This is a genomic window from Thauera sp. SDU_THAU2 (genome assembly GCF_038260575.1).
Lineage (GTDB): Bacteria > Pseudomonadota > Gammaproteobacteria > Burkholderiales > Rhodocyclaceae > Thauera.
The window spans coordinates 1931894-1987230 of sequence record NZ_JBBWUN010000003.1 but is presented as its reverse complement, the minus strand read 5'-3'; the positions used below and the strand labels follow the sequence as shown (position 1 = coordinate 1987230).

Genomic DNA, 55337 nt, shown 5'->3' with positions numbered 1-55337 from the left:
CTGGCCGGCGGCGCGGAGCAGGGCTGGTATGTGCCCGATTTTCTGGTTCATGGCGACGCCGGGCGGGGGATCGAGGCACTGGCGCCCGATCTGCGCAACTGGCGTGATCTGCCGCGATACAAGTCGCTCTTCACCGATCCTGAAGACCCCGGCAAGGGGCGTTTTCTCAACTGCCCGTCGGGCTGGGTCTGCGAAGCGACCAACAGCCGGCTGCTGCGCCTGCATGGCCTGGAAGAGCACTACACCAACTTTCGTGCCGGTACCGGCGCCGCGCTGGATGCGGCCATCAGCTCGGCCTACGACAGGGGACGGCCGATCCTATTCTACTACTGGCAGCCCGCGGGGTTGATGGCCAAGTACAAGTTCCACCGGATAGAGCAGGACTCTTTCGACCAGAAATGCTGGGACGCCATCGTCAGCGGCGACGGCGAGCTCTGCTCCTCCGACTTCCTGCGGGCGCGGCTCTCGGTGGCCGTGTCCGCGCCCTTCGCCGACCGAAACCCGGACCTGGTGGCCTTTTTCGAAAAGCTCCAGTTCGAACCGGCGCTGATGAACCGCATGATTCTGGAAATGACCGAAGCCCGCAGGAGCGGCGAGGCCATGGCCGACCGGTTCCTGCGCGAGCATCCCGACGTATGGCGAGCCTGGCTGCCGCAGGAGGTGGGCGCGCGCGTCGCCGCAGCGCTGGCGCCGGCCGGTATGCCCGAGATTGCCGGAGTGGCACCGGCCAGCCACGGCATCTTCCCGGACTGGTCCGCTTCCGATCTCGTAAACAGGCAGCTCATGGGCATGGTCAAGGAATACGGCGGCGTGTTCCGCCGGGTCAGCGACTTCATGCTGGCCGGCGTGCTGCTGCCGGTCGAGCGCCTGATGCTGGCGATCCCGCCCTGGGGCTTCCTGCTGCTGGTCGCCGCGCTGTCCTGGCATGCCACGCGAAAGCCCGTGGCGGCGGTGCTGTATCCGGCCTGCCTGTACCTGGTCGGCGCCATGGGCCTGTGGGACAAGCTCATACAGACGTTCGCCCTGGTTTTGGCATCGACGCTGGTGTCCATCGTCATCGGCATACCCTTGGGCATCCTCGCCGCGCGCAGCCGCTTCCTGCGCAGGGTGCTGGCTCCGGTGCTGGACGTCATGCAGACCCTGCCGAGCTTCGTGTACCTGATTCCGGTGCTGATGCTGTTCGGCCTGGGCAAGGTGCCGGCCCTGTTCGCCACCATCATCTATGCGGTGCCGCCGCTCATCCGCCTGACCACGCTCGGCTTGCGCCAGGTCGATCCCGACGTCGTCGAAGCGGCGCAGGCCTTCGGCGTCACCCGCTGGCAGATGCTGACCAAGGTCACGCTCCCGCTGGCGCGGCCGAGCATCATGGCGGGGATCAACCAGACCACCATGATGGCGCTGGCCATGGTGGTGGTGGCGTCGATGATCGGCGCGCGCGGCCTGGGCGAGGACGTACTGGCGGGCATCCAGACGCTGGATGTGGGCCGCGGCCTGCAGGCGGGGGTGGCCATCGTGATCCTGGCCATCGTCATAGACCGGATCACCCAGGCCTACGGACAGCCGCGCCGGCAGCGCGCCGCCACGTCGGAGGAGAAGCCGCGATGAGCGAGGCCAAGATAGAGATACGCGACGTGTACAAGGTTTTCGGCCCCCGCGAAGGCGGGCCGCAGGAGGCCAGGGCGGTCGAGCTCCTGCGCCAGGGCTGCGACAAGGCCAGTGTCCAGGCCGAGACCGGCTGCAACGTGGGTCTGGCCGGGGTCAGCGCCACGCTCGCCGCGGGGCAGATATCCTGCATCATGGGCTTGTCGGGATCGGGCAAGTCCACCCTGGTCCGGCATCTGAATCGGCTGATCGACCCTTCGGCCGGGCAGATCCTGATCGACGGCAGCAACATCCTGGACTTGAGCATGGCCGACCTGCGCGAACTGCGCCGGCACCGCGTCAGCATGGTGTTTCAGAATTTCGGCCTGCTGCCGCACGTCAACGTCATCGACAACGTGGCCTTCGGCCTCGATGTCCGCGGCGAAAACCAGGCGCAAGCGCGCAAGAAGGCGGCCGTCTGGCTGGAGCGGGTGGGGCTGCTCGGTTATGAAAACAACTACCCCGACGAGCTGTCGGGAGGCATGCGCCAGCGAGTCGGGCTGGCGCGCGCGCTGGCGATCGACGCCGACATCCTGCTGATGGACGAAGCTTTTTCGGCGCTGGACCCGCTGATACGCCGGGACATGCAGGACCAGATGCTGGCCCTGCAGCAGCACCTGCAGAAGACCATCGTCTTCATCACGCACGACATCGACGAAGCCCTGCGCCTGGGCCGATACATCGTCATCCTGCGCGACGGCAAGGTGGAGCAGATGGGCAGCCCGGACGACATCCGCAACCATCCGGCCAATGAGTATGTCGAAAGATTCATGGTGCGGCGCTCGGCAGCCTGAGTGACGACAGCCCGATCACTGCGCCTATGACATCGATAGAAACTATTAAATTTCGTTGTTTGAATAATTTTCATAAAATTCAAACACCCATTCAGACAATGGGGTCTATCGACTAACCAGCAGCAGGAGTTCGCCATGAATGACGATACCAAGAAGTGTCCCGTGACCCAGCTGACGACCGCTTTCGGTGCCCCAGTCGTCACCAACCGCGACAGCCTCACTGCCGGTCCGCGCGGTCCCTTGCTGGCGCAGGACGTGTGGCTCAACGAAAAACTCGCCAACTTCGTGCGCGAGATCGTTCCCGAGCGCCGCATGCATGCCAAGGGTTCGGGCGCCTTCGGCACCTTCACGGTGACCAAGGACATCACCTGTTACACCCGGGCCAAGATCTTCAGCGAAGTCGGCAAGAAAACCGAAATGTTCGCCCGCTTCACCACCGTGGCCGGTGAGCGTGGCGCCGCCGACGCCGAGCGCGACATCCGCGGCTTCGCCCTCAAGTTCTATACCGAGGAAGGCAACTGGGACATGGTCGGCAACAACACGCCGGTGTTCTTCGTCCGCGATCCGCGCCAGTTCCCCGACCTGAACAAGGCCGTCAAGCGCGACCCGCGCACCAACATGCGCAGCGCCACCAACAACTGGGACTACTGGACGCTGCTGCCCGAGGCGCTGCACCAGGTCACCGTGGTCATGAGCGACCGCGGCATCCCCGCCAGCTACCGCCACATGCATGGCTTCAGTTCGCACACCTACAGCTTCTGGAACGCGAAAGGCGAGCGCTTCTGGATCAAGATGCACTTCAGGACCCAGCAGGGCATCAAGAACCTGACCGACGCCGAGGCCGGAGAGCTTGTCGGCAAGGACCGCGAAAGCCACCAGCGCGACCTGTACGAGGCCATCGAGCGTGGCGACTTCCCAAAGTGGACGATGTACATCCAGGTCATGCCCGAGGCCGATGCGGAGAAATACCGCCTGCACCCCTTCGACCTGACCAAGGTCTGGTACAAGGGCGACTACCCGCTGATCGAAGTGGGCGAGTTCGAACTGAACAAGAATCCGGAAAACTTCTTCGCCGACGTCGAGCAGAGCGCCTTCTCGCCGTCCAACCTGGTGCCCGGCATCGGCGCCAGCCCGGACCGGATGCTGCAGGCCCGCCTGTTCAACTACGCGGATGCGCAGCGCTACCGCCTGGGCGTGAATCACCACCAGATCCCGGTCAACCGGGCACGCTGCCCGGTGCATAGCAACCACCGCGACGGCGAAGGCCGGGTGGATGGCAACTACGGCGGCCTGCCGCACTACGAACCCAACAGCTTCGGCCAATGGCAGGCGCAACCGGAGTTCGAGGAGCCGCCGCTGCGCCTGACCGGCGAAGCCAAGTACTGGTCCTACCACCAGGACGACGACAACTACTTCGAGCAGCCGCGCAAGCTGTTCCAACTGATGACGCCGGCGCAGCAGGAGGCCCTGTTCGGCAACACCGGCCGCGCCATGGGTGATGCACCGGAGTTCATCAAGTTCCGCCACATCCGCAACTGCCATGCGGCGGACCCGGCCTATGGCGCCGGCGTGGCCAAGGCGCTCGGTATCGACCTGGAGAAGGCGCTGGCCTCCAAGCAGGACGACCCGATGTACGGCAACCCGCTGGTGCCGCTGCCTGCCTGACGTGAATCGGGTCATGTCCGGCACCGGAAGGTGCCGGGCGGCAGTGGGTTTGATGCGACGAGGGGCTTGTGGGCGGCGATTGCTGCCCGCAAGCCTCTTTAACGTTTGGGTGTCGAAACCGGACCCAGACGCGGCAGTAGCTTCACGTAGAGCAGTTCACTGACGAGTTCCACCAGTGTCTGCGCGACGATCACCGCCGGTATCAAGGGAAGGGCGCCCGGAATCGCCAGCCCCAGCGGCAGCACGACCAGCGAGTTGCGGGTGGCGCTGCTGAAGGCGACTGCCCGCCCCTGATCCGCCGGCAGCCGCCAGCCGCGCGCCACCGTCCAGCCCAGTAACGGCGAGACGACGGCAAAAGCGATGTAGACCGGTACGACCGCGCGAACCGCATCCAGCGCCAGGCCGAGCTGGGGCGTCACGGCCGCGACGACGACGAACAGCACCGCCGCGGTGGCGGGCACGGGGAACAGCCCCAGCAGGGACGCCGCTTTCGCGCCCGTTTCGGTGCGGGCGGCCCATGCCTGGCAGGCGGCGGCAAGCGCCAGCGGCACTGCGATCAGCCAGGTGAAAGCATGCAGGAAGGGCTCCCATTGCACGACCCGGGCCGCGCCCTCACCGAGAAACAGCCCCAGGAAAACCGGTAGCAGCAGCATCTGAGTGGCCAGCAGCACCGGCGTGGATGCCAGCAGTGCCCGGGCATCGGCACGGCCGAGATGGGCGAAGGTCACCACATAGTCGATGCACGGCGCCAGCAGCACCAGCAAGGCGCCGGTGCGCAGCAGCGGATCGTCCGGCAGCCAGTTCATCAGCACCGCCGCCAGTATCGGCACGACGATGAAGTTCGCCGTCAGCAAGGCGCCGAGGAAGCGCACGTTCGCCAAGGCTTGGCGCAGCTCGATCAAGGGCATCTGCAGGAAGGTGACGAACAGCATGAAGGCGAGCAGGGGATCGATCGCCGGCGCCAGTGCCGCGGTGCCCGGCAGCAGCCATGCCAGCGCGGCAGCGAGCAACACGGCGAGGAAATAGATGGCAACCTGCCGGGATTCGAGTCGTTCCCGCAGCGCGGCAGCAGACATGTCGATCAATCCTGAAGATCGGCACCATGGCAGATCCGGCCATGGGGGTTGGCAGCCTTGGGCGGACAGTGGCTGCCGGACGGGAAGGAGCCACGCCGAAGATGATGAAATCGTCGAGCGATTCTACCCGCGTCTTCTCCACTGGCCGATGGCCTTCCGGTATCAGCACGGAGGAAGCCGAGCTTGTTTAATGGCGTCAACGACTTGAACCGCTTGGTGCCGACACCCGTATGTCGGGTGATGTGAGATAGGATCGGTCAGCTAAGCTGACCGATCCTATCTTGATCGCCGTTGCGCTGCCTTCAGCAGGGGCATCGGCTGCTGCCGCGCTCGGCGCTGGGATAGCGCGCCTCCAGGCAGTAGCGGTAGAACTCCTCGCGGGTGAAGGGCGTCGCCTCCGGGTGGAGCGAGCGCATGTGGTCCAGATAGTACTCGTAGTCGTGGATGCCGATCACGAGACGGCAGGTCTGCACCACTTTGCGCGCGGCGTCGCGCAGGCCCGACAGCCAGTTCGAGCCCAGGCTGTAGCGTTCGAACTCGGTTTCGGACATCGGCACCGCATCCGCCTGCTGCGCGCGCGTCTCGGCGACGTAGCGCGCATAGGCGTCGTCCAGCCCCGCTTCCGCCGCGGCCGCTCCAGCCGCGGCCGGCGCCTCGGCGGCGCCGGCCGGCTTGCGGCCGGTGAGGTAGGAAAGATCAAGCACGGGCGGGCTCGGACTGGTAGGCCGGCGCCACTTCGTTCGCCGTCGGCGTGGTGCTGGCGAGCGCCTTGCGGATGTTGATGACCACCGCCACCAGCATCACCACCGCCACGATCATGAAGAAAGCGCACAGCGCCGCGTTGATCTGGTTGTTGAAGGCGACGCGGCTCATCTCCTCGATGCTCCTGGCCGGTGCCAGAATGGTGCCCTGGGCCGCAGCTTCGTTGAAGCGGTTGGCCAGCGCGAGGAAACCGACCTTCGGATCCGGGCTGAAGATCTTCAGCCAGCCGGCGGTCATCGTGGTGATCAGCAGGAACACCGTCGGCACCACCGTCACCCAGGCGTAGCGCTCCTTCTTCATCTTGAACAGCACCGCGGTGCCCAGCAGCAGTGCCATCGCGGCGAGCATCTGGTTGCCGATGCCGAACAGCGGCCACAGCGTGTTGATGCCGCCCAGCGGATCGACCGTGCCCTGATAGACGAAGTAGCCCCAGCCCGACACCGCCACCGCCGTGCCGAGCAGGTTGCCGGCCAGGCTGCGGGTCTGGCTCATGCCGGGGATGAAGGTGCCGGCCAGATCCTGCACCATGAAGCGGCAGGCACGCGTGCCGGCATCGACCGCGGTGAGGATGAACAGCGCTTCGAACAGGATCGCGAAGTGATACCAGAACGCCATCATCGCCTTGCTGTTGAACAGGTCGGTAATGATCACCGCCATGCCCACGGCGAAGGTCGGCGCACCGCCGGCGCGCGACAGGATGCTGTGCTCACCGACGTCCTTGGCCATCTGGGCGAGGATTTCCGGCGTCACCGTGAAGCCCCAGCCGTTGATCACCTGCGCCGCGGATTCGACCGTGGTGCCGATGACGGCGGCCGGCGAGTTCAGCGCGAAGTAGATGCCCGGGTCGAGGATCGTGGCGCAGATCATCGCCATGATGGCGACCAGCGACTCGCCGATCATCGCGCCGTAGCCGATCACGCGCATGTGCGATTCACGCTCGACCAGCTTGGGCGTGGTGCCCGAGGACACCAGCGCATGGAAGCCGGAGATCGCGCCGCAGGCGATGGTGATGAACAGGAAGGGGAACAGGCTGCCGGAGAACACCGGGCCGGAACCGTCGACGAACTGGGTCATCGCCGGCATCTTCAGGTCGGGCAGCGACACCAGGATGCCGATCGCCAGGCCGATGATCACGCCCAGCTTCAGGAAGGTCGACAGGTAGTCGCGCGGCGCCAGCAGCAGCCACACCGGCAGCACCGAGGCGACGAAGCCGTAGATCACCAGCGCCAGCGTCAGCTGCGGGCCGGTCATGGTGAAGAACGGGCCCCAGTACTCGTGGTGGGCGATGTCCTCGCCGAAGATGATCGCGGCCATCATCAGCACGAAGCCGATCACCGAGATTTCGGCGATGCGGCCCGGACGGATGAAGCGCATGTAGACGCCCATGAAGATCGCAATCGGGATCGTCGCGGCGATGGTGAAGGTGCCCCACGGGCTTTCGGCCAGCGCCTTGACCACCACCAGCGCCAGCGCCGACAGGATGATGATCATCACCCCCAGCGTGCCCAGCATGACGATCACGCCGGCGAAGGAACCGAGCTCCTGCTTGGCCATCTCGCCCAGCGAACGGCCGTCGCGGCGGGCCGAGATGAACAGCACGAGGAAATCCTGCACCGCGCCGGCCAGCATCACGCCGACCAGGATCCAGATGGTGCCGGGCAGGAAGCCCATCTGCGCCGCCAGGATCGGGCCGACCAGCGGACCGGCGCCGGCGATCGCGGCGAAGTGGTGGCCGAACAGCACCCACTTGTTGGTCGGCACGTAGTCCAGGCCGTCGTTGCGCCGCACGGCCGGCGTCATGCGCCGGTCATCGAGTTCGAACACCTTCTCGGCGATGAACTTGCTGTAGAAGCGATAGGCGATGGAATAGCACGACAGTGCCGCCAGGATCAGCCATGCTGCATTCACATGTTCGCCCCGGCTCAGGGCAAGCATGGCAAAGCCGGCCGCCCCGACCAGGGCGACGATCAACCACACCAGTTTGGATATCACGTCAGATCTCCGAAAAGCGCAGCGGCATCCAGCATGGGCCGATCGATTTCCGGCTTGGCATGGGGCGTCGACGTCATGGGGCCACTGCTTGGGAAAGTTATGCTTATAACTGCCGCGATTACTTGGAAAGATTTGCAACCACTTGCTTGATGTTTTTCCTGCATGGAGAATTTAGGGGAGCAGCCTTTCCATCGCTATCAGCGCTGCTCCCTACGCACTACTACGCAAATGGAGCCGCGTCGGGCGAGGGGGCGCGTGGTTACTGGGCACCGATGCAACACAAGCCAAAGCTGGAACATTCCAGCAGGGAGCCGCGGTAATTGTTTCAGCCGTGCATCATGAAAATCCGCCCTTCATCAACATAAAAAAGAAACCGGGCGCGGCTTGCGCGCCCGGCTATGGGGAAGCTTTACGCAACCTGATAGATGCGCACGTCAGGGTCGGCATCGACCAGCGGCTTCAGACCGGCCACCACATCGGTGGTGAACAGCTCGCTTTGCAGATAGGCGTTCGCGTTCTCCTTGGTATCGAAGCCATGAAGCACCTGCACGTCTTCATTGCGCACCAGCAACTCCTTCGACTTCGCGCCAGCGATGGTGTCGAGGAACGGTGCCTTGTACTTCTGGTAGATGCCAGCAGCGGCCGCGCGATTGGTGTCGGCGATCTTGAGGGTGATCTGAAGATAAACCATGTGCATTTCTCCTTGCTCGGTAGGTGGGTAAAGCATGCGCGGCCAGGCGCAAGGCGCCTGCCCGCCGTGCATCAATTGCGGCCGGCCATCACGCCGCCATCCACGTCCCAGATGGCACCGGTGACCCAGCCTGCCTTGTCCGACAGCAGGAAGGTGACGACTTCGGCGACATCCTGCGGGGTGCCCACGCGGCCGATGGGGTGGAAGCTGTTGAAACCTTGCAGCGCGCTGTGCACTTCGGCCTTGGGGATGAAGCCTTCGTAGATCGGGGTTTCCACCACGGCCGGAGACACCGCATTCACGCGGATGTGCTTGGGTGCCAGCTCCATCGCCAGATGCTGGGTCAGTGAGTGCAAACCCGCCTTGGCCATCGAGTAGGCCGACGACGGCGTGGCGGCGATCGCCTGCCTTGCCCACATCGAGCCGATGTTGACGATGGCGCCGGGACGATCCTGTGCGACCAGGTTGGCAGCCACCTTCTGCGTGATGAAGAAGAAGGCCTTGTTCAGCTTCATGTACTGGTCGTAGTCGGCGTCCGAGTGCTCCAGGAAGGGCTTGGGAAAGAACACGCCGGCGGCGTTGACCAGCAGATCGATGTCCGGGTGCTGCTCGTCGATGGCCTCGAGCAGTTCGGCCAGTCCTTCGTCGCTGGTCAGATCGGCCGTCAGTGTCCAGACATAGCCCAGTTCGGCCAATCCCTTGCCCGCTGCTTTGGTCTTCTCCGGGCGATGGCCCACGATCACGACGCTGCCGCCTTCGGCCAGCACCATGCGGGCCGTCTCCAGGCCCATCCCGCTGGTGCCGCCGATGACCAGCAGCTTCCGACCCTTGAATTGCTTGCTCATTGCAATGCCTCTTTGTTGTAAGAAAATCTATTCATACTGGCTCTGATGGAGGCCACCGAACCCCAGTCATGGATCACTCGGTGCACTGGATCCATGGCTGGGTTGAGAGGGATTTTTCACTCGTTTTCATCAGCCGACAAATGAGATAAAGTTTTTATTTTTGAAAGAAAAACTTTTCCATTAAAGTCGCTCGCCGAGCCGGATGCATTACGCGCATTCGGGTACCGTGCTCCATCAGCGTCTTTCCGCAGCGGCCGAGTGCGGTGATCGCCCCCCGGCGGCTTGCTCATTCGTGAAGCACGTCGTTTTCGTCAAGGACATCGCTGGGTCCGAAGCCGAGATCCGAATAGTCGATGGCATATTTGACCAGCGCAGCCCGGCCTTCCACGCCGAGCTTGCGACGCAGATTGAGCCGATGGGATTCGACGGTGCGGATCGAGGAGCCGAGCAACGAGGCGATTTCCTTGTTCGAGCAGCCTTTTGCGAGCAGATTGAGGATCGCAATTTCCTTCGGCGTCAGGGCGGGCAACGCGCGCTCGAGCGGCAGTCCGGCGTCGACCAGGCTCGCGACCCGCTGGCTGAGGTAGATCTCGCCGGTATTCACGGTGCGGATGGCGTCGATCAGATGCTCCGAGGGGTCATCCTTGAGAACGTAGCCGCGGGCCCCCATTGCCATGGTTCGGCGTACATAGGCCGGCTCTTTCAGCATCGACAGTACGAGCGTCTTCACGCCGCGAAAATGATTGTTCAGTGCCGCCAGCAGGCTGATGCCGTTGGCGTTGGGCATGCGGATGTCGGTGATCACGATGTCGGGCGCAAGTGCCGCGGTGAGCGCCATGGCCGTCCGGGCGTCGGCAGCCTCACCGACGACTTCGACCTCCAGACTCATTTCGAGGCGCATGCGGATTCCGTCGCGCACCAGCGGATGGTCGTCGACGAGCAGAATGCGGGGGTGTGCTGCCTCGTTCATCAGGCCCTCTTGCTCAGATCGAGACAGGCTTCGATGCAGGTATTGCGCGGACTCGATCGGATCGACAGACGGCCCTTGAAGCTCTCTATGCGTTCGCGCATGTTGCGCAAACCGATTCCACCTCTTGCATCGGCCTGGATCTTCTTCAGGTCGAAGCCCACGCCATCGTCGCGAATTCCGAGGGTGACACGGGATTCGGCGAAGTTCAGCGAGATCGTCACCCGGGTGGCCTGAGCATGGGCCAGGATGTTGTTTATCGCCTCCTGCACGACGCGGAACAGGGCGGTACTCTCGTCGATCGGCAGATCGAGCGGGGAGCCCTTCTCGATCAGCACCACGTCGAGGGCATGTTGATCCCGCAACTGGTTCACGAGCTGCCTGAGCGCCGGCACGAGGCCGAGATCGTCCAGCAGGGCGGGGCGCAGATCGTGGGATACCCGGTGTATCTCGCCTAGCGCCTTGTTCAGCCGTTGCAGACCGTCGCCGATGAGATGCTCGGTCGAGGGGCTGTGCGTATCAACGAACTGGTCGGCATGAGCTTGCCGGTACTGGGCGGCCTCGAGGTGATATTTGGATGAGACGAGCACCTGCACCACGCCGTCATGGAGTTCCCTCGCCACCCTGCAACGCTCTTCCTCCTGGGCACGTACGACGCGCTGGGCGAGTTGCCGCAACTTCTCGCTGGAAGTCCGATAGCTGCGCAGGTAGACGCCGAAGCCCGTGGCGCCGATGAATATGATCGACAGCGCGGCGATCAGGAATATCTTGTTGAGGGTACGGCTGATGTTCTGCCGGGCGCGTTCCTCGATGCGGACAAGAGCGTCTGAGAGCTCGTCCATGTAGATTCCGGTGCCGATGATCCAGTCCCAGTTGTCGATCGAGAAGACGTAGGACAGCTTGCGGGCCTGCTTTTGCGATGACGGCTTTTGCCAGTCGTAGCTGACGAAGCCGCCCCCATTCCTGGCCTTTGCCAGAATCAGTTCCACGGGTTCCCTGCCGGCGGGTTCTTGCAGATCACAGAGCTTCAGGCCTTCCATGTACATCTGCTTCGAATCCAGCAACAAGGAGCCATCCTTGTCGTATGCGAAGAAGTAGCCATCCTTGTCGAAGCCCATGCGCGACAGCAGTTGCAGGGCTTGGCCCTGCAACTCCGCCACGTCGCCGTTGCCGCGCGCGAGTTGCTGAATCATGGAACGAGCCAGCTCGACGTAGCGTTGCAGCTCCCGTTCCATGCCGCGAGCATAGACTGCCAGCAGCAGCTCGCGCTCGGCCTCCACGAATTCGATGGCCTCCTTCCGGACGAAGAAGGCCATCGAACCAAGAGCGGCGATCTCGAAGCCGATGACGAACAGCAGGACGATTCTGAGCTTCATCACGGGGAGGGAACAGCAGCTCTCGGCAGCAACTGCGTGTCAGGGCTTGACCGCGATGGCGCTGATCTCGATCGACACGTCACGCGGCAGACGTGCAACCTGCACCGTCGCGCGGGCAGGCGGCACTGCACCGAAATACGTGGCATAGACTTCGTTCATCTTGGTGAACTCGTCCAGGTTCTTCATGAACACGCTGGTGGACACGACATTCGCCATCGTCATGCCGTCGGCGGCCAGAACGGCCTTCAGATTGTCCAGCACCAACCGCGTCTGCTCCTCGATGGAGGCATCTTTCATGAGTTCGCCGGTTTTCGGATCGATCGGAATCTGGCCGGCCAGATACAGCACTGACCCAGCCCGTACCGCCTGGGAATAGGGACCAATCGCCTTTGGTGCATCGGGCGAGGCCACGGCGCGAATCTCGCCGTCCGCGTGCGCGCCAAAGCTCGCCAGGGCAGCCATCATGGCGGTCGTCAAACCAAGTTTCTTGAGCTTCATCTTCGTTTCCTCATGCAGGGTTGAAAAGCCTGTTCCTCAGGCCATTTTTTTCGACAATTGCCACATCGCATCGACGAGGCGGTCGACATCGTCGGCATCCGCCCAGAGGTGGGTGGAAACACGTACGCCGTAGTGCTGGGCAGGCGCCCCGATGACGTCGAAGCCCGCATTTCGGATTGCAAAGCCAGGCGAGTAGTCCGACAGCATGAGGCTGACGAACTGGTTCGATTTTTCCCGGTTCATCACATCGGCCGGGTTCTGGAACGGATTGAAGCTGGTCAGGGCCGACACCAGCTTGGGATCGTCCTTTGGGGAGTACAAGGCATCCACGCCCCACAGTTCGACGATCCGTTCCTTGAGATAGGCAGACAGCGCGAGGTCATAGGTCTCGATCTTCTTCCTGCCGATGCTGTCCCACAGTTCGCAAGCTTTCACCAGCGCCTTGTACATCGGCACATGGGTGCTGCCGCAGTTGGTCACACTGGCTGCCACATCCCAGGTCGCCGTTCCGTTGGTCGTGCGCGGAGTGTTGTTGTAGGCGGTGCCATGTACCGGATACCACTCGGGCAGCGGCAAGGGATTGGACGCACGGATCTTGTTGCGCATGATCAGAATGCCGGTGGAGCCCGGGCCGCACTGCCACTTGTGTCCGGCGCCCGACATGAAGTCGCATCCCAGCGCGCCGTAGTCGTAGGCCATCATGCCGGGCAGATGGGCACCGTCGACAATGCTGATGAGTTCGTGCGCCTTGACGACTTCCATCAGATCTGCGATCGGCAGCATCGTGCCGGTCTTGTAGGTCGGCGACGACCACATCATCGCGCGCACGCGCTTGCCCTGGCGCTTCAGTTGGCGGATGCGTTCGTCGAATAGCGACACATAGGTCGCTGCAGTCTGGTTGTTGCCTACTGGAAGGGCTACACGCGAAACTTCGACGCCGTAGCGGTCTGCGGCAATGGCAAGCGGCACATCTCCGCCGAAATGCTCGTGATTGGTGGTCACGATCACGTCGCCGGGTTTCCACTTTATGCCGAGAATCGAATGGCACATTCCGGACGAGGTATTGTAGGAAAAAGCCAATTCATCGCTGTCGACGCCGAACCCGGGAGCGACCAGTGCGCGCAGATCGGCGCGGTCGCCATAGCCGTTCAGGGAATCCCTGGCCTTGGCGAAATTCTCCTCGGCGAATAGCGACAACACCGCTTCCGGCATCGACCCTGCAGTACCGATATTCATGAAGGTTCTGTCCGTGTTCAGTACGAACATTTTCTGCACCGAAGTCCAGAAGTCCGCATCGTGTACCAGCTCGGCCCGCAGATTTCCCGCCGCTGACTGCCCGATCGCACTGCGGCTGGCTGCCATCAGCGGCCCGAGCGCAACAGCGCTTGCGCCATAACCCAGCATGCGCAGGAAGGCGCGCCGTTTGAAAGTCCAGCTTTCGTCACTCTGAAGTGCACGCCCATCGGACGCCACATTCGATTCCCCGATCATTGGATTGGAATTCATTTCACTCACCCTGCCTGGATTAATTGAAAAGACCTGTAGCCATTTGCCTTGGCGTTTCTCCTGCATGGAGAATTTAAGGGAGCAGCCTTTTCATATCTATCAATGCTGTCCCCTACGCACTACTACGCAAATGGAGCTGCGCCCGGCGAGAGTGAGTTGCGGCGATTTTTAATGGCAGATAATATGAACAATACGATGAATGGTGAATTTCATATAACTTTCAGATGGCCAGCAAGAAAAAGGTGATGAAATCGACGAACGATTGAATGGATGTCCTCTCCAACTGGTAGTGGGCCCCGAGGAGCCCAGCTACGCATCAGTTGCGGCCGGCCATCACGCCGCCATCCACGTCCCATACGGCGCCGGTGATCCAACCAGCTTTGTCCGAGAGCAGAAAAGTGGCGACCGCTGCAACATCCTGTGGGGTGCCCACACGACCGATCGGGTGGAAGCCGTTGAAGTCCCGTCGAGCCTTGCGCATCTCGGGCTCAGGGGTGAAGTCCTCGTAGATCGGCGTCTCCACCACGGCCGGCGATATCGCATTGACGCGGATGTGCTTGGGCGCCAGTTCCATCGCCAAGTGCCTGGTCAGCGAATGCAGGCCGGCCTTGGCCATCGAACAGGCCGACGACGGTGTGGCGGCGATGGCCTGCCTGGCCCACATCGAGCCGATATTGACGATGGCGCCCGGACGATTCTGGGCGATCAGATTGGCAGCGACCTTCTGCGTGATGAGGAAGAGCGCCTTGTTCAGTTTCATGTACTGGTCGAAATCCGCGCTCTGATGCTCCAGGAAAGGCTTGGGAAGGAACACGTCGGCGACGTTGATCAGCAGGTCGATGTCCGCATGCTGCTCGCCGATGACCTGCAGCAGCGCGGCCAGCCCTTCATCGCTGGTCAGGTCTGTCGTCAGCGCCCAGACCTGACCCGGCTCGGCCGACACCTTGCGTACATGCATTTCGCACGCTTGCCCGGTTTTCCTGGGGCGGTTGCCCACGATCACCGCGCTGCCGCCTTCGGCCAGCACCATGCGGGCCGTCTGCATGCCTATTCCATAGATGCCGCCGATGACCAGCAGTGTCCTGTCCTTGAATTGCTTGCCCATCTGAAATCTATCTCTAGCTTGATTGAGGTAAGATTTTTTGATGATTTCATTCAACTTACAAATGAGTTAAAGTATTAGTGATTGAAAGAAAATCTTTATCGCCATGAGGCTGCCAGTTCATTTGAATGCCTTGCGCGCGTTTGAAGCCAGCGCGCGCCACCAGAGCTTCTCGGCCGCGGCGCAGGAACTCAACGTCACGCCGGCGGCCGTTGGCCAGCTCGTTCGTGGGTTGGAGGAATGGCTTGGCACCCCTCTGTTCATCCGGGGCAGCAGCGGCAAGGCCAGGCTTGTGCCGACAGACGCTGCGTTGCGTGCACTGCCTGACATAAGGGCAGGCTTCGACAGGCTGGCTTTGGGCATGGAACGACTCAAGGAGGGGGCGGTCGGCGGTGTATTGACCGTCACCGTAAGCCCTGCATTTGCCGCCAAATGGTTGTTGCCGCGCTTCGAGCGATTCCAGGCCATTTGTCCCGACACCGATGTGCGCCTCGAGACCAATCTCAAGCCTGTGGACTTCGTGGCCCAGCGGGTGGACGTTGGCGTGCGCTACGGCATCGGTACGTGGCCGGGGTTGGTGGCGGACAAGCTGATGGGAGAGGAGATTTTCCCGGCCTGTTCACCCGAGTTGTTGCGGCAGAATCGACATTTCCATACACCCGAAAGCCTTGGCGCCGTCACCCTGATCCACGACCTGTCGATGGACGGCCATGTAGGCTTCCCGACCTGGGACAAATGGTTCGAGAGGGCCAACGTGACCGGAGTGGCCACCTCGCGTGGCATGAAGATCAACAACTCGGCGGCGGTCTTGCAGGCAGCGATCGAGGGGCGGGGCGTGGCACTTGCACGTAGCGTCATGGCACACGCCGATCTGGCGGCGGGACGACTGGTGCGGCTGTTCCCTGAGATCCGGTTTGAATCCGAACTGGCTTATTACGTCGTGTATCGCTCCGAGTGCGCCAGCTTGCCAAGGCTGGTGGCTTTCCGGGATTGGCTGATGAGTGAAGCTTCGTCGCAAAACGAACCATTCCTCAAGTAACGCATAGGGGGTAAGCTCCGGCTTTGCCCCGCGTCACCTTGGGGAGCTGTTCCACGAGTTGGAGGCGCACAAGGAGTCGAAGATCGCAAGAGGCACTTCCCTGAGCTTCTTGCCGGGACGGCTGGATTGCTCGCGGCCTTCCGCAAGGCGGGGATGTACGTGGGTGGCCTTCCGCCTGGGGCACCCCAAAGTCGGCCCACGAATCACGTTTCTCCAACAGGCCTGAACGTGCTGGCGTGTCGTTTACTGGTACATCAGAAGGGTCCAAATACTTCGGTCAGAGCGGCTTGCTGCGGCATGCCGCCGTACTTCTTGAGCACGCCACCGTCGTCACGGATGACGATGCCAGGCGTCCCTTGGAAGCCCATTCTGATCATGAGCATCTGGTTGTCTTCCAGGGCCTTGCGTACGTCACTGGAAATGCTCTCGATCGGGGCGATGCCACCCTGCTTGTACTTCTTTTCGTTCTCCAGTAATGCCGCCGATGGATCGCTCGCGCCCAGGATCGCCGCTGCCTTGCCCGCGCTGTCCGCCTTGATGATCCCTACCATGATGTGGCGCAGTTGCACTTTGCCTGCATCCACCCAGGGCCGGGCGGCTTCCGAAAAGCGATTGCAGTAGGGGCAATTTGCATCGGTGAAGGTGTAGATCACGCGAGGCGCGTCGGCTTTCCCATCGCGCACCCATCTGGAGGATTCGAGCTGCGCCCAGGCCTTGTCGCTGACCGGCTTGGCTGCCAGCCGTTCCAGCGCCTCTTCGTCGAGGGCTTGCCCCTTGCCATCCAGGCGCGTGCCGACGATGGCATTTCCGTCGCTCGTGACGTAGATGGCAACCGGCCGATCGCCGGCCACCGCGGCGAATGCGCGCAGGCCGCCGCTTACCTTGAACTCCTGCATGACCGTCAGGCCCTGGTCTTCCAGCGCTCTGACCGAAGCAGGTTTATCGGTGGATTGGGCTTGGCTGCACGCGGCCATCGACATCAGGCTGGCCGTGGCGATGAAGGAGGAAAGTCGTGGAAACATGCTTACTCCGTATGTGTTTGAAGCTGGCTTGTAGCGGGGAAGTGGCGCGACAGGGTGTGCTTGAGACTGGCCAAGGTTAGTGCTCCAAGGTGGGTGTCCACTAGGCGCCCCTGTTCGTCAAAGAACATCGTGGTCGGCAAGCCGCGTGTGCCCAGCGTCTGCATGGTCATGGATGCCGGATCCAGCAGCACATCCCTGAGTGCCAACTGTTCGTGCTGCAGAAAGGCGCGCGTCTGCTGCGCGCTTTCCCCTTGGTTGACCATGACGAAGGCCACTTTCGGGAACATCGCCTGGGCCTGTTGAAACACGGGCATTTCGCGGCGACAGGGAGGACACCAGCTTGTCCAGAGGTTGAGCACGATTGGCCGGCCTGCATAGGTAGCTAGGTTCACCGGGTTCTCATCGAGCGTCGCCAGTTCCAGAGTCGGCAATGGCGGCGCGGCGTGATGCAGCAGTTGCACCACGCTGCCTGCGGCAAACCAGGCTAGCACGCCCGCGGTGATACCGGCCAGCGTTGGCACTCGCGCTGCCTGGCTGCGGCGTGTTTTCCATGCGATCAGCGTGAGTGCGGCAAGGACGCCGACCCACCACACAAAGCCGCCATCGCCGATGGCGAGCATGGATGCCGGCGTAGCCGAATACTCGTCCCACCATTGGGCGATGTACCCCAGCCGAGCTGTCACAGTGCCCCAGAGCACAGAGTCGAGAATCATCCCGCCGGCCGTCTTGGGTGTCGCATCCGGTTTGTGTTTGGCCAGGGCACGTGCCGTCGCCCAGGCGATGAGCACGGCAAGCAGGACGATGATGACTTTGAACGGAAATGGGCCAAAACCGATCATGAGGCGTTCACCGAATCCAGACGTTCCAGGAAAGCTCGTGCATCGATCTCGCCGACCACGCGCAGTTCGCGGCGCTCCTCGCCATCAGGCCCCACGAGGATGAGTGTGGGTGGCCCCATGACCCCCCAGCGCTTGAGCAGCGCCTGATCCGTGACATCGTTGCGCGTCACGTCGGGGCGTATCACCTGCATGTTGGCTAGCCGCGCAGCCACGGCTGGATCACCGAACACCTTGCGCTCGATCACATGGCAACTCACGCACCAATCGGCGTAGAAGTCGATCAGGGACCATTGGCCGCGCGATGCTGCCTGTGCCAGAAGCCCATCCACGTCTTCGACCGATTTCGCTTGAACATGGCTCACGCCGCTTTGTGCGGCTGGCATGCTTGCTGCGGTGGCATTGCGAAGGTGCCCCAGCGGCTGCAAGGCGGAATCACCGCCCGAAGCGGCACCAACCAGCATCAGCGTCGCCCACAAGCCCGCGAAAGCGGCGCCGGAACGCAAGGCCCAAACCAGCCGCTGTCTCTCTGCCACGGCCTGCCCCCAAGCGATCAGGCCGACCGCAATGGACAGGATCCACGCGCCCCAGAGCGCCAGGCTCACCGTGGTGGGCAGGAAGCGAGCCAACATCATGACGGCCATGCCGACCATGACGTAGCCGAACGCGACACGCACCCTGTTCATCCATACGCCCGGCCGGGGAGTACCTTTGCACCGAATACCGCGATGGCCAGCAAGGGCAAACCCATGCCCAGGCCCAGTGCGAACAGCGCCAGGCCGCCGTAAAGTGCGCTGCCGGTCTGGCCGATGTAGAGCAGGGCGCCCGCCAGGGGAGCTGTCATGCAGGGGCCGACCAGAAGCGCCGAGAGAAAGCCGAGCGCCGAGGCGCCGGCAAGGCTGCCGCCCGGACGGCGTCTGCCGGCCGATTCCACACGATCGACCAGGGCCGAAGGCAATTGCAACTCGAACAGACCGAACAGCGAACTGGCGAGGATTAGGAACAGCGTCGCAAATGCTCCGAGCAGCCAGGGTGATTGCAGCGTGGCCTGGAGATTGGCACCGGCCAGGCCCGCAGCGACGCCCACTGCCGCATAGGTGCCGGCCATTGCCAGAACATAGGACAGCGACAGAAGAAAGGCCCGGCGCGGTTTGGCCTGGCTGCCTACGATCATCGTGGAGATGATGGGGATCATCGGCAGTGCGCAGGGGGTGAAGGCCAACAGCAGACCAAAGCCGAAGAACAGCAAAATCCCGGCGACAGGCCCCAATGCGGCGAGGCGTTGTGCGGCCGCCTGATCTTCGGCCAAGTCGGCTGCGAGTGTGTTTGGCGCCATGTGTTCCTGCGGCGGTGAGGCTCCGGCTGGCGTGGATTGACCGGTTGCCGGCAGATCCACTCGGATGGCCTGTGGCGGATAGCAGATGCCGGCCTCGGCGCACCCTTGCCAGTGCAGCGTTACCGGGCCGGGGGTGGCAGTCGGAAAGTGCAGCCGCAGGGTGTCGCCCTGGTAGATTTCGGTGTCCCCGAAAAACTCGTCATGCTTGGCTGTACCGGCCGGAAGGTCCAGTTCGATCTCACGACCTGTCCCGTCCATCAGCCTGAGCGAATGGCGATAGACGTAGTGCTTATCGGCGACATGTCCGGTCATCGTGAATGAATCGCCCTGCTGCAGCACATCGTCCAGCCTGAAAACATCGGCAGCCTCGAGAAAGCCACGAGTATTGTTCGACCAGGAGAACAAGCCGTCATTCGCCCACGCAGCGCCAATGGCGCAGCAATACAGCAGGAAAACAGCAAAGGCGCGTCGATACAGGGACAAATTCAAATCCTCCAGTCAAGGCTTTATTGATGATGCGCCCGTTCGATTAAGCGAAACTAAAATAGACTAATGCTGAAACCATTTGCTGACGCAATATGCGCTTGTGGCATAACATGCATCGTGGTCGAGGTATGGAGAGGCAGGGAATGCGGGTGCTGCTGGTTGAAGACGATGAGCTGATCGGCGCCGGAATCGTGTCGGGTTTGCGCAAGCACGGCATCGCAGTGCATCACGTTGCGACGGCGCGAGAGGCGGAAAGCACCCACATGGAAGAGAGCTTTCAGGCGCTCGTGCTCGATCTGGGGCTGCCTGATCGGGACGGTATGGACGTACTGAACAGCGTGCGAACCATGGAGCCTCAGTTGCCCGTGCTGATCCTCTCCGCGCGCGATGCCATCGAGCACAAGCTGAAAGGGCTGCGTGAAGGGGCGGACGACTACATGGTCAAACCGTTCGACCTGCGCGAACTGGCGGCACGGCTGCATGCGCTTGTCCGACGCACGCAAGGCCGGGCAACGCAAGCCATTGCGGCAGGGCCACTGCGATTGGAGCCCGAAAGTGGCCTGGCTTGGCTCGATGGCGATCCCGTTGCGCTGTCACGCCGTGAAGTCGATCTTCTGGCCCACCTTGCCGATGCCGATGGACGTTGGGTGTCGCCCGACGCTTTGAACGAACGCCTGTATGGGCTTGGTGAAGAAGTCAGCAGCAATGCCTTGAACGTCCACATTCACAACATCCGGCGCAAATTGGGCGCCGATGCAATAGAAACCGCGCGTGGCCTCGGCTATCGCCTGGGGTGGAGAACCAAGGCATGAGCCTGCGTCTGCGCGCTGTCCTGATCGCCGGAGTTTCGTTGATGGTGCTGTGGGTCGCTGCTGCCGGACTGATGATGCGCAGTATTCACGCCAATCTGGATCGCACGCTCGACGGACAGCTTGCCATGTCGGCTCGCATGGTGTCGGGCTTGCTCGAGCAGGCAGCACTGGCGCCGAATCCAGTGGATACCGGCTTCGCAGAAGTCGTGCGGGTCAGCGGGAGCGAAGGGATCGCATGCGAGATTCGCTTGCTCCGCGGCGAGATTCTTGCACGTACGACGCATGGCCCGCATTCCGAATTCGAGGAGCTGCCCATCGGCTTCAGCACGCGCGAAGTGGATGGCAGCCAGTGGCGTGTTTATGTTTTGCGTGTTGACGGTTATCAGATCACGACAGCCGACCGCATGGATCAGAGAGACGTCCTGATTGATGAACTGCTGTATGCGGCAGGTGTGCCTTTCCTGATCGCCAGCTTCGGAGGACTCGTTGCCCTGTGGATTGGCATCGGTCGAGGATTGGCTCCGCTGAACGCCCTACGCGAGCAGCTGCGAGTCAAGAGAACGGACGACACCAGCCCGATTGCTGTTGAGCATTCGCCCTCTGAACTGCGTCCGATGCTGGATGCCATGAACGGCTTGCTGGGACGTCTGGCGCGGGCATTGTCCAGCCAGCGGGCATTCACGGATGCCGCGGCCCATGAATTGCGAACGCCTCTGACCGTCATCGACACGCATCTCCAGGTGGCCCGCCTGACTGAAGGCGAGGAGGCAAAGATCTCGCTCGGTAACGCGGAGGCGGGTGTACAGCGCCTGAGGCGTACATTGGATCAGATGATGGTGCTCGCCCGAGCAGACGCATCGATCGATCCGGCAGATGGCTGCGAGTCCGTGCTTGCCGCTGTGGCCGCTGTACTCCAGAAGCTGGACGTTGCCGAAAGACCTCGCCTGAATGTATCCATCGAAGGCAGTGACACGGCAACACCAATTCCAAGATCGATGCTGGAGGCGGCCATCCGTAATCTTGTCGACAATGCGATTCGCTATTCGCCGCCGAATACGCCTGTGGACTTGCTGGTTTCATTCGACTCGGCGGCCGATCGGTTTCGCATCGCGATTGCCGATCGGGGGCCGGGACTTGGTGAAGATCATGTTTCTCTGATCGGAAGACGGTTCTGGCGCGGAGATCAAGGCCGCAATGGCAAGGACGGAGCTGGTCTCGGGCTCTCGATCGTACGTGCGATTGCGGAGAGATTCGGAGGGGCGCTGAACCTGCAGGCCAGGAAAGGGGGTGGTCTGATCGCCGAAATCACGTTGCCGTCAGGTGGTGGCGATTAAAGACCAGGGCTCATGAATAGCCCGGCCGTCATGGAAGAGCGAAGAAATTGCGGGCGCGAATCGGGAATGGCTCCGTCACTCGGTACTGCGGAAGACGGAGCCATCCGCTCGGGACAATGTCTCTGCTAATTGGCGGGATTTCCTCTACCGTTTCTCATTGCAATGCCCAGCATGACAACGGACAAGGCCAGTGGCACGAAGGACACCCACAACACCGTGCTCCAGCCATAGGCCGAAAGCACTCCGCCTGACGAGAATGAGCCGATCGCCATCAGGCCGAAAATGATGAAATCGTTGAGTGACTGTACGCGCGTCTTCTCCTCGGTGCGATGGCATTCCAGCACCAGGGCGGATGCGCCAAGGAAGCCGAAGTTCCAGCCCACTCCCAGCAGGCTCAACATCGCCCAGAAGTGCACGACATCCACGCCACCCAAGCCGGCGGCGGCGGACAGGCCCGTCAGCGCCAGCCCAACCGTTGCCACGCGCCCGGCTCCGAAGCGAGTAATCAGGCTGCCAGTAAAGAAGCTGGGCGCATACATGGCGATGACATGCCACTGCAGGCCCAGGTTGGCCGAGGCCTGGGAATGACCGACGTGGTGCATCGCCAGCGGTGCGGCAGTCATCAGGAAGTTCATCAGCATGTAGGACACCGCACCGCAGATGGCGGCGGCGACGAAGCGCGGTTGGCGAGCGATCATCGATAGAGGCCGCCCGCCGGCGATCTCTTCTGCAGTGGGCATGGGGAGCTTCACTCCCAGCAGGATGAAGGCCGAGACGGCCGCGACTGCGGCCTGCACGAGGAAGGTGGCGGCAAACGTGTGAGGGAGCCACCAGTCCATCGTCCATGTCACGAGTTGGGGACCCACCACTCCCGCCGCTACGCCTCCGGCCATGACCAGTGACAGCGCACGAGCACGCCGAGACGGTGCCACGCCGTCGGCCGCCGCAAAGCGAAAGGACAACACCACGGCAGCGTAGCTGCCACCGAAGAAAGTCGCCAGGCAGAACAGCCAGAACCAGCTCATGATCACGGCGATCATGGCCAGCAGGCCTGCCAGCACTCCTGCGCCGGTTCCTGCCAGGAAGGCGGTTCGCCGGCCATGCCGCCGAGTGATGGCCCCAACGGGCAGGATGCACGCAGCCATACCCACCACGAAGATGGAGATAGGCAGCGTAGCCAGCATGGGTGAAGGGGCGAGCATGTCACCCACGATGGCGCCCGTGGCATACACCACCACCGAGTTTGCACCCGCCAAGGCTTGGGCGATGGACAGCCGCCAGATGTTTCCGCGCTGAATCTTTTCAGGCAATTCGTCGTTCATGTTAGTTGTCGGACTCGAGGTCATTCTTGTTCTGCTGCTGGCGGCTTACTTCCTGAGCTCAGGCTGATCGAGATAGCGTGCGTCCCTGACCGGCAGTGGGGCCGGGTTGACTGCCTGGTTGATGACCTTGTAGCCCTGGCCCATCCAGTAGACCAGTTCAGGAAAGCCGCCTGCCGCTGCCACTGTGATGAAGCCGTGCATGTCCTCTGCCTGGAATCCGGCAGCCTTCATGGCGTTACCGCACATCCTGAACTCCACGCCTTCCTTCGCCAGGCCAGCCATCCTGTCAACGATGTCCTGGTACTCCATGTAGTTCTCTTTGGCGAAGACGCGTAACTCGGGGCCGCGCGTGAGCACCACCGCCTTGCCCTTGGTGGCCTGCTGCATGTTCTTGATATAGTTGTACAGGCCATGAAGTTGTTGCGGCTCGGCATAGTTGACGTCGAATACGACGTCGGTTGCCAGCGTCTCTCGCAGATCGACCTTGGCCGATCCATAGGGAGCAAACTCCTCGGCGAGCACGGGTGGCGCCGCTGCAGCAATGATTGCAGCAAGACAACCGACGCCCGACAGATACCGCGTCATGAAAATGTCTCCTTGGAAATTTCTGATTCAATCGCCAATCCCTGCGTGATCGATCGGGGGCTCAGTGGTCAGCACCATGCGGAACCTGACGTCACCGGACCTCAGTTTGCCCAACGCCTCGTTGGCCCGTTCCAGGGGCAGGATCTCGATGCGTGGACGCACATCCACCAGCACGCTGAAGTTCAGCGCCTTTTCGTTGTCATAGGGGGTGCCGGTGATCGAACCAACGATGCTGCGCTGCCCGCCGACCAGCAGGCCTGCAGGAACCTGCAGCGGGCTCTTGCCGGGATTGAGTACGACCAGGCGTCCCTCGGGAGCGAGGCCTGGCAGTAATGCCGATACGGAATCGGCATGGTCGATCATGGTCATGATCGCCTGTGCGCCCCCCATGCTCTTGAGTCGGGCCGTGGCATCTTCCTCGCGGTTGTCGATGTAGACGTGTGCGCCAAGCGCCAGGGCATCCGCCGCAATGTCTTCACCGCGCCCAATGGCGATCACCTTGAATCCCATGCGGTGAGCATACTGCAGCGCCATGTGTCCCAATCCGCCGATGCCCAGGATGGCCACCGTGTCGCCGGCCTGGGCACCACATTTCTTCAGCGCGTTGAAGGTGGCGATGCCGGCGCACAGAATGGGCGCAGCTTCTTCCGACCTCAGTTCGTCGGGAATGGCGACCAGGCCTGTGCTTCGGGCCAGCATCATCTCGGCATAGCCGCCGTCGCAACTGGCTCCCACGACCGGCTGGTTCTCGCAGAGCTGGAAGCGCCCCTGCCTGCACTGTGTGCATTCGGTGCAGTGGCCGCCAAGGCGACCCACGCCCACGCGCTGGCCCAGTTTCCAGCGCGCTGGAACACCAGCGCCAAGCGCAACGATGCGCCCGACAACTTCATGCCCGGGTACGCGCGGCGGTTGCAATGCCGGATCGGCCCGGTCGACGTCCAGGGCATCGGCACCGCAGACACCACAGGCTTCCACTGCGATCAATACCTGGCCTGTATCAGGCACAGGTGTCTTGCGCTCCACCAACTCCAGTAGCCCTAGGCGGGTTGCCTGCATGGCGCGGTAGGTCGTCTTCATGTCCGTTGATCCAAAATCGTGTTGATGCCATTCGTCGCCGCCTCGATGGCTCCGGCAAGATAGCCTGGAAACTGCGATGACCATTCGCTGGCGATACCGGTGATGTGCTTCTTCCACACGCCTTCGGCAGCGTTGGCGGGAGGTGCCATACCGTGACGGCCGGGTCCATCCTGATCAGCATTGGTGGCCGTCCACGGATCGGCAGCCCAGTCCTTGATGAAATCCGCCTTCGGTGCCGCAGCCCGTTCGCCAAACAAGCGTGTGAACTGGGCACGGCAGTAGGCGCGCAGCACATCTTCGGGAACGCCACGGCGCACGTGTCCAGGTACGCCAAAAAAACCGAACAATGCTGCACCGCCGCCGGGCATCGAAGCATCATGGATTTCACCCAGTGGCCCCCGGGTACTACGTGCTTCACCCGACAGGCCTTGTGCGCGCCAGAAGGGCTCGTCATAAAGGGCAAGGTACTTGGCGTGTGGCGCCATCCATGTAGCCGTGCCGCGCCACGCACGTATCAGGGACTCGGGAAGCAATGGCGAGAAGCCGATCAGTGCCAACGCCAAGCGCGGCGGAACAGCCAGGAGAACATGCTCGACCTGGTAGAGGCTGGACTGCCCTTGGGCATCCTCGGCATCCACTTCCACATGATGGCCATCGCAGTGAAGGCGCTGCACGCGCTGGCCGAGCATGAGATTTCCCGAGGCCAAGCCGAGTCGCAATGCGTCGACCAGTGCGCCCATCCCACCCTCCAGTCGCATGGAGGGGGGCGACGCAAGGGAAACACGCATTCGCACAGGTGCGCCGTCTGGTGCCCGCTCGACGACCATATCTCCATCCTCGGACTGAGCGAAGCGTTTCAGGCCAAGGCTGTCGATGAGGTGATCGAGTTGCGGCTGATAATCGGGCCAGAACCATGTTGGGCCAAGGTCGAAGTGGTCTTGTGGTGCCCCACCCGCGACCGCGGGTGTGGACGCGATCCGACCACCCCAGCCATCACGCGCTTCGAGAACGACATAGTTGTGAATGCCCTTGTGCTCCAACAGATGCGCCGCGTATAGCCCGGCCAGGCCCCCGCCTACGATGGCGATGCGTGCCGTTCTTCGCATGGTCATGCTTCTATCGGCGTTTTGCCAAGGCGAGCGATCTTGAGATAAACAGTCGTGCCATGCGACCCGGCAACGATCCCGGGATACTGGCCTGCAGGCAGACGCATCCAACTGCCCCGTTGATAGGACTCGCCGTCCGCCAGGACATTGCCGCTCAGAACCAGTAGTTCGGCACCGCTCACTGGTGCAGTGAACAAGGCTTCATCTAGTTCCAGCCGCTGCAGGCTGGTCTGCTCGACGTCATCGGAGAACAGGGAGCAGATATGGCGTCCGTTTTCGTTGTGCCAAGATGATTCGGCGCGTGTGTCGATACGCACGGCGTGCCGCTCCTGCGGCTGCATCTGCTGAAGCTTGACGAAGATGGTGGCGCCTTCCTTGCTGGACGGCTGGTGGTTCGAGCCGGGCGGATTGCGCAGATACCAGCCCGCCGGATAGTGGGCATCGTCTTCGGAGAAGGTGCCGGACAGCACGAGAATTTCCTCACCGCCGGAGTGCGGATGGCGCGGAAACCAGGAATCTGGGGCGTAGCGCACGATGCTGGTTGCGCGGGCCTGCTCGGCGCCCACGCGATCCAGCATCACGCGCTCGACGCCGCTCTGTGGCGAGGCCACCCAGTGGTACTGGTCGGCGGCGACGATGGCCGGGCGGGAAAAGTCGGCATTAATCAGCATCGAGATGTTTTCGGCAGTGGGCGCACGCAGCAGGCAGATAAAGCCGGCAACGCACGCCCGATATGGCTCAGAGCTTGGGCAACTGTGCGTGGGTATCGAGCACGCGCGCGGAATAGACGAGGGCGGCGCCCGCGTTCAGGGCGATCGCCACGCCCAGTGCCTCGGCGATTTCCTCACGGGTCGCGCCGTGTTCGACGGCTTTCTGGGTGTGCACCGAGATGCAGCCGTCGCAGCGCGTGGTCACTGCCACGGCCAGGGCAATCAACTCATGTACTTTGGGGTCCAGATGTCTCCCCTTGGCCGCAGCGCCGTCGAGCGCCGCGAAACCTTTGATCACTTCCGGATTCAGGGAGCCGAAATCGCCGATGCGTTCCATCAGTGCATCGCGATAGGTGTTCCAGTTCTGCATTTCCATCCTTGTCTCCTTTGGGGTGAGGCCGGACTCCAGAATGGGGTCCTGCGCCGAAAGTGTATGCGACTGTCTGCGTACGTCGTGGTCAGTTGCGGCCAGCCATGACGCCGCCGTCGACATCCCAGACTGCGCCCGTCACCCAGCCCGCCTTGTCCGAGAGCAGGAAGACGACGGCCTCGGCGACGTCCTGCGGTGTGCCGACACGGCCGATGGGGTGGAAGCTGTTGAAGCCTTGCAAGGCTTCGGGCACTTCTGCCTTGGGAATGAAGCCTTCGTAGATCGGGGTTTCGACCACGGCCGGTGACACCGCATTGACGCGGATCTGCCTGGGGGCGAGCTCCATCGCCAGGTGCTGGGTCAGCGAATGCAGGCCGGCCTTGGCCATCGAATAGGCGGAAGACGGCGTGGCAGCGATGGCCTGCCTGGCCCACATCGAGCCGATGTTGACGATCGCGCCCGGCTTGTCTCTGGTAACCAGATTGGCGGCGACCTTCTGGGTGATGAAGAAGAAGGCCTTGTTCAGCTTCATGTACTGGTCGTAGTCGGCTTCCGAGTGCTCCAGGAAAGGCTTGGGGAAGAACACGCCTGCTGCATTGACCAGCAGGTCGATGTCGGCGTGCTGCTCGTCGATGATGTCGAGCAGTGCGGTGAGGCTTTCGCTGCTGCCGAGGTTTGCGGTCAAGGCCCAGGCCTGGCCCCGTGCAGCCAGCTCCTTGCGTGCTTGCTCGGTTTTCTCCGCGTTCCTGCCGACGATCACCGCGCTGCCGCCGCCGGCGATCACCATGCGTGCCGTCTGCAGGCCGATGCCACTGTTGCCGCCGACGACGAGCAGCTTCTTGCCCTTGAATTGATCGTTCATTTGAAGTCTCTCCATTACCTGCCGGCTGGCAGCTGGGCGCAGATTCTTCGCCGACTTCCTGCGGGCGGCAAATGAGATAAAGTGTCTGTCATTGAAAGAAAAACTTTCCCGTAATGAAACTGCCCGTTCATCTCAATGCCTTGCGCGCATTCGAAGCCAGCGCCCGGTATCGGAGCTTTTTGGCTGCCGCGCAGGAACTGAACGTCACGCCCGCTGCCGTGGGCCAGCTCGTTCGCGGCCTGGAGGAATGGCTCGGGACGCCCTTGTTCATCCGCAGCAGCAGCGGCCGAGCCAGGCTCGTTGCCACCGATGCGGCCTTGCGAGCGCTGCCCGACATCCGGGCCGGCTTCGATCGCCTGGCGATCGGCCTCGAACGGCTGAAGGAAGGCGCCGGCGGCGGAGTGCTGACCGTCACCGTCAGCCCGGCTTTTGCCGCCAAGTGGCTGCTGCCGCGCTTCGAGCGCTTCCAGGCCGCATGCCCGGATACCGACCTGCGCCTGGAAACGAACCTCAAACCGGTCGATTTCGTTGCCCAGCGCGTGGATATCGGCGTGCGCTACGGTGCGGGAAGCTGGCAGGGACTGGTGGCGGAGAAGCTGATGGACGAGGAGATCTACCCGGTGTGCTCGCCCGAGCTGCTGCGCAGCCAGCCTTTGCACGAGCCGGGAGATCTCGGCCGCGTCACGCTGATCCATGACCTGTCGATGGATGGCCATGCGGGCTTCCCGACCTGGGAGGCGTGGCTGCAGAAGATGGAGGTGGCCGGTGTGGCGGCTTCACGCGGGCTGAGAATCAACAACTCCGCGGCAGTCCTGCAGGCTGCGATCGAGGGCCGGGGCGTGGCGCTCGCCCGCAGCGTGATGGCCCACGACGATCTGGCATCCGGCCGGGTGCTGCGGCTGTTCCCCGGGATCCGCTTCGCTTCCGAGCTGGCCTACTACGTCGTGTATCGGCCGGAAAGCGCCGGCATGCCGAAGCTGCGGGCATTCCGGGACTGGCTGTTGCGGGAGGCGGCTTCGGGAGGCAGACTTTTGTGAGCGTTTAGAGCAGCTATTGGAGTTTTGTGATCTTGCTCGCATCCCATCGTAATGCCTCGATCACCAAGGAAAGCGCTGGCGCGATCTGTTTGCGATTCGCGTAATACAGGTGATAGCCCGGGAAAGTCGGCCACCAGTCCTCCAGCACCGGCAGCAGCCGGCCAGCCTCGATATGCGGCTGCATGATATCCAGGGGCACAAAAGCAAAACCCATGCCGTCCAGTGCTGCCTGAAGCATCAGGAACGTGTTGTTGAAGGTGGCCTGGCCGCCCACGCGCACGTTGATCTCCTGTCCATCTTTCTCGAAGTCCCAGACATACAGGCCGCCGTGAGTGGGAAGGCGCAGGTTGATGCAATGGTGCTCGGTGAGATCGTGCGGCGAGCGTGGCAGTGGCCTCTGTGCCAGATAGCTCGGTGACGCCGCAACGGCCATGCGCAGGTCCGGCGCGATGCGCACGGCGATCATGTCCTTATCCACGCGGTCGCCTACGCGCACGCCCGCATCGAAGCGGTGGGCCGCAATGTCGATGAATGCATAGTCCACGCTGAATTCGACGCGGATGTCGGGGTATTCCTCGAGTAATGGCAGCAGCCTTGGCCAGAGCACGGTGTGGATGGCATGGTCGTGCGCGGTGATGCGCACCGTGCCGGCGGGTCTGTCGCGCATGGCATTGAGGGCCCCCAGTTCCCGTTCGATCTCATCGATGCGAGGGGCCACTGCGTCCAGCAGCCTGGCGCCGGCTTCCGTCGTGGACACGCTGCGAGTGGTACGCGTCAGCAGCCGCACACCGAGCCGGGCTTCCAGGGCCGACATTGCATGACTCAGTGCCGAACGCGACAGCCCCAACTGCGCTGCAGCGCGGGTGAAGCTGCGCTCTCGGGCCACGGCGACGAAGGCTTGCAAGTCGTTGAGATTCTCTTTTGCCATTGGTGAATCCGTTGCACCATCGTATATCGATTTTACGGACTTCTCCATCAATGAGGCGCGCCATACAGTTCTATCTGGATCACATTGAGAGGAACCGCGATGGAGCTCAAACGCGCTGGATCACAACCTTCCATGAAAGGTCCTGCCGAGTGCTTTACCGGCACGGTTCGCATTGACCCTCTGAGCAGTCCGCCCGAACCGGCTCGCGTGTCCTGCGCCGCAGTCACATTCGAGCCCGGTGCACGTACGGCTTGGCACACCCATCCGCTGGGGCAGACCCTCATCGTCACTGCCGGCTGCGGCTGGACGCAGTGCGAGGGCGGGCCCATCGCCGAAATCCGAGCCGGCGATGTCATCTGGTGTCCGCCGGGGCACAAGCACTGGCACGGCGCTTCGCCTACCACAGCCATGACGCACATCGCTATCCAGGAAGCCCTGGACGGCAAGAACGTCGAGTGGCTGGAGCACGTCACCGACGAGCAGTACCTCGCCGGGCCGCTGCGTGGCTGACCCACTTCGTTCACATCTGAAAGGGAAAACCATGAACGCTCTCGTCAAACTCATCCTGTGCACGACGGCGCTGCATGCCACTCTGGTCGCTGCCGCAGAGCCGCAAGCCGGCGCATCCGCCGCCTCTGCCAGCGCACAGCAGATCATTCGCGCGGGAGAGCAGCCCTCGGCTGCCGGACCCACCGAGTACTTTACCGGCCGCGTGCGGATCGATCCCGTGTGGCCCGCCGACGAGGGCATCAGCGCATCCGGCGGCCTGGTGACCTTCGAGCCGGGCGCACGCTCGGCCTGGCACACGCATCCCGCGGGCCAGCGCCTGGTGGTGACATCCGGCGTCGGCCTGACCCAGGAGTGGAGCAAGCCCGTGCAGCTCATCCGGCCAGGCGACGTGGTCTGGTGCCCGCCCGGCGTCAAGCATTGGCACGGCGCTGCGCCCGACACTGCAATGACCCACCTGGCCGTGACCGGTACGGTCGATGGCAAGAACGTCACATGGATGGAGAAAGTTTCCGATGAGCAGTACGAGGCCCGTTGAGCGCCGCGGCGCACGTCACGGTTCGGGCGTCCTGGCCGCAGCCTTGGCGTTGGCTGTGGCGATGATCTCCACCGTCCACGCACAGGAGACCCAGCCCATGAACCAGACGTCAAGCAGTGTTTCCGACACCCTGAACGCGCGCCAGCAGGCCATCGTGCCCATTGCTGCCTTTGCCGCCGAAGGCGATATGGCCAAACTCAACGCCGCGTTGAACCAGGGGCTGGACGCCGGCATGACGGTGAGCGACGCCAAGGAAATTCTGGTGCAGCTCTACGCTTACGCCGGCTTCCCGCGCAGCCTCAACGCCCTGGGCGAATTGATGAAGGTGCTTGAAGCGCGCAAGCAGCGCGGCATCCAGGATGCACCAGGCCGCGACCCCAGCCGCCCCATTCCCAAGGGCGATGCCTTGCTTGCCGCCGGTACGGCCAACCAGACCACGCTCTCGGGCGGGCCGGTCGCGGGGCCGCTGTTCGACTTCGCGCCCACGGCGAACGAATACCTGCGCGCGCACCTGTTCGGCGACATCTTCGAGCGCGACAACCTCGACTGGCAAAGCCGCGAGCTGGCCACCGTCGGCATGCTGTCGGCGCTGCCCGGCGCGGAATCGCAGCTGCAGGCGCACATGCGCATCAGCGTGAATACGGGCCTGACGGCGGGTCAATTGCGCCAACTCATCCAGGTGCTGGCCGAACGCGTGGACACCGGAGCCGCCTCCCGGGCGGGCGAGGCGCTGGAGCGGCATCTGGCAAGCCTTTCCGCGAACGAGTGAGCCTCGCACGCCGGGCGCGGTTGCGACCGGCATGGCGCTGCCTGGTGCCGGCCCACGATCCCGGCGCCGCTGTGGATGCCTGCAATGGGCGTCGACTGGCTGCACACTCATGCTCGGCGCGCTGCGGCTGACGAGTGCTTACAGCCGTCATTAGTGTCGCTAATTTATCAAAGCAGAGGTTTTCGGGGAAAATCCTCGGACTCGAACAAGAGCCGCTTCGAAACACAGGCTCGCATAATCTGCGCCCCGTGCGCTTACCCCCAGAGGAGTTCGCCAATGACACATCTCCAAGTCAACGGCCAGACCAGGAAGGTCGACGTGCCGGACGACATGCCCTTGCTGTGGGCCCTACGCGACGAGCTCGGCATGACCGGCACCAAGTTCGGCTGTGGCATCTCGGTATGCGGCGCCTGTATGGTCCACATAGATGGTCAGCCGGTGCGCGCCTGTGTCACGCCGGTCTCGGCTGCGGCCGGACGCGAGATTTCGACCATCGAAGGCATGGAGGCCGACCGCATCGGCCAGGCGGTGCAGCAGGCCTGGGTGGAGAACAACGTCGCCCAGTGCGGCTACTGCCAAGCCGGCCAGATCATGACCGCGGTGAGTCTGCTGAAGAGCACGCCGGCGCCCACCGAGCAGCAGATCGACGATGCCATGAGCGGCAACATCTGTCGTTGCGGCACCTACCCGCGCATCCGCGCCGCCATCAAGCAGGCAGCGGGCAGCCTGGTTTCGGGGGGCCGGCAATGACTGCGACCGTGCGACTTTCCCGGCGCGCCTTCCTGCAGGGCAGCCTCGGTGTGCTGACCCTGGCCGTCACCTCGAGCGGGCTGGTCAGGGCTGCCGATGCCGAAGTGCCGAAATATGGCGCCGATTCCATGCCCGGCGGCACGGTGGACGATCCGCTGGTCTTCGTCTCGATCGCCGAAGACGGCACCGTGACCATCGTCGCCCACCGCGCCGAGATGGGCACCGGCGTGCGCACCAGCCTGCCGATGGTGGTGGCCGACGAGATGGAGGCGCTCTGGGAGCGCGTCGAGGTGGTGCAGGCCGGGGCGGACGAGGGGCGCTACGGCAACCAGAACGTCGATGGCTCGCGCAGCGTTCGCCACTTCCTGATGCCGATGCGGCGCGTGGGGGCGGCGGCACGGCAGATGCTCGAAGCGGCTGCGGCGGTGCGCTGGTCGGTGCCGGTGTCCGAAGTCAGGGCGGTGCAACACGAGGTGCTGCACGAGCCCAGCGGCCGGCGCCTGGGCTTTGGCGAACTGGCGGCCGACGCGGCACGGCAGCCGGTGCCAACGGCCGACGCCCTGAAGCTCAAGGCACGGGAGGATTTCCGCTACATCGGCAAGGACAAGGTGAGGCTGGTCGACCTGGAAGCGATCGGCAAGGGCGAGGCCGTCTATGGCATGGACATGCGCCTGCCCGGCATGGTCTACGCCGTGGTGGCACGCCCGCCGGTGGTCGGCGGCAAGCTGCGGAAATTCGATGGCAGCAAGGCGCTGACCGTGCCCGGCGTGCTGAAATTGGTAGAGATTCCCGCTTTCCAGGGCGCGCCGGCCTTCCAGCCGCTGGGCGGCATCGCCGTGGTCGCGCGCAATACCTGGGCCGCCATCCAGGGCCGTGACGTGCTGGAAATCGAATGGGACGACGGCCCCAACGGCAGCTACGATTCCGTCGCCTACCGCCAGGAACTGGAAGCCGCATCGCGCGTGCCCGGCAAGCTGATGCGCGACCAGGGCAATGTCGCGGAGGCCTGGGCGAAGGCGCCGGAAGCCGAGCGTCTGGCTGCCGAATACTACATTCCGCATCTGGCCCATGCGTCGATGGAGCCGCCGGTCGCCACCGTGCGGATCGAGGACGGCCGTGCCGAAGTCTGGACCTCGGTGCAGAACCCCGCCGCGGCGCAGGCCGCCGTGGCCCGGCGGCTGAAACTCGAGCCGGAGAAGGTCAAGGTCAACGTGCTGCTGCTGGGCGGCGGCTTCGGCCGCAAATCCAAGCCGGACTTCGTCGATGAGGCGGCCATCGTCGCCCAGGCCATGCCCGAAGGCACGCCGGTCAAGCTGGTATGGACGCGCGAGGACGACATCCACCACGACTACCTGCACACCGTCTCGATCGAACGCCTGGAAGCCGTCATCGACGGCAGCGGCCAGGTGCAGTCCTGGCTGCACCGCAGCGCCTCGCCGACGATTGCTTCGCTGTTCGTCGAAGGCGCTAAGGGACAGCAAATCACCGAATCGGCGATGTCGGCGATCAACATGCCGTATGTGATCCCGAACGTGCGGGTGGAAACCGCCGAAGTGGCGGCCCATGCGCGCATCGGCTGGTTCCGCTCGGTGGCGAACATCCCGCACGCCTTTGCGGCGCAGTGCTTCATCGCCGAACTGGCGCATCGTGCCGGCAAGGATCACCGCCAGTTCGCGCTCGACCTGATCGGCCCGGCGCGCAGGATCGACCCCGGCATGATGGCCGATACCTGGAACTACACCGAGTCGCCCGAGCGCTACCCCTACGACACCGGCCGCCTGCGCGGCGTGATCGAGGCCGCATGCGAGGGCGCCGGCTGGGGCCGCGAGCTGCCCGCAGGGCACGGCCTGGGCCTGGCGTTCTGCTACAGCTTCATGAGCTACACCGCCACGGTGGTCGAGGTGAAGGTGGATGCCAGCGGCGAAGTGCAGGTGGTGGCGGTGGACATGGCGCTGGACTGCGGCCCGCAGATCAAGCCCGAGCGCATCCGCGCGCAGATGGAAGGCGGCGCGATCATGGGCCTGAGCCTGGCGCTTGCCAGCGAGATCAGCTTCGAGAACGGCAGGGTCAGGCAGAGCAACTTCCACGACTACGAAGTGCTGCGCCACCAGGCCTCGCCGCGCGTGATCCGCACCCACCTGGTCAACGACGACCACGAGCTGCCGCCCGGCGGCGTCGGCGAACCGCCGGTGCCGCCGGTAGCGCCTGCGCTGTGCAATGCAATCTTCGCCGCCACCGGCAAGCGCGTGCGCAGCCTGCCGGTGCGCAGGGTGGCATAGCGCGACGTGCAGCAAGCGCCCACCGTGATCGTGCTGGCTGCCGGGCGGGGCGAGCGCTTCGCCCGCTCCGGCGACAGCACGCACAAGCTCGATGCGCTGCTGGCCGGCGTGCCGGTGCTCGAGCATGTGCTGCGCAGCGTCGCCGCATCGGGCCTGGCTTGCCATGTCGTGCGGCCTGCAAACGGCACGGATGGCATGGGCGACTCCATCGCCCGCGGCGTCGCTGCCACGACCGATGCCGCCGGCTGGCTGATCCTGCCGGGCGATCTGCCGCTAGTCGACGCCCGCAGCCTGCTGCGGGTGGCGGAGGGCCTGGCTTCACAGCCGGTGGTCGTGCCGTTCTGGAATGCACGGCAAGGCCACCCGGTCGGCTTCGGCCGCGAATGCCGCACGGCGCTGATGGCACTGAGGGGCGATGCGGGTGCGGCTGCCGTCGTGCGGGCGCAGCGGCAGGCGGGGAGGGTGCTGGACATGGAGCTGGACGATGAGGGCATCGTCCTGGACATCGACACGTTGGACGATCTGGCACGGGCCGAGGCCCTGCTCGAAACCCGGGGAGCAGTCTGATGGAAAGCGTCGACGTGCGCGTGCTGCGCGCCGCGCGCGACTGGCATGTCGCCGGACACCGGCTGATGCTGGCCACGGTGGTCAAGACCTGGGGCTCGTCGCCGCGGCCGCCCGGCTCGATGATGGCGCTGCGCGAGGACGGCCGCTGCATCGGCTCGGTTTCGGGCGGCTGCATCGAGGACGATCTGATCCACGGCTACACCACGGTCTATGGCGGCCCGGGCATGCCGTGCTCGGCGCCCAGGCTGGTGCGCTATGGCGTGACTGCCGACGAAGCGCACCGCTTCGGCCTGCCGTGCGGCGGTACGCTGGAGCTGCTGCTGGAGTTCGAACCGGATCCTGCCGCGCTCGATGAGCTGGTGCGGCGCCTGGAAGCAGGGCAACTCGTCCGCCGCACGGTGGATTGCCGCTCCGGCGCAGCGAGCCTGAAAGCGGCCAGCGCGCCCGAGCCGCTGCATTTCGACGGCACCATGCTGTCAAGCACCTTCGGGCCGCAGTACCGGATGCTGCTGATCGGCGCCGGCGCACTGGCCGAATACGTGGCGACGATGGCGCTGTTCAACGACTTCGCCGTGACGCTGTGCGATCCGCGTGCCGAACACCGGGATACCTGGGCCGTGGCCGGCGTGCACATCACCACCGAAATGCCCGACGACGCCGTGCGCATTTTTGCCCCCGACGCTCGTAGCTGCATCGTCGCCCTGAGCCACGATCCCAAGCTCGACGACATGGCGCTGCTCGAAGCATTGCACAGCCCGGCGTTCTACGTCGGCGCCATCGGCTCGCGGCGCAACGCGAACAGCCGCACGCAGCGCTTCATCGAACACTTCGACGAGACGGAAGCGTCCGTGCAGCGCCTGCATTCGCCGGTGGGTCTCTACATAGGCAGCAAAACACCTGCGGAGATCGCGGTGAGCGTGATGGCTGAAATTCTGGCGGTCAAGAACGGTGTGGTGCCCACGCGCAGGCTGCGCGCCGAGTTCCAGTCGTCCAGACCTGTGAAGGCGTGAAGCGGGGCGGCCGCAGCGCCGCTTGAACCCCTGCCGGGCGCCGCGGTCCTTCCTCGGCACGCCGGCGTCGGCGGCTCACAGGAAAGAGGTCGTCAGTGCGGTCCATGTTCATTGCCCTGTCCATCCAGATGCTTTCGATGGCTTGCGTGGCTCCGCTTGCATCGGCTCAAGCGACTGCCGGTACCGTTCGTGCCCAGGGCGACATGGCCAGCTCTGCTGCAGTGGACGAGGGCAGCCTCGTCGCTGCACTGGACGGGATTCTCGACGACGCCGAATCGCTGACACCGCTGCAGACCGTTATCGTCGCCCACGAGGGCGAGATCGTGGCCGAGCGCGGCTACCGGGGCCACACCACCACGGCATCGACCAACATCAAGTCGGCCTCCAAGCTGGTGATCTCAGCCCTGGTCGGCATCGCGATCGACAAGGGCGTGCTCGAAGGCACCGACCAGGCGGTGGCGCCCTTGCTCGCGCGCGATCTGCCGGCCGACCCCGATCCGCGCATGCAGCGGCTGACGATCGGCCACCTGCTGTCCATGCAGGCAGGGCTGGGATCGACTTCCGGTCCCCGGTACGGCCCCTGGGTGGCGAGCCGCAACTGGGTGCGTGCCGCACTGGCCCGGCCTTTCGAGGACGAGCCCGGCGGGCGAATGATCTACTCCACCGGTTCCACGCACCTGCTGTCGGCCATCCTGAGTCGCCGCACGAGCCGTTCGACGCTGCAACTGGCGCGCGACTGGCTGGGACCGCTCGAAGAGTTCGCGATCACCGCCTGGACGCGCGATCCGCAAGGCATTCATCTCGGCGGCAACGAGATGGCCATGAGTCCGCGCTCGCTGCTGGCCTTCGGCGAGCTGTATCGCAGCGGCGGCGTGACCCGTTCGGGCGAGCGCGTGCTGTCGCGCGAGTGGATCGCCGCTTCGTGGCAGCAGCGCACGCGCTCGCCATGGACGGGCGACGGCCACGGTTATGGCTGGTTCCTGACCGAATTTGCCGGCGAGCAGGTGCGTTATGGCTGGGGCTACGGCGGGCAGATGCTCTATGTCGTGCCGCGGCTGAACCTGACGGTGGTGATGACTTCGGACGACAGTGCCTCGGCCGCGCGCAGCGGCCATCGCAGCGATCTGCACCGGCTCATGGGCAGGATCATTGCCGCCAGCTCCACCCACGGGCGATAGCCCTCATCCCCGCATGATCGGCAGACCGGCCAGCGCCTCCCTGAGCCGCAGCATGTCCCAGGGCAGGAACTCCGCGATGCCGAGCCCGACCACGTCACAGGCGCCGCTGACGTCCTGCAGCAGGCGGATGACTTGCCCCAACCGCATCGTGCCCTGGACGATGCCGTCGAACGTGCCTTCCGGCTGCTCGGGCTTGTTGAACAGCAGTGGCGAGAAGTGGGCGGCGTCGAGCACGTCCAGATCGAAATGCACGGCCAGGTGGGTGATGCCTTCGGCGGCGATCCAGTCCAGGATCGGCTGGCTGCTGTCGGCGAGATCGGCAGCGGGAGTATGCCGCACACCCAGCTCCTGGAGAATGCGGCCTTCGGCCTCGGTCCAGGCGCTCATGCCGGCGATCATCACGCGCGCCGGATCCAGCTTGCGCTCGACTTCGGCAGTGAATTCCTCGTCGCCGCGGCCCAGCAGCATGCCCAAGACGTGGGCATGGGCGTGCGAGAACTCGGCAGTGCTCATGACGTCGGGGTGGGCATCGATCCACAGCACGCCCAGCCTGCCGTCGTGAATGCGGTTCAGGTAGGCCATGGGGGCAAGATCGACGAGGCAGTCGCCGCCGAGCACGACGATGCGCTCGGGCTGGTGCCGCTCGATGGCCGCGCGGGCGGCGCGGGCCTGTGACAGCAGGGCCGTGCGGGCCTTGATGCCCTGTTCGATCTGAAGCGGCTGCCCGTCCGCAGCGGGCACCTCGACCGTTTCTTCCGGCCCCTCGTGCGCGGGCATCAGCCAGCACAGCAGTTCAGAGCCGAAGCGGTAAGCGGGTTCGGTACCGCCTTGCCATTGCGGGAAATTGAGTCTGAGTGTTTTGGTGCTCATTCAGGTTTGCCGATGCAAAAAAGCCCATGAAAGACGGCTGTCGGCCGTACTTCATGGGCAGAGGGGAAACAGGACCTGAGGCGTCAAGGGATCAGTACCGCGCGCCCCTTGATCTTGCCGTGTTCCAGCTTGTCGTACACCTCGACGGCCTGATCCAGCGGGAATTTCTCCACCTCGAGGTGCAGCTTGCCCTGCCGGGCAAGGCCGACGACTTCCATCAGTTCGGCACGTGAGCCCCAGTAGGGATTCTTGAGGTTCACGCCGAAGGGCACGACGCCCATTGCCTGCCAGTCGAGGTGGGCGCCGCCCAGGCCGACGATGGTCATGTCACCGTTCAAGCCGACCACCGAAGCGGCCAGCTTGACGGTCGCAGTGTTGCCGACGAGATCCAGCACCACCTTGGCCTTCTTGATGCCGGTGATCTTGATGATCTGCTCGGCGGCGTCGGCATCCCTGGAATTGATGACGTGGGCCGCACCGTGCTGCTTGGCATAGGCGAGCTTTTCATCACTGATGTCGCAGGCGATGATGGTGGAGGCGCAGACGGAAGACAGGATCTGCAGCGCCATGTGGCCCAGGCCGCCGATGCCGATGACGACGACGTATTCGTCGCTGGTGAGCTTTTCCAGTGAAGTCCTGATCGCGGAGTAGGGCGTCAGGGCCGCATCCGTGAGCGGTGCGGCGATGGATGGGTCGAGGTCGTAGATGGGCACCAGCAGGCGCGAAGACGGCACGAGCAGGTATTCCGCCATGCCGCCATCGATACCCAGGCCGCCGCCCAGCGCCATCTCGGACTGGTGGTCGCAATAGTTTTCGGTGGACTGCTGGCAGGGCTTGCAATGTCCGCAGCCCCAGGGGCCGTAGACCAGCACCGCATCCCCCTTCTTGAAGCCGGTCACGCTGTCGCCGACTTCCTCGATCCAGCCTGCGTTCTCATGTCCCAGGGTGAAACCCGGAGGCACGGGAATGCTGCCGTCGATGATATGCAGGTCCGAATGGCAGACACCCGCGGCGGCGATCTTCAGCAGGACTTCATCGCCTTTCGGGGTCGGTTTCTCGACATCGTGAAAAATCCGGACGTCATTTTTTCCCATGAACTTTACGGCTTTCATCCTTGCCTCCCTTTCGGTTTGGTCTCCAGATCAGCTTATACCCCCTTCATAACACAGTAAACCGGAAGCCAGCCGCAGCGGCAGTTCCTTGTCCCAGAGCTCGGGCGGCGCGCTCGAAACCGCGCATGTTGTCGCCTTGGCGGGAGCAGCAGCTTGTTCATGAGTGCCGTCACGCCAGTTTCGTACCGGTGGCGCGTTCGAGTTCGGCCAGCAGACGATCCTGGAACTGGATGTCCTCGACTGCAGGATGCGGTTCCTCGCGGCGCTGATGGTGCCAATACCCACCGCTGGTCAGCGCTTCGGGATAGTCGCTGGTGGCGAGCCATTCCTGGGTAAGGTGCCCCAGCCGCAGGTCGTCCGGCGCACTGGGGCCGCCCATCCTGGTCGGCACCCAGCCGGGGTTGACCGCGTTGCTGGACATCGGGCCACAGCCGTGCGACGGCCGCGGTCAGCGCGGTGATGAAGAGCTTGCTGTCGGAATAGCTGCCGGTGGCGGTTTGGCCGGACCAGTCGATGCCGTCCAGGTTGGCACGTCCGCCCTTGTGCATCGCGCTGCTGAGGTAGATCAGGCGCTGAGGGCGCTGGATCAGGGCAGTGAGCAGATAGGGGGCGACGACATTGACCACCATCAGATGTGCGCCAGAGATGACGCCGGCGTTGTGGATCACGGCATCCATCCGGCCGATGGCATTGACCTGCCCGGCGAGGTCGCGGATCTGCGCGATATCCGACAGGTCGCCGATCGTGGCGACAGCACCCTGATCCACGAGCTCCTGCACGGCCGTCAGCCTGGCTCGGGAGCGGACATGCACGACAACGTCGTGGCCTTCGCCGAGCAGCGTCCTGGCCGCGGCATGGCCCAGGCCGTCGGCTGAGCCGGTGATGAAGACGCGGCGCTTGCGGGCTGAGCTAGCATCAGGCATGGGGGCCTCCTTGCCAGCGGCCGCCGGCGTCCGGGCTTGCACAGGCATCGCGGACAGCAGCGATCCGGCAGTCAGCGCCGAACCCAGTCCGGCACCTGCGGCGAGAAACTTTCTTCGATCCATCGACGTATCCTCCGATCATGCTGCCGGGGGCAACAGTTTGACGGGCCGAAGCAGGAGGTTGTCCTCTGCTGGACACCGTGGCGCGGATCGCCATTGAGCCCTGGCCACCGTCAACGTCATTGGAGACAGCATGGAGGCCGTTGCGTTCGGACGCGATGGCCAGACGGGCTGGCAGCCTGGCGACAGCCTTGCCGATGGCGGACGATGCGCCGGTGATGATGGCGGCTTCATCCTCGATCATGCGTGGCTCCGCATGCGAGGTGCGGCGGTCTTACTCGAGGTGCTTGCCGAAGAATTCCGCCATCCGGTCGAAGGGAATCTTGTCCACCTGGTCGTACAGATCGACGTGATCCGCGTTGGCAACGATCATCAATTCCTTGGGATCGGAAGCCGCTTCATGGACATCCTCGGAGTAATAGCGCGAATGAGCGTTTTCACCTGCGATCAGAAGAATCGGACGCGGGGAGATCATTTCGATGTTTGCATACATCGGGAAGCTGAAGAACGACATGGGAGTCGTGGCCGTCCATGCGGTGTTCGAATTGATGCTTCTCGGATGGTAGCCGCGCGGGGTTCTGTAGTAATCGAAGAAAGCGGCCAGGACGGGATCGGGGTTCGCGGGTAGCGTTTCGGGCAGGATGCGCTGTCCCTTCACGAGCCGGCCGTTTTCGTCGAATGGAAGCTCGTGGTAGCCGAGTGCATATTTGCCGCTTTCCGCGTCTGCCCAGCGCTGTTGGCCGAGGTAGTCGATGACCTTGCGGCGCTGTTCCATGGTGTAGCCGTCTTCATGGCTACGGCTCATGCTGCGGGACATGTCGTACATGGACGTCGTGGCGACCGCCTTGATGCGGGAATCACTGGTGGCAGCGGTCAGGGCCATGCCGCTGAAGCCGCAGATGCCAATGGCGCCGATGCGCTTGCGATCGACTTCCGGGAGCAGGCCGAGGAAATCCACCGCGGCACTGAAATCCTCGGTGTTGATGTCCGGCGAAGCCATGTTGCGTGTTTCGCCACCGCTCTCTCCGGTATACGAAGGGTCGAAGGCCAGGGCGATGAATCCGCGCTCGGCCATGGTTTGCGCGTAGAGCCCCGAGGCCTGCTCTTTCACCGCGCCGAACGGGCCGCTGACGGCAATCGCCGCCAGCTTGCCGCTGCTGTTCTTCGGCTGGTACAGGTCGGCGGCCAGAGTGATGCCGTAGCGGTTCCTGAAAGTGACTTTCCTGTGGTCGACCTTGTCGCTGCGGGCAAAGGTCTTGTCCCATCCCTGCATCAGTTGCATGCCGTTCGCCTCCGTGGTGGCATTGGACGCCGCCCGCGCCGGACCCGGACGTCCGACAAGAAGCGCTGCCGAGCCGGCGAGTGCGGCGCCCTGGATGAAATGCCGGCGGGAGGTGGGCTGATCGATGCCGGTGATTTCGGGAGAGGACTCGCTCGATCGGCCCTTGACGTCATAAGTCGGATTCATGCTTCGATTCTCCAATGTCGTTGATGAAGGAGGCGCACGCCATGCCGGTTCAAGCGGCATGAGCCGCCGCACCGCGCACCGTCATGAATGTCAGGCCGGCGGAGATCGCCAGCAGCGCGGCGCTGACGATGAAGGTGCTCTGGTAGCCGCTGTGGTCGAACAGCACGCCGCCCACCACCGAACCCAGCGCGATGGACATCTGCACGACCGCCACGAACAGGCCGCCGCCTGCTTCCGCATCCTTCGGGAACACCTTGGCGATCCATGCCCACCAGCCCACCGGCGCCGACGTGCCGGTCAGCCCCCACAGGCCCAACAGTACGACGACGGCAGCCGTCCAGTCGCCAAAGGCAAGCAGGGCCACGGCGATCGCCGCCATCAGCAGCGGGACGACGATCAGCGTCTGGTAGAAGCCCCGTTGCAGGACCCGGCCGATGAGCAGGGTGCCGATGAAGCCGGCCGCACCGATCACGAGCAGGATCAGCGAGATCGTTGCACCATGAACGCCGGTGACTGTTTCGAGGAAGGGGCGCACATAGGTGAACAGCGAGAACTGGCCCATGAACAGCAGGCTGCTGGCCAGCATGCCGGCGGCGACGCCGGGACGCCCGAACAAGGTGAACACCTTGAAGGCGTTGCCGATGCCGGGCGTACGCGCCGCGGCCTGCATGGACGGCAGCGTCTTCCATTGCCAGGCCAGCGCGATCAGCGCGATGGGCACCAGGCAAAGAAAGGCGCCGCGCCAGCCGATGACGGTGCCGAGCCAGGCGCCCAGCGGCGCGGCCACCACAGTGGCCAGCGCATTGCCGCCGTTGATCACGGCCAGCGCGCGTGGCACCTGGCGTATCGGCACCAGCCGGATCGCCGTTGCCGCCGACATCGACCAGAAGCCGCCGACGACCACGCCGATCAGCGCGCGGCCCAGCATGTAGGTGAAGTAGTTCGGCGCCAGCGCGACGATGGCGCCGGACACGCCCATCGCCGCGGTCAGCCCCAGCAGCAGGGTCTTGCGGTTCAGGCTGCCTGCCAGCGCCGAAATGAACAGGCTGGTCAGTACGGCGAAGGCGCCCGAGATGGCGATGCCCTGGCCCGCCATGCCTTCGGTGATGCCGAGGTCGCCGGCGATGGGCGTCAGCAGGCTGACGGGCAGGAATTCCGATGCGATCAGCGCGAAGGCGCAGACCGACATGGCGAAAACGCCGCTCCAGGAGGATGGCTGCGCCGCGACTTCGCCGGGAGTTGCGGTGTCGTCCGCGGGGGTGTCGATCAGGGTACTCGTCATGAAAGGCTGTGGGGGTGTTGGATGTTTTATGTTTTGGCAGGCAAGCCCGCGCAGCCCTGCGGGGGGCGCGGTGACGGCAGTGAGTGTGTTCAGGGTTCGGCGCGCTCGATGCGCAGTTGATACGGCCCCGGCCGTGCCAGGATGGACAGGCCTTCGTCCACCTTGCCCAGCGGCAGCAGGCTGCGCGACCACGAGCGGCCTTCGATGAAGATCGCCAGGTTGCCCCAGGGGGCGTAATGGGTCAGTTCGCCGGCCACGGGCGCCATGCCCTCGGGGGCGCCCCGAGTGGACAGCTTGCGCGGCAGGTCGGCGACGCGCTCGATGCTGGCGTAGTCGGTCATCGTCAGGGACAGCGGCAGCAGCGAGGCGAAATCCCTGGCGGTGGCGTTGTCGTACAGCGTGGCGGTGGCGACTTGCCCGCTGACGACCAGGCGGATCTTCATGGGGAATTCCTTGGCGGATGCAGGTGAGCTGCCGGGCGGCGATTGGGCGATCGCATCGCCGGATGCGCTGACCGGGACTGCCAGCAGCGAGCCGGCCAGCAGGGCCAGCGTTCCGCGCCGCAGGCGGCACACGGATTGGGAAGCGGGCTTTTTCATGCCATTCATGATCCCCGCTGGGCATCTGCTTGACTAGCTAATCAATGCTTAAAGAGGATATAAGACTCACTAATTAATTAATCGTGTGAGCGCTCGCCATGGCCAGACGCAACCTCAACGACCTTCTGTCCTTCGTCACCATCGCGCGCGAAGGCAGCTTCACCCGCGCTGCCGCGCTGCTCGGGGTGACGCAATCGGCCCTGAGCCAGTCGATCAGCGGTCTCGAAGCGCGGCTTCAGATCCGGCTGCTGACTCGAACCACGCGCAGCGTTTCGCCCACGGCAGCAGGCGAGCGCCTGCTGAATGCCATTGGCAACCGCTTCGACGAGATCGAGGCGGAGCTGGATGCATTGACCGAACTGCGCGACAAGCCCTCGGGCACGGTGCGCATCACCTGCGGCGACAACGTGCTGCACACGATCCTGCTGCCCAGGCTCGCGCCGGTGCTGCGCGAATACCCCGACATCAAGCTGGAGTTCGACGTGAACTACAGCCTGCGCGACATCGTCGCCGACCGCTTCGACGCGGGCGTGCGCCTGGGCAGCACGATCGACAAGGACATGATCGCCATTCCCATCGGCCCGCCGATGCGCATGGCGGTGGTGGCGTCGCCGGCCTATCTGGCCGATCGCCCGGCTCCCAGGACGCCGCACGATCTGATGGCGCACAACTGCATCAACCAGCGCATGCCTACGTCGGGCGGGCTCTACGTGTGGGATTTCGAGCGCCGGGGCCGCAAGCTGAACGTAAGGGTGGACGGGCAGCTGATCTTCAACACCGCACAGCCCCAGGTGGATGCGGCGCTGGATGGGCTGGGCATCACGCTGTTGCCGGAGGACGAGGTGATGGCGCATATCGAGGCAGGGCGCCTGGTGCGTCTGCTGGAGGACTGGTGCCCGCCGTTCGCCGGCTATCATCTGTACTACCCGAGCCGCAGGCAGCCTTCGCCTGCCTTCTCTCTGGTCGTCGATGCGTTGCGCCATAGCGGACCAAAGTCACACCCATGACGAAACACCGGTGGGCGCCCGTCCATCGACGCGCGGCAATGGTGTAATCTTGGCCATCCGGAGCAGGGGTCGGAAAAATATGCATCTGAAGTGGCTTCCCATTGCAATCCTTTCGCTGGCCTTGCCGACTGCGGTCCTGGCGGCACCTGCAGGCGCCGAGTCCGCCAGCCAGGCGCTTCAGCAGGTGGATGACGCACAACGTGCGGTGCTGGCAGAGGAGGGGCGCAAGGCTGCATTCTTCTGTGCGAACTGTCATGGCGAGCAAGGCGTCAGCCGCTATGGCGAAGTCCCCAATCTGGCAGGCCAGCATCCTGCCTACATCCTTTCCCAGATCGAAGCCTTCCTCGCCGGCACGCGCAAGGACGATTTCATGCAGGGGCTGATGAAAGTGCTGAGCGAGCGCGACAAGCTTGCCATCGCGCTGTATTACGCCTCATCCCCGCCGCCGCAGATGAAGGCGGATGCCGGCGCCGGTGCCGGGCTCTACGAAAAGCACTGTGCGCTCTGCCACCAGCCCGATGCGGGCGGCGCCGAGACTTTCCCGCGCCTTGCCGGCCAGCAGGCCGAATATCTGCGCATCAGCCTGCGGCGATACCTGACCCAATCCGGCGAGCGCTTTTCCGCGCCGATGACGGCAGCGGTGACACAGCTGGGAGAGAAGAACATCAATGCGGTGGTGAACTACCTGGCCGGTGCGCATGCGGCACCGGGCACCGGCAGTTCGGCCGCGAACGGGCGCTGACGGCCCGCCGACCGGCATGGAATCGAACCACGCCCGCTCCCTTGCGCCGCGCTGGCCTTGCGGCCATGTCCTGCCCGATTACGAGCAGGGCGGGATCTACGGCCTGGCGCGCGATCTGCGGGCGTGGCTGCATGGGCCCCGAACCGGGCTCGAAGCTGCGGAAGTCGAGGCAGGCGAAGCGGCCTGCGTCGTGCTGCTGGTGATCGATGGCCTCGGTGCGAATTTCCTCTCGGCTGCCGGCGCAGGCTCGGCGCTCGCCGCCCATTATCGGCGCACGCTGACTTCGGTTTTGCCCAGCACCACGGCCAGTGCCATCACCACGCTGATGACCGGAGCCTCACCGGCCGAGCACGGCCTGAACGGCTGGTTCATTCACGACCCTCGCTTCGGCGGCGTGATCTCGCCTTTGCCGCTCGAGCTGCGGGGCGGCGGCGCACTGGCGCCCGGTATCGCGACCCGCCTGTTCCGGCAGGCGTCGATGTTCCGCGCCGCGCAGCGGCCCACGGTGATGCTTTCGCCCAGCCAAATCGCCTTTTCCCCCTATTCGCAGCACCATGCGCGCGGGGCACGCATCCGCCCATACGACGGCCTGGCAATGCTGGAGGAAGTGCTGCTCGAGGCCATCGGTGAACTCGGCCGCGAAGGCGGTTTCATCCATGCCTACTACCCGAGTTTCGATGCGCTGTGCCATGCCTACGGCTGCCGTTCGCCCCAGGCGCTGGGCTGCTTCGGCAAGATCGATGGAATGTTCGCCCGCCTCTGTGAGCGCTTGGCAGGGAGCGGCACGCGCATCCTCGTCACTGCCGACCACGGCTTCATCGACAGCTCGCCGGAGCGCACGCTGAAGCTGGCGCCGGACGGCGAGGCATCCGCGATGCTCGCCGCACCGCTGTTCGGCGAGCGCCGGCTGGCATTCTGCGCGGTCAGACAGGGAGCCGAACGGGAGTTCGAGCGCTGGGCGGAGGAAACGCTGCGGGGGCGTGCCGTGCCGATGTCCGGTGCCGACTGCATCGCTGCCGGACTGCTCGGCCCCGGGCAGCCTCATCCCCGGCTGGCGGAGCGGGTCGGCAGCCACGTGCTGCTGATGGAGCCTGGCTGGAGCATCGTCGACGAGGTCGAGGGTGAGAAGCTCCACGAGCTGATCGGCGTGCACGGCGGCATGACGGCCGATGAAATGCGGGTGCCGCTGATCGTCGCGCGGCCGTGATCGCTATCGTTCGGCTCTAGTGGATTTCGTCCTCGCCGGGCGGCAGGGGCACGACGAGGATGCCTTCATCGATCAGCTCCTCGACATCCTCCGGCGAGGCCTGGCCGCGGATGTTGCGCACCTCGGCTTCGCCGTAATGGATCCGGCGTGCCTCTTCCGGCAGGCGGTCGCCGACGTTCTCGGCGCTGCGGGACATGTGCCGCAGCATCTGCAGCATGTTCTCCGCGACCGCATGCGGCGGCTGATCGGGCTCGGCAGAAACGGGGACTGGCGCTGCCTGCACTTGCTCGGCGGCATTGCCGGCAGACGGCGAGTGGCGCGTCTGCACGTACGGCGCGCTCGGCAGGCGACGCACCGCCGTGCTGCCGCACACGGGACAGCTCACGAGTTGGCGGGCACACTGTTCCTCGAAGGCTTCCGCCGAAGCGAACCAGCCTTCGAAGCGATGCTCCTGGCTACAGCAGAGGTCTAGGACGATCACGATAAGTGCATGCGGGTTGGGAGGCGCTCCGATGGCGCCTGCGAACCTTTCAGACCAACTGGATATGGAATGGTGCCCGGGACGGGGCTCGAACCCGTAAGGCTTGCGCCGGCGGATTTTAAGTCCGCTATGGTTACCAATTTCATCACCCGGGCAGGGCCACGCCGGCGGGCGTGATCAGCTAGCGCGGCTGCTCCGGCAGGACGATGTTGACCTCGAGCACGTCCATGTTGTCCTGCTTGTCGAGCTGGACCTTGATGTCGTCGGGGTTCACCGCGACGTATTTCGAGATCACCTCGATCAGTTCGCGCTGCAGCGCGGGCAGAAAGTCGGCAGCCGGGGAGTTGCCTGCACGTTCGTGGGCGATCAGCAGCGACAGGCGGTTCTTGGCGATTTCCGCAGTCTTTTTCTTTTCGCCGAAAAGGCGGGAAAGGAAGGACATGTCACTTGCCTCCGAACAGGCGCTTGATCAGGCCGGGCTTTTCGTAGTTGACGAAGCGCAGCAGGCGTTCCTCGCCGAGGAAGCGGGCGACGATGTCGGCGTAGGCTTCGGCGACGTCGGTACCCTTGAGGTGGATTGCCGGCGTGCCCTGGTTGGAGGCGTGCAGCACCGATTCCGACTCGGGAATGACGCCGATCAGCGGCACGCGCAGCAGTTCCTGCACGTCCTTGTACGACAGCATTTCGCCTTCTTCTACGCGCTTGGGCGAGTAGCGGGTGATGAGCAGGTGCTCCTTGACCGGCTCGCCGCCTTCGCGCGCGCGCTTGGACTTGCTCTGCAGGATGCCGAGGATGCGGTCGGAGTCGCGCACCGAGGAGACTTCGGGGTTGCTCGTGACGATGGCCTCGTCGGCGAAGGTCAGCGCCATCACCGCGCCGCGCTCGATGCCGGCGGGGGAGTCGCAGACGACGTAGTCGAAGCCCATGTGCTGCAGCTCTTCCAGCACCTTCTCGACGCCTTCCTCGGTCAGCGCATCCTTGTCGCGGGTTTGCGAGGCGGGCAGGATGAACAGGTTCTCGCAGTTCTTGTCCTTGATCAGCGCCTGGTTCAGGCGCGCCTCGCCGTTGACGACGTTGACCAGGTCATACACCACGCGGCGTTCGCAGCCCATGATGAGGTCGAGGTTGCGCAGGCCGACGTCGAAGTCGATCACCGCGGTCTTGTAGCCGCGCAGGGCGAGGCCGGAGGCGAATGCCGCACTGGTGGTGGTCTTGCCCACGCCACCCTTGCCCGACGTAATCACGATGACTTTCACGGTTTCCCCTTGTTCTGCTGTATGGCTGCGTTCAGATGGATTGCAGCGCTTCGATGTTGAGAGTGTTCTCGGCGCCGCTCAGGCGCACCTGTGTCGCACGGCCGGCGATGGTCTCGGGAATGCCGCGCTCGAAAGTGCGGAACACGCCGGCGATGGAGACCAGTTCCGGGCCGAAATTGCTGGTGATGATACGGGCTCGATCATCGCCCTGCGCGCCGGCGATGGCGCGCCCGCGCAACGGGCCGTAACAATGGATGCTGCCGTCGGCGATGACTTCGGCGCCGGGGCTGACGCCGCCCACCAGCACCAGGTCGGCGCCGCGCGCATAGACCTGCTGGCCGGAGCGCAGCGGTCGGTCGATGAACATGGTCGACGCTGCTGCCGGCTGCGGCGCAGCGGCAGCGGGCGCCTGGGGTGCCGCGGCAGGTGGTTCGGGCGTGCGCGCCGGTGCAGGCGTTTCGATCGGCCGCGGGGTGCCGGTGACTGCTTCGTCGAGTTGAGCCAGGCCCGCGCGGCGGGCACCTTCCTCATGTCCCGGCGGCAGGTTGAAGACGCCGATCGGCTGCAGGCGATAGCGGCGCATCAGCGAATTCAAACCCGCCCAGTCGATCGACGACGGCACTTCGGCCAGTGCGGCAAAGTCGAGGATCACCGCTTCGCCATTGAAGAAATCGGGCATGCCGCCGAACATCTTGTGCAGCGCGTCCGCCAGGGCGGGCGGTTCGGTGGCCTGTAGCACGGCGATGGTCGCGCCGAGCGTGGTGTTGCGGAACTGGACAGGCGCGGAGGCGGACATGGATGGAAGCTTCTTCAAAATCAAGGAAGTGTACTGATCGACGTGCGATCGGGCAAGGCCGGGGCAGGAAGCCGGCAACGAAAGCGCGCATGCGCTCGCGGTCCGCGCCGCGCCTGGATCGGCGGGGGGATCGCCTCAGTGCAGCGTGCGTGCCTTGAACAAGGCGTCCACCTCGGCTGCGCCGAAGCGGTAGGTGTGGTTCGACAAGTCGTCGTGCACGACGATCTCGCCGTGTTCGGCCAGCAGCTTGCGCACTTCGTCCTCGCCCAGGCCGAGCAGCATCGTGGCGACCTTGTCCGGGTCGGCCGGCCAGTCGTGCGTGACGCTGCGGGCCTCGAACAGGCGCACGTTCTCTTCGGCGAACAGGCGGCGCAGGATTTCGGCGGCATCGAGGCCGAGCAGTTCGTCGTCGCGCACGGTGGCGGCAAGCTGCTGCACCCGCGACCAGCCGTCGAGATCCTTCAGGTCCGCGCCCGGCAGCTTCTGCACGAACAGTGCGGTGGCGGCATCCGCGCTGCAGGCCAGCCACAGCCCTGCGGGCTGTTGCTCGGACTGGGCGAGATAGTGCTCGAAGACCTCGGCGATGCTGTCGCCTTCGAGCGGCACCAGGCTCTGGTAGGGCAGATCCAGGCCGGGGATGTCGAGCGACAACTGCAGACGGCCATCGCCGACCAGTTCAGTGAGCTTGCCGTCGGCCGGCGCGCCTTCGGATTTGGCGTAGCCGCGCAGGTTCAGCGTCTCGGCGCAGTCGACCACCAGCAGGCTGACCGGGCCGTGGCCGCTGACCTGGAAGGTCAGCCGGCCGGGCTGCTTGAGGTTGCCGGCGATCACCACCGACACCGCGGCCATCTCGCCGAGCAGGCGGGCGACGGCCGCCGGGTAGTCGCGCCCGGCCTGCATCGCCTGCCAGACGTCGCTCAGGTGCACGACGGCGCCGCGGATGTCGAGATCTTCCAGCAGAAAGCGCTGGACGTAGCTGGAGGGGAGGGATGTGCTCATCGGGCGGCTTCCTCGAGGACAGAGGCGAAGCGCTCGGGATCGAAGCCGACCAGCAATTCGCCTGCAGCAGTTTCGACCACCGGGCGGCGGATCAGGCTGGTGTTCGCCTGCATCAGCGCGATGGCGTCTTCGGTGGAGGCAATGGCCTGCTGCTCGGGCGACAGTTTGCGCCAGGTGGTGCCGCGCTTGTTGGCCAGCGCTTCCCAGCCGAGCTTGCCGCACCAGCGTGAGAGGGTGTCAGTGTCGATGCCCGACTTCTTGTAGTCGTGGAAGTCGTAGGCGATGACCGCGGCGTCGAGCCAGGCGAAGGCCTTCTTCATCGTGTCGCAGTTCTTGATGCCGTAGATCCGGCAAGTGGATGGTGTGTTCTTGTCTGTCATGTGAAGTGCTGTCCAGATCGGTGCCGGGTCTCGGTGTCCGGTCGAATTTACGGTGTGGCGAGGGGGGCGCAGAACGGCGTTCAGCGATGGGCGACGAGCAATCGCACGCCCGGGTGTTTTGCCAGCGCCTTGTCGAAACTGACGGTGTAGTCGCAACCCAGGCGGCGGTTGCGCGCGGCGATCAGGCAGTCGGCAAAACCGGCCTTGCCGTTGCGAAAAGCCGTCACTGCCTGTTCCAGCGTGCCGCGGTGTTCGAAGGCGAAGGTCTTGACCGACAACAGCAGGTCGATCACGTCAGCCAGGGCTGCTTTGTCCATGTCGTAGCAGGCCTTGAGTACCCACAGCGTCTCGACGATGACGAGGTCGCTCAGGAAAACCGCTTCGGGTGTGTCGTTGATGGGTTCGAGCAGCGTCCTCACCGACTGCGCCTGTGCCGCGTCGTCATTGACGAGCAGGCGCACCAGCACGTTGGTGTCGAAGCCGATCACGCTGCCGGGCCTGCCAGGTCGACTGCCCGGGTGAAGCGCTCATTGGCCTCGGTTTCGATGGCTCGTTTCATCTCCTGCTCGCTGACGGCTTTCATGCCTGGCCGGTGCAGTACGCCGAGGATGTCCAGCGCGGTATTGCTGACCGGGCGTATGCGAATGACTCCGTCCACCACGTCGAAATCCAGCCGGGTTCCTTCGACCAGGCCAAGCTGATCGCGAATGGCCTTGGGCAAGGTGACCTGGCCCTTGCTGCTGACGGTGGCATGCATGGCGTTTCTCCTTGATGGACCTCTTTCGGAGAATTATAGGCAGTTCGGAAAAATAAAGGCGAGTCGGAAAATCCGACTCCAGTTGCTCAGCGGAGTGCAACCGCTCACGGCCAGCGCACGTGATGCGGATGCGGGGCGGCAACCCTGCATCCTTGTCCGTCACGAGAAAGTTGAATCCGCGATCCCTTTCACCGATTGCCGCGTGCGCGGGCGAAGGCTTCGGCCAGCGCGTTGCCGGCAGCGGGCTTGTCCTGGCCGCGGCGCGGTGCCGACGAGGCGCGGTCGCGGCCAGCGCCGTGGCGCTCGCCTCCGCGGCGGTCGCCGCGCATGTCGTGGCCGTCGTTGCGCTTCGGCGCGACTTCGTCGCCCAGGCGCATGGTCAGCGCGATGCGGTGGCGCGGGATGTCCACTTCCAGCACCTTGACCTTGACCACCTGGCCGGCCTTGACGACGCTGTGCGGGTCCTTGACGAAGGTGTTGGACAGCGCGGAGATATGCACCAGGCCGTCCTGATGCACGCCGATGTCGACGAAGGCGCCGAAGTTGGTGACGTTGGTGACCACGCCTTCGAGCTGCATGCCGGGCTGCAGGTCCTTCAAGGTTTCGACGCCTTCGCGGAAACTGGCGGTGCGGAACTCGGGGCGCGGGTCGCGGCCGGGTTTTTCCAGCTCGGCCAGGATGTCCTGCACCGTCGGCAGGCCGAAGCGCTCGTCGGTGAATTCGGTGGGCTTCAGGCTCTTCAGGAAGCTGCCGTTGCCCATCAACTCGCGCACGTTCTTCTGCACCTTGGCGATGATGCGTTCGACCACCGGATAGGCTTCCGGATGCACCGACGAGGCATCGAGCGGGTTGTCGCTGCTGGGGATGCGCAGGAAGCCGGCGGCCTGCTCGAAGGTCTTGGGGCCGAGGCGGGGTACGTCCTTCAGCGCATCGCGGCTGCGGAACGGGCCCTTGGTGTTGCGGTATTCGACGATGTTGCCGGCGAGTGTGGCATTCAGGCCGGAGATGCGGGCGAGCAGCGGCACCGAGGCGGTGTTCACATCCACGCCGACGGCGTTCACGCAGTCCTCGACCACCGCGTCCAGGCTCTTCGCCAGGCGGCCCTGGTTGACGTCGTGCTGGTACTGGCCGACGCCGATCGACTTGGGATCGATCTTGACCAGTTCGGCCAGCGGATCCTGCAGGCGGCGGGCGATGGAGACCGCGCCGCGCAGGCTGACGTCGAGATCGGGGAATTCGCGCGCGGCGAGTTCGGAGGCCGAATACACCGAGGCGCCGGCTTCCGACACCACGATCTTGGTCAGCGGCAGTTCGGCGTGGCGCTTCATCAGTTCGGCGACCAGCGCATCGGTTTCGCGCGAGGCGGTGCCGTTGCCGATCGCGATCAGCTCGACCGCATGCTTCTTGGCCAGCGCGGCGATCGTGGCGATGGCGGATTCGCGGTCGCGGCGCGGCTCGAAGGGTAGACCGTCGCGGTATCCACCAGCTTGCCGGTGGCATCGACCACCGCGACCTTGACGCCGGTGCGGATGCCGGGGTCGAGGCCGATCGTGGCGCGGGTGCCGGCGGGTGCGGCAAGCAGCAGGTCCTTCAGGTTGCGGGCGAAGACGCGGATCGCCTCTTCCTCGGCGCGGTCGCGCAGCTCGCCCATCAGTTCCAGTTCGAGGTGGATCGAGATCTTCACGCTCCAGGCCCAGCGCACGGTGTCGGCCAGCCAGCGGTCGGCCGGGCGGCCCTGGTTGCGGATGCCGAAGCGGGCGGCGATGCGGCCTTCGCAGGGATGGGGCGCATCGGCGTCCGCACGCTCGACGTCCAGCGCCAGCCGCAGCACGCCTTCGTTGCGGCCGCGCAGCAAGGCCAGCGCGCGGTGCGAAGGCATCGTGGCGACGGCTTCCTGGAAGTCGAACCAGTCGCGGAACTTGGCGCCTTCGTTTTCCTTGCCTTCGATCACGCACGAACGCACCTGGCCGTGTTCGTGCAGGTAGCTGCGCAATTCGCCGAGCAGTGCGGCGTCTTCGGCGAAGACTTCCATCAGGATCTGGCGCGCGCCGTCGAGCACCGCCCTGGCGTCGGCGAAGCCGGCCTCGGCGTTGATGTACCTGGTCGCTTCGTCTTCCGGCACCAGCGCCGGGTCGGCGAGCAGGGCTTCGGCCAGCGGGCCGATGCCGGCTTCACGGGCGATCTGGGCCTTGGTGCGGCGCTTGGGCTTGTAGGGCAGGTAGAGGTCTTCGAGGCGCTGCTTGCTTTCGGCATGCTCGATCTCGTTGCGCAGCTCGGCTGTCAGCTTGCCCTGTTCCTCGACCGAGGCGAGCACCGTGGCGCGGCGGTCTTCGAGTTCGCGCAGGTAGCCCAGGCGCTCTTCCAGCGTGCGCAGCTGGGTGTCGTCCAGGCCGCCGGTGACTTCCTTGCGGTAGCGGGCGATGAAGGGCACGGTGGCGCCGTCGTCCAGCAGCTGGACGGCGGACATGACCTGGCGCGGGGAGACGCCGATTTCTTCGGCGATGCGGTGTTCGATCGGAGGGAGCATGTAAAGGAGCTGGTTCGGGTGAAACGGAGGGCGGGATGGTGCAGCAAGCGGCGCGCCCCGACAAGCCTTGGATCGCTCTTCGCCTCGGCCGGGAGCGCGCTCCCGTGCAGTGAAAAATGCCCCGGATGCCCGGCCGGCGGGCCAACCGGGCATCCGGGGCGGGGAGGGCGAGCGCTGCCTTGGCCGGCGTCCTGTCAGGACACCGCGCCGATGAAATTGGCCAGCTCCGGCGTGCCCGGCTCGGCGAACAGCTGCCTGGGGGCGCCGCTCTCGTGGATTAGGCCGTGGTGCATGAAGATCAGCTTGTTGCCGACCTCGCGGGCAAAGCGCATCTCGTGCGTCACCATGATCAGCGTCATGCCTTCCTCGGCGAGCTGCCGCACCACCGCGAGCACTTCGTTGACCAGTTCGGGGTCGAGTGCCGAGGTGATCTCGTCGCACAGCAGCACCCGCGGCCGCATCGCCAGTGCGCGGGCGATCGCCACGCGCTGCTGCTGGCCGCCGGACAACTGGTCGGGGTAGGCGGAGAATTTTTCCGCCAGGCCGACTTTCAGCAGCATCTCCTTGGCGATGTCGCCGGCTTCGCCATGGGCGGTCTTCTTCACCACCTTCAGCGCCAGCATCACGTTCTCGCCCACCGTCAGGTGTGGAAACAGGTTGAACTGCTGGAACACCATGCCGACCTTCTGGCGCAGCGTGCGCAGGTCGCCGAAGCCGTCGTCGAGGGCGACGCCGTCGACCACCAGTTCGCCGCGGTCGATGGTTTCCAGGCCGTTGATGGTGCGCAGCAGGGTGCTCTTGCCCGAGCCGCTGCGGCCGATCAGCGCCACCACGTCGCCGGCCTCGACGTCGAGGTCGATGCCCTTGAGCACGTGGTTGCTGCCGAAGGTCTTGTGCACGCCTCTGAGTTTAACGAGCGGCATGGTATTTGGTCTCCAGGTGTCTGGCATACAGCGAAAGCGGGTAGCACAGCAGGAAATAGGCGATGGCCACGAGGCCGAAGATCAGGAAGGGCTGGAAGGTGGCGTTCGCCAGCATCGAGGCGGTCTTGGTCAGTTCGGTGAAGCCGATGATCGAGGCCACCGCGGTGCTCTTCACCACCTGCACCAGGAAGCCCACGGTCGGCGCGATGGCGATGCGCAGCGCCTGCGGCAGCACCACGTGGCGCATCTGTTCGCGGTAGTTCAGCGCCAGGCTGGCCGAGGCCTCCCACTGGCCCTTGGGCACGGCCTCGACGCAGCCGCGCCAGATCTCCGCCAGGTAGGCGCTGGTGAACAGGGTCAGCCCGACCGCTGCCGCCAGCCAGGCCGAGACGTCCACGCCCAGCATCGACAGGCCGAAGAAGATGATGAACAGCTGCATCAGCAGCGGCGTGCCCTGGAAGACCTCGATGTAGGCCTTGCTCAGCACGGTCGGCGCACGCTTGCCGGATACCC

General features: G+C 64.4%; 57 protein-coding genes, 1 tRNA gene and 2 pseudogenes (2 of these 60 running past the window's edge). 18 read left to right on the top strand and 42 right to left on the bottom strand.

Annotated features, from left to right (window positions below):
• The 3 genes from AAFL97_RS10680 to AAFL97_RS10670 form a co-directional block, all read left to right on the top strand.
• On the top strand, positions 1-1605 hold the 3' portion of the coding sequence (locus tag AAFL97_RS10680; RefSeq protein ID WP_341644891.1) for a glycine betaine ABC transporter substrate-binding protein. Its footprint begins 339 nt before the window's first position; 1605 of the gene's 1944 nt are visible here — the last part of the coding sequence; the start codon falls outside the window, past its left edge; the stop codon is at positions 1603-1605.
• The gene (locus AAFL97_RS10675; RefSeq protein WP_341644890.1) at positions 1602-2435 is read left to right on the top strand and encodes a quaternary amine ABC transporter ATP-binding protein; all 834 of its coding nucleotides are present in this window, start codon (positions 1602-1604) and stop codon (positions 2433-2435) included. The genes AAFL97_RS10680 and AAFL97_RS10675 overlap by 4 nt, the downstream gene beginning before the upstream one ends.
• A gap of 135 nt (positions 2436-2570) precedes the next feature.
• The gene (locus AAFL97_RS10670) at positions 2571-4100 is read left to right on the top strand and encodes a catalase (protein ID WP_341644889.1); all 1530 of its coding nucleotides are present in this window, start codon (positions 2571-2573) and stop codon (positions 4098-4100) included.
• A gap of 98 nt (positions 4101-4198) precedes the next feature.
• Here the strand turns inward: AAFL97_RS10670 and AAFL97_RS10665 are convergent, their stop codons facing one another.
• The 10 genes from AAFL97_RS10665 to AAFL97_RS10620 form a co-directional block, all read right to left on the bottom strand.
• On the bottom strand, positions 4199-5176 hold the full coding sequence (locus AAFL97_RS10665; protein ID WP_341644888.1) for an arsenic resistance protein: 978 nt from the start codon (positions 5174-5176) through the stop codon (positions 4199-4201).
• 302 nt (positions 5177-5478) lie between these two features.
• Complete coding sequence (locus AAFL97_RS10660; RefSeq protein WP_341644887.1) at positions 5479-5880, bottom strand: CstA-like transporter-associated (seleno)protein; 402 nt, start codon at positions 5878-5880, stop codon at positions 5479-5481.
• On the bottom strand, positions 5873-7930 hold the full coding sequence (locus tag AAFL97_RS10655) for a carbon starvation CstA family protein (protein WP_341644886.1): 2058 nt from the start codon (positions 7928-7930) through the stop codon (positions 5873-5875). Before AAFL97_RS10655 ends, AAFL97_RS10660 begins: the two co-directional genes overlap by 8 nt.
• A 409-nt stretch (positions 7931-8339) precedes the next feature.
• Positions 8340-8621, bottom strand: a complete 282-nt coding sequence (locus AAFL97_RS10650) for a hypothetical protein (RefSeq protein WP_341644885.1) — start codon at positions 8619-8621, stop codon at positions 8340-8342.
• 71 nt (positions 8622-8692) lie between these two features.
• Entirely contained in the window at positions 8693-9466 is a 774-nt protein-coding gene (locus AAFL97_RS10645; RefSeq protein WP_341644884.1) for an SDR family NAD(P)-dependent oxidoreductase, read from the bottom strand.
• Positions 9467-9752: 286 nt separating this feature from the next.
• Complete coding sequence (locus AAFL97_RS10640; protein ID WP_341644883.1) at positions 9753-10436, bottom strand: response regulator transcription factor; 684 nt, start codon at positions 10434-10436, stop codon at positions 9753-9755.
• Positions 10436-11809, bottom strand: coding sequence for a cache domain-containing protein (locus tag AAFL97_RS10635; RefSeq protein WP_341644882.1), 1374 nt, complete (start codon positions 11807-11809; stop codon positions 10436-10438). Before AAFL97_RS10635 ends, AAFL97_RS10640 begins: the two co-directional genes overlap by 1 nt.
• Positions 11810-11848: 39 nt before the next feature.
• Entirely contained in the window at positions 11849-12307 is a 459-nt protein-coding gene (locus AAFL97_RS10630; protein ID WP_341644881.1) for a RidA family protein, read from the bottom strand.
• A gap of 36 nt (positions 12308-12343) precedes the next feature.
• Positions 12344-13879 (bottom strand): aminotransferase class V-fold PLP-dependent enzyme, encoded by a 1536-nt coding sequence (locus tag AAFL97_RS10625; protein ID WP_341644880.1) that lies wholly within the window; start codon positions 13877-13879, stop codon positions 12344-12346.
• Between the two features lie 250 nt (positions 13880-14129).
• A complete protein-coding gene (locus tag AAFL97_RS10620) occupies positions 14130-14918 on the bottom strand; it encodes an SDR family NAD(P)-dependent oxidoreductase (protein WP_341644879.1) in 789 nt (262 codons plus the stop codon).
• A gap of 103 nt (positions 14919-15021) precedes the next feature.
• Between AAFL97_RS10620 and gcvA (AAFL97_RS10615) the strand changes: the two genes are divergently transcribed.
• The gene (gene gcvA / locus AAFL97_RS10615) at positions 15022-15954 is read left to right on the top strand and encodes a transcriptional regulator GcvA (RefSeq protein ID WP_341644878.1); all 933 of its coding nucleotides are present in this window, start codon (positions 15022-15024) and stop codon (positions 15952-15954) included.
• A 254-nt stretch (positions 15955-16208) separates the two neighbouring features.
• Here gcvA (AAFL97_RS10615) and dsbG read toward each other — a convergent pair whose 3' ends face one another.
• From dsbG to dsbD, 4 genes are read right to left on the bottom strand one after another with little or no spacing between them, the layout of a single operon-like run.
• Positions 16209-16976: a thiol:disulfide interchange protein DsbG gene (dsbG, locus tag AAFL97_RS10610; RefSeq protein ID WP_341644877.1), complete on the bottom strand. Its 768-nt coding sequence runs from the start codon at positions 16974-16976 to the stop codon at positions 16209-16211.
• A 2-nt stretch (positions 16977-16978) separates the two neighbouring features.
• Positions 16979-17815, bottom strand: coding sequence for a TlpA disulfide reductase family protein (locus AAFL97_RS10605; RefSeq protein ID WP_341644876.1), 837 nt, complete (start codon positions 17813-17815; stop codon positions 16979-16981).
• Complete coding sequence (locus tag AAFL97_RS10600) at positions 17812-18498, bottom strand: thioredoxin family protein (RefSeq protein WP_341644875.1); 687 nt, start codon at positions 18496-18498, stop codon at positions 17812-17814. Before AAFL97_RS10600 ends, AAFL97_RS10605 begins: the two co-directional genes overlap by 4 nt.
• On the bottom strand, positions 18495-19631 hold the full coding sequence (gene dsbD, locus AAFL97_RS10595; protein WP_341644874.1) for a protein-disulfide reductase DsbD: 1137 nt from the start codon (positions 19629-19631) through the stop codon (positions 18495-18497). Before dsbD ends, AAFL97_RS10600 begins: the two co-directional genes overlap by 4 nt.
• Before the next feature lie 146 nt (positions 19632-19777).
• On the opposite strand from dsbD, the gene AAFL97_RS10590 reads away from it, so the two are divergent.
• Entirely contained in the window at positions 19778-20446 is a 669-nt protein-coding gene (locus AAFL97_RS10590; protein WP_341644873.1) for a response regulator, read from the top strand.
• A complete protein-coding gene (locus AAFL97_RS10585) occupies positions 20443-21780 on the top strand; it encodes an ATP-binding protein (protein WP_341644872.1) in 1338 nt (445 codons plus the stop codon). Before AAFL97_RS10590 ends, AAFL97_RS10585 begins: the two co-directional genes overlap by 4 nt.
• 125 nt (positions 21781-21905) lie before the next feature.
• On the opposite strand, the gene AAFL97_RS10580 is transcribed toward AAFL97_RS10585, so the two are convergent.
• The 7 genes from AAFL97_RS10580 to AAFL97_RS10550 form a co-directional block, all read right to left on the bottom strand.
• A complete protein-coding gene (locus AAFL97_RS10580) occupies positions 21906-23102 on the bottom strand; it encodes an MFS transporter (protein WP_341644871.1) in 1197 nt (398 codons plus the stop codon).
• Between the two features lie 45 nt (positions 23103-23147).
• A complete protein-coding gene (locus tag AAFL97_RS10575; RefSeq protein ID WP_341644870.1) occupies positions 23148-23687 on the bottom strand; it encodes a DsrE family protein in 540 nt (179 codons plus the stop codon).
• 27 nt (positions 23688-23714) lie between these two features.
• Entirely contained in the window at positions 23715-24764 is a 1050-nt protein-coding gene (locus AAFL97_RS10570; RefSeq protein WP_341644869.1) for an alcohol dehydrogenase, read from the bottom strand.
• Positions 24761-25876: a flavin monoamine oxidase family protein gene (locus tag AAFL97_RS10565; RefSeq protein ID WP_341644868.1), complete on the bottom strand. Its 1116-nt coding sequence runs from the start codon at positions 25874-25876 to the stop codon at positions 24761-24763. The genes AAFL97_RS10570 and AAFL97_RS10565 overlap by 4 nt, the downstream gene beginning before the upstream one ends.
• Entirely contained in the window at positions 25873-26541 is a 669-nt protein-coding gene (locus AAFL97_RS10560; protein WP_341644867.1) for a cupin domain-containing protein, read from the bottom strand. The genes AAFL97_RS10565 and AAFL97_RS10560 overlap by 4 nt, the downstream gene beginning before the upstream one ends.
• A gap of 67 nt (positions 26542-26608) precedes the next feature.
• The gene (locus AAFL97_RS10555) at positions 26609-26956 is read right to left on the bottom strand and encodes a carboxymuconolactone decarboxylase family protein (RefSeq protein ID WP_341644866.1); all 348 of its coding nucleotides are present in this window, start codon (positions 26954-26956) and stop codon (positions 26609-26611) included.
• Between the two features lie 82 nt (positions 26957-27038).
• Complete coding sequence (locus AAFL97_RS10550; protein WP_341644865.1) at positions 27039-27812, bottom strand: SDR family NAD(P)-dependent oxidoreductase; 774 nt, start codon at positions 27810-27812, stop codon at positions 27039-27041.
• Between the two features lie 113 nt (positions 27813-27925).
• Between AAFL97_RS10550 and gcvA (AAFL97_RS10545) the strand changes: the two genes are divergently transcribed.
• Positions 27926-28849, top strand: coding sequence for a transcriptional regulator GcvA (gene gcvA, locus AAFL97_RS10545; protein ID WP_341644864.1), 924 nt, complete (start codon positions 27926-27928; stop codon positions 28847-28849).
• A gap of 13 nt (positions 28850-28862) precedes the next feature.
• On the opposite strand, the gene AAFL97_RS10540 is transcribed toward gcvA (AAFL97_RS10545), so the two are convergent.
• Positions 28863-29777: a LysR family transcriptional regulator gene (locus AAFL97_RS10540; RefSeq protein ID WP_341644863.1), complete on the bottom strand. Its 915-nt coding sequence runs from the start codon at positions 29775-29777 to the stop codon at positions 28863-28865.
• 99 nt (positions 29778-29876) lie between these two features.
• Here AAFL97_RS10540 and AAFL97_RS10535 point away from each other — a divergent pair, with 99 nt between their 5' ends.
• The 8 genes from AAFL97_RS10535 to AAFL97_RS10500 all read left to right on the top strand — a co-directional run bounded on the left by AAFL97_RS10535 (position 29877) and on the right by AAFL97_RS10500 (position 37375).
• The gene (locus AAFL97_RS10535; RefSeq protein WP_341644862.1) at positions 29877-30287 is read left to right on the top strand and encodes a (R)-mandelonitrile lyase; all 411 of its coding nucleotides are present in this window, start codon (positions 29877-29879) and stop codon (positions 30285-30287) included.
• Positions 30288-30318: 31 nt separating this feature from the next.
• A complete protein-coding gene (locus tag AAFL97_RS10530; protein WP_341644861.1) occupies positions 30319-30822 on the top strand; it encodes a (R)-mandelonitrile lyase in 504 nt (167 codons plus the stop codon).
• A 61-nt stretch (positions 30823-30883) separates the two neighbouring features.
• On the top strand, positions 30884-31591 hold the full coding sequence (locus AAFL97_RS10525; protein WP_341647137.1) for a carboxymuconolactone decarboxylase family protein: 708 nt from the start codon (positions 30884-30886) through the stop codon (positions 31589-31591).
• A 276-nt stretch (positions 31592-31867) separates the two neighbouring features.
• Positions 31868-32341, top strand: a complete 474-nt coding sequence (locus tag AAFL97_RS10520) for a (2Fe-2S)-binding protein (protein WP_341644860.1) — start codon at positions 31868-31870, stop codon at positions 32339-32341.
• Complete coding sequence (locus tag AAFL97_RS10515; RefSeq protein WP_341644859.1) at positions 32338-34620, top strand: xanthine dehydrogenase family protein molybdopterin-binding subunit; 2283 nt, start codon at positions 32338-32340, stop codon at positions 34618-34620. Before AAFL97_RS10520 ends, AAFL97_RS10515 begins: the two co-directional genes overlap by 4 nt.
• Before the next feature lie 6 nt (positions 34621-34626).
• Entirely contained in the window at positions 34627-35187 is a 561-nt protein-coding gene (locus AAFL97_RS10510) for a nucleotidyltransferase family protein (protein ID WP_341644858.1), read from the top strand.
• Positions 35187-36197: an XdhC family protein gene (locus AAFL97_RS10505; RefSeq protein WP_341644857.1), complete on the top strand. Its 1011-nt coding sequence runs from the start codon at positions 35187-35189 to the stop codon at positions 36195-36197. The genes AAFL97_RS10510 and AAFL97_RS10505 overlap by 1 nt, the downstream gene beginning before the upstream one ends.
• A gap of 203 nt (positions 36198-36400) precedes the next feature.
• Positions 36401-37375 carry a serine hydrolase domain-containing protein gene (locus tag AAFL97_RS10500; protein WP_341644856.1) on the top strand — a complete coding sequence of 325 codons (975 nt, stop codon included), beginning with the start codon at positions 36401-36403 and terminating at the stop codon, positions 37373-37375.
• Positions 37376-37378: 3 nt separating this feature from the next.
• On the opposite strand, the gene AAFL97_RS10495 is transcribed toward AAFL97_RS10500, so the two are convergent.
• From AAFL97_RS10495 to AAFL97_RS10460, 8 genes and pseudogenes are all read right to left on the bottom strand, one after another.
• The gene (locus AAFL97_RS10495; protein WP_341644855.1) at positions 37379-38245 is read right to left on the bottom strand and encodes an arginase family protein; all 867 of its coding nucleotides are present in this window, start codon (positions 38243-38245) and stop codon (positions 37379-37381) included.
• Positions 38246-38328: 83 nt separating this feature from the next.
• Entirely contained in the window at positions 38329-39357 is a 1029-nt protein-coding gene (locus AAFL97_RS10490) for an NAD(P)-dependent alcohol dehydrogenase (RefSeq protein WP_341644854.1), read from the bottom strand.
• Positions 39358-39526: 169 nt separating this feature from the next.
• Complete coding sequence (locus AAFL97_RS10485; RefSeq protein ID WP_341644853.1) at positions 39527-39778, bottom strand: hypothetical protein; 252 nt, start codon at positions 39776-39778, stop codon at positions 39527-39529.
• 70 nt (positions 39779-39848) lie between these two features.
• Positions 39849-40280 (bottom strand): annotated as a pseudogene (locus AAFL97_RS24625) (SDR family NAD(P)-dependent oxidoreductase); the annotation flags it as partial.
• Positions 40273-40644: a hypothetical protein gene (locus AAFL97_RS10475; protein ID WP_341644851.1), complete on the bottom strand. Its 372-nt coding sequence runs from the start codon at positions 40642-40644 to the stop codon at positions 40273-40275. The gene AAFL97_RS10475 and the pseudogene AAFL97_RS24625, both read right to left, overlap by 8 nt.
• 30 nt (positions 40645-40674) lie before the next feature.
• Complete coding sequence (locus AAFL97_RS10470) at positions 40675-41868, bottom strand: alpha/beta hydrolase (RefSeq protein WP_341644850.1); 1194 nt, start codon at positions 41866-41868, stop codon at positions 40675-40677.
• 49 nt (positions 41869-41917) lie between these two features.
• Positions 41918-43150 (bottom strand): MFS transporter, encoded by a 1233-nt coding sequence (locus tag AAFL97_RS10465; protein ID WP_341644849.1) that lies wholly within the window; start codon positions 43148-43150, stop codon positions 41918-41920.
• Between the two features lie 89 nt (positions 43151-43239).
• Positions 43240-43749, bottom strand: coding sequence for a cyclophilin-like fold protein (locus tag AAFL97_RS10460; RefSeq protein WP_341644848.1), 510 nt, complete (start codon positions 43747-43749; stop codon positions 43240-43242).
• A gap of 98 nt (positions 43750-43847) precedes the next feature.
• Here AAFL97_RS10460 and AAFL97_RS10455 point away from each other — a divergent pair, with 98 nt between their 5' ends.
• The 3 genes from AAFL97_RS10455 to AAFL97_RS10445 all read left to right on the top strand — a co-directional run bounded on the left by AAFL97_RS10455 (position 43848) and on the right by AAFL97_RS10445 (position 46705).
• Positions 43848-44756, top strand: coding sequence for a LysR family transcriptional regulator (locus tag AAFL97_RS10455; RefSeq protein WP_341644847.1), 909 nt, complete (start codon positions 43848-43850; stop codon positions 44754-44756).
• Positions 44757-44940: 184 nt separating this feature from the next.
• On the top strand, positions 44941-45498 hold the full coding sequence (locus AAFL97_RS10450; RefSeq protein ID WP_341644846.1) for a c-type cytochrome: 558 nt from the start codon (positions 44941-44943) through the stop codon (positions 45496-45498).
• A gap of 16 nt (positions 45499-45514) precedes the next feature.
• Positions 45515-46705 carry an alkaline phosphatase family protein gene (locus AAFL97_RS10445; protein WP_341644845.1) on the top strand — a complete coding sequence of 397 codons (1191 nt, stop codon included), beginning with the start codon at positions 45515-45517 and terminating at the stop codon, positions 46703-46705.
• Between the two features lie 16 nt (positions 46706-46721).
• Here AAFL97_RS10445 and AAFL97_RS10440 read toward each other — a convergent pair whose 3' ends face one another.
• The 12 genes and pseudogenes from AAFL97_RS10440 to AAFL97_RS10385 all read right to left on the bottom strand — a co-directional run.
• Positions 46722-47186, bottom strand: a complete 465-nt coding sequence (locus tag AAFL97_RS10440; RefSeq protein WP_341644844.1) for a DUF1178 family protein — start codon at positions 47184-47186, stop codon at positions 46722-46724.
• Positions 47187-47256: 70 nt separating this feature from the next.
• Positions 47257-47341: transfer RNA gene (locus AAFL97_RS10435), tRNA-Leu, on the bottom strand.
• A 26-nt stretch (positions 47342-47367) separates the two neighbouring features.
• Entirely contained in the window at positions 47368-47628 is a 261-nt protein-coding gene (gene minE / locus AAFL97_RS10430; RefSeq protein ID WP_068639159.1) for a cell division topological specificity factor MinE, read from the bottom strand.
• Position 47629: 1 nt separating this feature from the next.
• Positions 47630-48442 (bottom strand): septum site-determining protein MinD, encoded by an 813-nt coding sequence (gene minD, locus AAFL97_RS10425; RefSeq protein WP_341644843.1) that lies wholly within the window; start codon positions 48440-48442, stop codon positions 47630-47632.
• Between the two features lie 31 nt (positions 48443-48473).
• Complete coding sequence (minC, locus tag AAFL97_RS10420) at positions 48474-49238, bottom strand: septum site-determining protein MinC (RefSeq protein WP_341644842.1); 765 nt, start codon at positions 49236-49238, stop codon at positions 48474-48476.
• 135 nt (positions 49239-49373) lie between these two features.
• Positions 49374-50237: an Hsp33 family molecular chaperone HslO gene (hslO, locus tag AAFL97_RS10415; protein ID WP_341644841.1), complete on the bottom strand. Its 864-nt coding sequence runs from the start codon at positions 50235-50237 to the stop codon at positions 49374-49376.
• Positions 50234-50617, bottom strand: coding sequence for an ArsC family reductase (locus tag AAFL97_RS10410; RefSeq protein WP_341644840.1), 384 nt, complete (start codon positions 50615-50617; stop codon positions 50234-50236). The genes hslO and AAFL97_RS10410 overlap by 4 nt, the downstream gene beginning before the upstream one ends.
• Before the next feature lie 80 nt (positions 50618-50697).
• Positions 50698-51105, bottom strand: a complete 408-nt coding sequence (locus tag AAFL97_RS10405; protein WP_341644839.1) for a PIN domain-containing protein — start codon at positions 51103-51105, stop codon at positions 50698-50700.
• Entirely contained in the window at positions 51102-51374 is a 273-nt protein-coding gene (locus AAFL97_RS10400) for an AbrB/MazE/SpoVT family DNA-binding domain-containing protein (protein ID WP_341644838.1), read from the bottom strand. Before AAFL97_RS10400 ends, AAFL97_RS10405 begins: the two co-directional genes overlap by 4 nt.
• Before the next feature lie 188 nt (positions 51375-51562).
• Positions 51563-53901 (bottom strand): annotated as a pseudogene (locus tag AAFL97_RS10395) (Tex family protein).
• A 194-nt stretch (positions 53902-54095) separates the two neighbouring features.
• Positions 54096-54824: an amino acid ABC transporter ATP-binding protein gene (locus AAFL97_RS10390; RefSeq protein ID WP_341644837.1), complete on the bottom strand. Its 729-nt coding sequence runs from the start codon at positions 54822-54824 to the stop codon at positions 54096-54098.
• A protein-coding gene (locus AAFL97_RS10385; protein ID WP_341644836.1) for an amino acid ABC transporter permease crosses the window boundary here: on the bottom strand, positions 54811-55337 show its 3' portion. The gene runs 127 nt beyond the window's last position; 527 of the gene's 654 nt are visible here — the last part of the coding sequence; the start codon falls outside the window, past its right edge — the gene reads right to left on this strand; the stop codon is at positions 54811-54813. Before AAFL97_RS10385 ends, AAFL97_RS10390 begins: the two co-directional genes overlap by 14 nt.

Coding starts and splice junctions, on each gene's coding strand:
- AAFL97_RS10675 (WP_341644890.1), top strand. CDS start 1,602: ATGAGCGAGGCCAAGATAGAGATACGCGACGTGTACAAGGTTTTCGGC.
- AAFL97_RS10670 (WP_341644889.1), top strand. CDS start 2,571: ATGAATGACGATACCAAGAAGTGTCCCGTGACCCAGCTGACGACCGCT.
- AAFL97_RS10665 (WP_341644888.1), bottom strand. CDS start 5,176: ATGTCTGCTGCCGCGCTGCGGGAACGACTCGAATCCCGGCAGGTTGCC.
- AAFL97_RS10650 (WP_341644885.1), bottom strand. CDS start 8,621: ATGGTTTATCTTCAGATCACCCTCAAGATCGCCGACACCAATCGCGCG.
- AAFL97_RS10645 (WP_341644884.1), bottom strand. CDS start 9,466: ATGAGCAAGCAATTCAAGGGTCGGAAGCTGCTGGTCATCGGCGGCACC.
- AAFL97_RS10640 (WP_341644883.1), bottom strand. CDS start 10,436: ATGAACGAGGCAGCACACCCCCGCATTCTGCTCGTCGACGACCATCCG.
- AAFL97_RS10635 (WP_341644882.1), bottom strand. CDS start 11,809: ATGAAGCTCAGAATCGTCCTGCTGTTCGTCATCGGCTTCGAGATCGCC.
- AAFL97_RS10630 (WP_341644881.1), bottom strand. CDS start 12,307: ATGAAGCTCAAGAAACTTGGTTTGACGACCGCCATGATGGCTGCCCTG.
- AAFL97_RS10625 (WP_341644880.1), bottom strand. CDS start 13,879: ATGCAGGAGAAACGCCAAGGCAAATGGCTACAGGTCTTTTCAATTAAT.
- AAFL97_RS10620 (WP_341644879.1), bottom strand. CDS start 14,918: ATGGGCAAGCAATTCAAGGACAGGACACTGCTGGTCATCGGCGGCATC.
- gcvA (WP_341644878.1), top strand. CDS start 15,022: ATGAGGCTGCCAGTTCATTTGAATGCCTTGCGCGCGTTTGAAGCCAGC.
- dsbG (WP_341644877.1), bottom strand. CDS start 16,976: ATGTTTCCACGACTTTCCTCCTTCATCGCCACGGCCAGCCTGATGTCG.
- AAFL97_RS10605 (WP_341644876.1), bottom strand. CDS start 17,815: ATGATCGGTTTTGGCCCATTTCCGTTCAAAGTCATCATCGTCCTGCTT.
- AAFL97_RS10600 (WP_341644875.1), bottom strand. CDS start 18,498: ATGAACAGGGTGCGTGTCGCGTTCGGCTACGTCATGGTCGGCATGGCC.
- AAFL97_RS10590 (WP_341644873.1), top strand. CDS start 19,778: ATGCGGGTGCTGCTGGTTGAAGACGATGAGCTGATCGGCGCCGGAATC.
- AAFL97_RS10585 (WP_341644872.1), top strand. CDS start 20,443: ATGAGCCTGCGTCTGCGCGCTGTCCTGATCGCCGGAGTTTCGTTGATG.
- AAFL97_RS10580 (WP_341644871.1), bottom strand. CDS start 23,102: ATGAACGACGAATTGCCTGAAAAGATTCAGCGCGGAAACATCTGGCGG.
- AAFL97_RS10575 (WP_341644870.1), bottom strand. CDS start 23,687: ATGACGCGGTATCTGTCGGGCGTCGGTTGTCTTGCTGCAATCATTGCT.
- AAFL97_RS10570 (WP_341644869.1), bottom strand. CDS start 24,764: ATGAAGACGACCTACCGCGCCATGCAGGCAACCCGCCTAGGGCTACTG.
- AAFL97_RS10565 (WP_341644868.1), bottom strand. CDS start 25,876: ATGACCATGCGAAGAACGGCACGCATCGCCATCGTAGGCGGGGGCCTG.
- AAFL97_RS10560 (WP_341644867.1), bottom strand. CDS start 26,541: ATGCTGATTAATGCCGACTTTTCCCGCCCGGCCATCGTCGCCGCCGAC.
- AAFL97_RS10555 (WP_341644866.1), bottom strand. CDS start 26,956: ATGGAAATGCAGAACTGGAACACCTATCGCGATGCACTGATGGAACGC.
- AAFL97_RS10550 (WP_341644865.1), bottom strand. CDS start 27,812: ATGAACGATCAATTCAAGGGCAAGAAGCTGCTCGTCGTCGGCGGCAAC.
- gcvA (WP_341644864.1), top strand. CDS start 27,926: ATGAAACTGCCCGTTCATCTCAATGCCTTGCGCGCATTCGAAGCCAGC.
- AAFL97_RS10540 (WP_341644863.1), bottom strand. CDS start 29,777: ATGGCAAAAGAGAATCTCAACGACTTGCAAGCCTTCGTCGCCGTGGCC.
- AAFL97_RS10535 (WP_341644862.1), top strand. CDS start 29,877: ATGGAGCTCAAACGCGCTGGATCACAACCTTCCATGAAAGGTCCTGCC.
- AAFL97_RS10530 (WP_341644861.1), top strand. CDS start 30,319: ATGAACGCTCTCGTCAAACTCATCCTGTGCACGACGGCGCTGCATGCC.
- AAFL97_RS10525 (WP_341647137.1), top strand. CDS start 30,884: ATGATCTCCACCGTCCACGCACAGGAGACCCAGCCCATGAACCAGACG.
- AAFL97_RS10520 (WP_341644860.1), top strand. CDS start 31,868: ATGACACATCTCCAAGTCAACGGCCAGACCAGGAAGGTCGACGTGCCG.
- AAFL97_RS10515 (WP_341644859.1), top strand. CDS start 32,338: ATGACTGCGACCGTGCGACTTTCCCGGCGCGCCTTCCTGCAGGGCAGC.
- AAFL97_RS10505 (WP_341644857.1), top strand. CDS start 35,187: ATGGAAAGCGTCGACGTGCGCGTGCTGCGCGCCGCGCGCGACTGGCAT.
- AAFL97_RS10500 (WP_341644856.1), top strand. CDS start 36,401: ATGGCCAGCTCTGCTGCAGTGGACGAGGGCAGCCTCGTCGCTGCACTG.
- AAFL97_RS10495 (WP_341644855.1), bottom strand. CDS start 38,245: ATGAGCACCAAAACACTCAGACTCAATTTCCCGCAATGGCAAGGCGGT.
- AAFL97_RS10490 (WP_341644854.1), bottom strand. CDS start 39,357: ATGAAAGCCGTAAAGTTCATGGGAAAAAATGACGTCCGGATTTTTCAC.
- AAFL97_RS10485 (WP_341644853.1), bottom strand. CDS start 39,778: ATGTCCAGCAACGCGGTCAACCCCGGCTGGGTGCCGACCAGGATGGGC.
- AAFL97_RS10475 (WP_341644851.1), bottom strand. CDS start 40,644: ATGATCGAGGATGAAGCCGCCATCATCACCGGCGCATCGTCCGCCATC.
- AAFL97_RS10470 (WP_341644850.1), bottom strand. CDS start 41,868: ATGAATCCGACTTATGACGTCAAGGGCCGATCGAGCGAGTCCTCTCCC.
- AAFL97_RS10465 (WP_341644849.1), bottom strand. CDS start 43,150: ATGACGAGTACCCTGATCGACACCCCCGCGGACGACACCGCAACTCCC.
- AAFL97_RS10460 (WP_341644848.1), bottom strand. CDS start 43,749: ATGAAAAAGCCCGCTTCCCAATCCGTGTGCCGCCTGCGGCGCGGAACG.
- AAFL97_RS10455 (WP_341644847.1), top strand. CDS start 43,848: ATGGCCAGACGCAACCTCAACGACCTTCTGTCCTTCGTCACCATCGCG.
- AAFL97_RS10445 (WP_341644845.1), top strand. CDS start 45,515: ATGGAATCGAACCACGCCCGCTCCCTTGCGCCGCGCTGGCCTTGCGGC.
- minE (WP_068639159.1), bottom strand. CDS start 47,628: ATGTCCTTCCTTTCCCGCCTTTTCGGCGAAAAGAAAAAGACTGCGGAA.
- minC (WP_341644842.1), bottom strand. CDS start 49,238: ATGTCCGCCTCCGCGCCTGTCCAGTTCCGCAACACCACGCTCGGCGCG.
- hslO (WP_341644841.1), bottom strand. CDS start 50,237: ATGAGCACATCCCTCCCCTCCAGCTACGTCCAGCGCTTTCTGCTGGAA.
- AAFL97_RS10410 (WP_341644840.1), bottom strand. CDS start 50,617: ATGACAGACAAGAACACACCATCCACTTGCCGGATCTACGGCATCAAG.
- AAFL97_RS10400 (WP_341644838.1), bottom strand. CDS start 51,374: ATGCATGCCACCGTCAGCAGCAAGGGCCAGGTCACCTTGCCCAAGGCC.
- AAFL97_RS10390 (WP_341644837.1), bottom strand. CDS start 54,824: ATGCCGCTCGTTAAACTCAGAGGCGTGCACAAGACCTTCGGCAGCAAC.